This window comes from Pseudomonas sp. GW823-FHT03E05, assembly GCF_058796855.1.
In genome coordinates, this window is record NZ_JBXAJB010000005.1 from 1 (window position 1) to 56,111 (window position 56,111).

The window sequence follows — 56,111 nt, forward strand, 5'->3', positions numbered from 1 at the left end:
GTTGAATCTCAAGGAGTTTTCCGTTTCGACTGCGCCGGAAGTGGGGCGAATTATAGACCTGTAGAATCTGCCGTCAACAGTTATTTTCATAATTCTGTCATATCGGTCAGAAAAGCCCATAAAAGCAAAGGCCGGCCCCAAGGGGCCGGCCTTTATCGCTTCACTCTTACAGGCTAGGGAAGGCGAACTGCGAGGCTTCGTGGCTGGCGCGTTGCGGCCAGCGCTGGGTGATCGCCTTGCGACGGGTATAGAAACGCACACCATCGGGACCGTAGGCATGCAGGTCACCGAACAGTGAACGCTTCCAGCCACCGAAGCTGTGATAGGCCACAGGTACCGGCAGCGGTACGTTGACGCCCACCATGCCCACTTCGATCTCGTCGCAGAACAGACGTGCCGCTTCACCGTCACGGGTAAAGATGCAGGTACCGTTGCCGTACTCGTGATCGTTGATCAGTTGCATGGCCTCCTCCAGGCTGTTGACCCGGACGATGCACAGCACCGGCCCGAAAATCTCTTCCTTATAGATGCGCATCTGCGGGGTAACGCGGTCGAACAGGCAGCCACCGAGGAAGAAGCCGTCTTCATGACCGGCCACGCTCAGGCTACGACCGTCCACCACCAGTTGCGCACCTGCGGCCACGCCGTCTTCTACATAACCACTGACCTTGTCACGCGCCTGGGCGGTAACCAGCGGCCCCATGTCCAGGCCACAGGAAGTACCGGCACCAATCTTCAGCGCCTTGATCTGTGGCACCAGCTTGGCCACGAGGGCATCGGCCACCTGGTCGCCCACGCACACGGCTACCGAGATCGCCATGCAACGCTCACCACATGAACCGTAGGCCGCGCCCATCAACGCACTGACGGCGTTATCCAGATCGGCATCCGGCATCAGCACCGCGTGGTTCTTCGCCCCGCCCAGAGCCTGAACGCGCTTGCCGCGCTTGGTGCCTTCGGCATAGATGTACTCGGCAATCGGCGTCGAACCGACAAAACTCAGCGCCTTGACTTCCGGTGCCTCGATCAGCGCGTCCACCGCAGTTTTGTCACCGTGCACCACGTTCAGCACGCCCTTGGGCAGGCCGGCTTCATGCAGCAGCTCGGCAATCAGCAGGGTCGAGCTTGGATCACGCTCAGAAGGCTTGAGGATGAAGCAGTTGCCACAGGCGATCGCCAGCGGATACATCCACAGCGGCACCATGGCCGGGAAGTTGAACGGGGTAATGCCGGCCACTACGCCCAGCGGCTGGAAGTCGGACCAGGCGTCGATGTTCGGGCCCACGTTACGGCTGTACTCGCCCTTGAGGATTTCCGGCGCGGCGCAGGCGTATTCCACGTTCTCGATACCGCGCTTCAATTCGCCAGCAGCATCTTCCAGGGTCTTGCCGTGCTCTTCGCTGATCAGTTTGGCAATACGGGCTTCGTTCTGCTCCAGCAATTGCTTGAAGCGGAACATCACCTGGGCGCGCTTGGCCGGTGGCGTATTGCGCCAGGCCGGGAATGCCGACTTGGCCGAGTCGATGGCTTGCTGGATGGTTTCACGGCTGGCCAGCGGCACTTTATGGATCGCCTGACCGGTGGACGGGTTGAATACGTCGGCGCTGCGACCGTTGTCGCTTACCAGCTCACCGTGGATCAGGTGTTGGATCAGACTCATGCGGGGACTCCTGAAAGAGGGAAAGCGCAGGCACGAAACACTTCGCGCCTGCTTCTATATAAGAAGGGTCGAATCAGTCGAGCTTGCTCAGCACTTCGCCAACCGCGTCGAACAGGCGATCGAGGTCCTGCGGCTTGCTGTTGAAGGTTGGGCCGAACTGCAGGGTGTCGCCGCCGAAGCGCACATAGAAGCCGGCTTTCCACAACGCCATGCCAGCCTCGAACGGACGCACGATGGCATCGCCATCACGGGGTGCAATCTGGATCGCGCCAGCCAGGCCGAAGTTACGGATGTCGATCACGTTCTTCGTGCCCTTGATGCCGTGCAGTGCATTCTCGAAATGCGGGGCAACCTCGGCCACGCTCTGGACCAGGTTTTCCTTCTGCAGCAGGTCCAGTGCCGCCAGGCCCGCAGCGCACGCCACCGGGTGCGCCGAGTAGGTGTAGCCGTGGGGGAATTCCACTGCGTACTCGGGTGTCGCCTGGTTCATGAAGGTCTGATAGATCTCGGAGCTGGCAATCACCGCGCCCATGGGGATCGCGCCGTTGGTGACCTGCTTGGCCACGCACATCAGATCCGGCGTCACGCCGAAGCTGTCAGCGCCGAACATGGCACCGGTACGGCCGAAGCCGGTGATCACTTCGTCGAACACCAGCAGGATGTTGTGCTGGTCGCAGATTTCCCGCAGGCGCTTGAGGTAACCCTGTGGCGGCACCAGCACGCCAGCGGAGCCGGCCAGAGGCTCGACGAAGACCGCGGCAATGTTGGAAGCATCATGCAGTTCGATCAGTTTCAGCAGCTCATCGGCCAGAGCGATACCGCCCTGCTCCGGCATGCCACGGGAATAAGCGTTGCTGGCCAGCAGGGTATGGGGCAGGTGATCGACATCCATCATCGCCTGGCCGAACAGCTTGCGGTTGCCGTTGACGCCACCGAGGCTGGTGCCGGCGATATTCACCCCGTGGTAGCCACGGGCACGGCCGATCATCTTGGTCTTGGTCGACTGGCCTTTCAGGCGCCAGTAGGCGCGCACCATCTTCACTGCGGTATCGGCGCACTCGGAGCCGGAGTCAGTGAAGAACACGTGGTTCAGGTTGCCCGGGGTCAGGTCGGTGATCTTCTCGGCCAGCTGGAACGACAGCGGGTGGCCGTATTGGAAGCCTGGGGAATAGTCCAGGGTGCCCAGCTGCTTGGCGACCGCTTCCTGGATCTCCTTGCGCGAGTGACCGGCACCGCAGGTCCACAGACCGGACAGCGAGTCATAGATCTTGCGGCCCTTGTCGTCCACCAGCCAGCTGCCTTCGGCGCCGACGATCAGGCGCGGGTCGCGCTGGAAGTTGCGGTTGGCGGTGTAGGGCATCCAGTGAGCGTCGAGCTTGAGCTGGCTGGCCAGGGACTGAGGGGCGGTTTCCGGCATGTTCATGAGCAAAACCTCGCAAGGCAATGAAGCGGCGTAGGAATGAAAAGCGTTGTTGCAGCTAAGTTGCCACGGCTATAAAGTCGGTGAAATCCAACTTTAATAACCTTCAGTCTGGCATCCACTAAACTATGAGCAGCCGTCGAGCCGACCCGCTGGCGCAAGTCAGCGACTTTGATATCCGCCTGCTGCGGATCTTTCGCAGCGTGGTGGAGTGCGGTGGTTTCTCCGCCGCGGAAACCGTGCTCGGCATCGGCCGCTCGGCCATCAGCCAGCAGATGAGCGACCTGGAACAACGGGTCGGCCTGCGCCTGTGCCAGCGCGGGCGCGCCGGGTTCTCCCTGACCGAGGAGGGCCGCGAGGTCTATCAGTCGACCCTGCAGCTGCTCAGTGCCCTGGAAAGCTTCCGTACCGAGGTCAACGGCCTGCACCGCCACCTGCGCGGCGAATTGATCATCGGCCTCACCGACAACCTGGTGACCCTGCCCCACATGCGCATCACCCACGCCCTGGCGCAGTTGAAGGAGCGTGGCCCGGACGTGCAGATCCAGATCCGCATGATCGCCCCCAACGAAGTAGAGCAAGGGGTGCTCGACGGCCGCCTGCATGTCGGCGTGGTGCCCCAGGCCAGTGCCCTGCCCGGCCTGGAATACCAGCCGCTGTATGACGAACGCTCGCTGCTGTACTGCGCAGTGGGCCACCCGCTGTTCTATGTGGATGACCGGCAACTGGACGACCAGCGCCTCAACGACCAGGACGCCATCGCCCCGACCTTTCGCCTGCCGGCCGAGATCCAGGCCCACTACCAGGCGCTGAATTGCACCGCCAGCGCATCCGACCGGGAAGGCATGGCGTTCCTGATTCTCACCGGCCGCTACATCGGCTACCTGCCGGACCACTACGCCAGCCTCTGGGTGCAGCAGGGCCGGTTGCGTGCCCTCAAGCCCAAGTCACGCTTCTACGACCTGAGCCTGGCATCGGTCACGCGCAAGGGCCGGCGCCCTCATTTGGTGCTCGAAAGCTTTCTGGAGAGCCTGGCGGCAACCCGCTAGAGCGTCTCCACTCACCAACAAGGCCCCGTATTCAAAGGCCCGCACCGCAAAACAGAAAAAATAACCTGAGCACCTGGACAGCTTTTTGCAAAGACCTCGGCACCTTGAACCCCAGCCCGAGCTCCACGCCATGCAGCCAGATGCTTCCCGCCCCAGCGAACTGATCTACGGCCTCGACGACCGCCCGCAACCCCTGCCCGCGCTGCTGGCGGCCCTGCAGCATGTGCTGGCCAGCTTTGTCGGCATCATCACCCCACCACTGGTGATTGGTTCGGCCCTGGGTCTTTCGGCGCACCTGCCGTACCTGATCAGCATGGCGCTGATGGTCTCCGGGGTCGGCACCTTTATCCAGGCCCGGCGCCCCTGGGGCATCGGGGCCGGCATGATCTGCCTGCAAGGCACCAGCTTCGCCTTCCTCGGTGCCGTACTGTCGGCGGGGTTCCTGGTCAAGCAACGGGGCGGCAGCCCGGAAGACATCCTGGCGATGATCTTCGGCGTGTGTTTCTTCGGCGCGCTGGTGCAGATCGTCCTCAGCCGCTTTATCGGGCGACTGCGCCGGGTGATCACCCCGTTGGTGACCGGCATCGTCATTACCCTGATCGGCATCAGCCTGATCAAGGTCGGCATCACCGACCTGGGCGGCGGCTTCAATGCCGCGGACTTCGGCGCCCCGGGCAATCTCGGCCTGGGCCTGCTGGTGGTGCTGACCATCATTCTGCTCAACCGCAGCAACACCCCGTGGGTGCGCCTCAGCGCCATCATCATCGGCCTGGCCCTGGGCAGCCTGGCGGCCTGGTTCAGCGGCAAGCTGGTGCCCCAGCCGCTGCCGGACCTGCCGTTGATCAGCCTGCCCCTGCCCTTCAGGTACGGCTTCAGTTTCGACTGGAGCGCCTTTATTCCCGTAGCCCTGATCTACCTGATCAGCACCCTGGAAACCGTGGGAGATCTGACCGCCAACTGCATGCTGGCGCGCCAGCCCATCAGCGGCCCTTCCTATATAAGCCGGCTCAAGGGCGGGGTCCTGGGGGACGGCGTCAGTTGCATGATCGCCGCCACCTTCAGCGCCTTCCCCAACACCACCTTCGCCCAGAACAACGGGGTGATTCAGTTGACCGGTGTGGCCAGCCGCTTCGTCGGCCTGTACATCGGCCTGATCCTGTTCTGCCTGGGCCTGTTCCCGCTGATCGGCGCGCTGCTGCAACAGATCCCCAAGCCGGTACTCGGCGGTGCCACCCTGGTGATGTTTGGCAGCGTCGCCGCAGCCGGGGTACGGATCCTCGCCCAGGCCCCGCTGGACCGGCGCAGCATGCTGATCATCGCCACTTCGTTCGGCGTCGGCCTGGGCATCGCCGCGCAACCGAACCTGCTGCACCTGCTGCCCAAGGTGGTGCAGAACCTGTTCGATTCGGCGATCACCAGCGGCGGCCTCACCGCCTTGCTGATGAGCCTGCTGTTGCCGGAAAGCAAGGGCGCGGCGAATGACGCAAATCCGATTCCGGAAAACGACACCCTGAAGGCCCACTGAGGCTTTTGTAGCGCCAAGGCTTGTCTGATGCACGTGGGTGCGCTATCAACGCACAGGTTGCACCCACAGACTTGCTCGGAAACCTCCATGACCTTTGAAGTCCCCGCCCACAGCGCTCCTCACCCCGGCAAACCCGCCAGCCGCATTCGGCAGAAGAATGAAGAGGCCATCCTCCAGGCCGCCGAGGACGAGTTCGCCCGTCACGGTTTCAAAGGCACCAGCATGAACACCATCGCGCAGAAGGCCGGCCTGCCCAAAGCCAACCTGCACTACTACTTCACCAACAAGCTGGGGCTGTACATCGCGGTGCTGAGCAACATCCTCGAACTCTGGGACAGCACCTTCAACACCCTCACCGCCGAAGATGATCCGGCCGAAGCCCTGACCCGCTACATCCGCGCCAAGATGGAATTCTCCCGCCGCCAGCCGCAAGCCTCGCGGATCTTCGCCATGGAGATCATCAGCGGTGGCGAGTGCCTGAGCGAGTATTTCAGCCAGGACTACCGCGCCTGGTTCCAGGGCCGCGCCGCGGTGTTCCAGGCCTGGATCGACGCCGGCAAGATGGACCCGGTAGACCCGGTGCACCTGATCTTCCTGCTGTGGGGCAGCACCCAGCACTATGCCGATTTCGCCACCCAGATCTGCCGCGTCACCGGGCGCACCCGGCTGACCAAGCAGGACATGGAAGACGCCGGCAACAACCTGATCCGCATCATCCTCAAAGGCTGTGGCCTGACACCTGCACTGAAAGACTGACCCCCATGCCCTTTACCCTGGCCGGCCTTTGCGAATACCGCGAGGAAATTCGCAAAAGCCGCTTCATCACCTTTGCCGCGCCCATCAGCAGCGCGGCCGAGGCCCAAGCCTTCATCCAGCAGTACAGCGACCTCAACGCTTCGCATAACTGCTGGGCGTGGAAACTCGCCGACCAGTACCGCAGCAACGACGACGGTGAACCCGGCGGCACCGCCGGGCGACCGATCCTCGCGGCCATCGAGGCCCAGGACTGCGACCAGGTGGCGGTGCTGGTGATCCGCTGGTACGGCGGCATCCAGCTGGGCACCGGCGGCCTGGCCCGAGCCTATGGCGGCGGCGCCAACAAGTGCCTGCAAGGCGCCGAGCGCATCGCCCTGGTCAACCGCGTACCGCTGCGTTGCGCCTGCAGCTTCAGCGAACTGGCGCTGGTCAAGCTGCGGGTTGCCGAACTGGGTGGGCTGCTGGTCCAGGAAGACTTCACCGCCAACGGCGTAGAGCTGCAACTGGCCCTGGGCGAAGAGCAGATCAATACCCTGCAGCAACAGCTGGCGGACCTCAGCCGCGGGCGCATCCTTTTGCAGCGCTGAAGGCACCAACCCGGCCCGGACCACCTTGTGCATAACCCGCAAGGGCCCCGGGCACTTGCCCACATCTACTGTGCACCCGACTGTGGATAAGCTGAGCACATAGCGCTGTAACCCTTCTGCAACGTGGCTTTGCGGGCTTTGTTCATTTTTTGTCCAAAGCGTCCCCAGGAAGCTTTTTTCCACAGCGAAACAGCCACTTAAGCCGGTTTATCGCAGTTCACGGGCAAGCCAGTGGTGCTGATGCCCAAGCGCCGCTCTTGCACACAATTACTGTGGAGCAAGCTGTGGATAACCCGTGCAAGGCTGCTCCAGCCCCTGATTGCGCAGGGTCTGCAGGCAACTGATCATTTTCTGCGCAACGGCCTGGGGACAAAAACAGCGCCTTTTCAAACACCTTGCCCCGAAGTGGTGCCAGGACCCTGGTCCTGTCAGCCAGGCAGAATGCCGCCCGGGAGCACTCCACCGGCTTTCCTGACCCACTGGCCAGGAAATTGCTTTATCCACAGGCACAACTCCCAGAAGCCGAGCCTGTCATGTCCAATCACCCTGCACCCAGCAGCCAGGCACCACGCCTGCAACTGCGCCGGATCAGCAAACGCTATCCCGGCTGCCTGGCCAACGACGCCATCGACCTGAACATCGCTGCGGGTGAAATCCATGCGTTGCTGGGCGAAAACGGCGCCGGCAAAAGCACCTTGATGAAGATCATCTACGGGGTGGTCCAGGCCGATTCGGGGGAACTGCTCTGGCAAGGACGACGCCAGCTCATCGACAACCCGGCCCAGGCACGCAGCCTGGGGATCGGCATGGTGTTCCAGCATTTCTCGCTGTTCGAAACCCTCAGCGTGGCGCAGAACATTGCCCTGGCCATGGGCGCCGGCACCGGTACGCCGAGCCAGCTGGAAGGCAGAATCCGCGAGGTTTCCCAGCGTTACGGCATGGCCCTCGAACCCCAGCGCCTGGTGCACAGCCTGTCCATCGGCGAACGCCAGCGGGTGGAAATCGTCCGCTGCCTGATGCAGGACATCCGCCTGCTGATCCTCGACGAGCCGACCTCGGTCCTGACCCCGCAGGAGGCCGACGACCTGTTCGTCACCCTGCGCCGGCTGGCCGACGAAGGCTGCAGCATCCTGTTCATCAGCCACAAGCTCGCCGAGGTGCGCGCCCTGTGCCACAGCGCCACGGTGCTGCGCGCGGGCCGGGTGGCCGGGCACTGCAGGCCGGCGCAGTGCTCGGATCGCGAGCTGGCGCGGCTGATGGTGGGGGACGCAGCAGCGATGATCACCGACTACCCGAAAGCCCGCGGCACGAACGACTTCCTGCGCCTGGACAACCTCAGCTGGGACAACCCCGATCCTTTCGGCTGCTCACTGAAGAACATCGACCTGCGCCTGCGCAGCGGCGAGATCGTCGGCATCGCCGGAGTCGCCGGCAATGGCCAGGACGAACTGCTGGCCCTGCTCAGCGGTGAACAGCGCCTGCCCCGTGGCCAAGCCGAACGTATCTGTTTCGCCGGCCAGGGGGTGGCTCATCTGTATCCCGACGCCCGACGCCAGCGCGGCCTGGCTTTCGTTCCCGCAGAACGCCTGGGCCACGGCGCGGTGCCGGAACTGAGCCTGGAGGACAACGCCCTGCTCAGCGCCTTTCAACAGGGCCTGGTGCGCCACGGGCTGATCCAGCGACGCAAGGTGCGGGAACTGGCCGAGCGCATCATCCAGCGTTTCGGGGTCAAGAGCGCCGGTTCCCAGAGCCCGGCCCGCAGCCTGTCCGGCGGCAACCTGCAGAAATTCATCCTGGGCCGCGAGATCCTCCAGCAGCCTCGCCTGCTGATCGCCGCGCACCCGACCTGGGGCGTGGATGTAGGGGCCGCCGCCACTATCCACCGGGCACTGATCGCCTTGCGCGATGCCGGCGCGGCGATCCTGGTGATCTCCGAAGACCTGGACGAGCTGTTCCAGATCAGCGACCGCCTCGCGGCCCTGTGCGCTGGACGCCTATCGCCCCTCAAGGCCTGCGCCGACACCTCGCTGGTGGAGGTTGGCGGCTGGATGGCCGGCCACGCCGATTCCCTGCCCTCACCCGCTGCCCTGGCGATTTAACGGAGCTGTCCATGCTGCTTTCACTCGAACCCCGTGGCCGCCAGTCGCGGCTGATGCTCTGGTGCTCGCCACTGCTGGCGGCGCTGCTGACCCTGGGCTGCGGTTCCCTGCTGTTCATGACCCTGGGGCATGACCCCTGGCTGACCTTGCACACCCTGCTGATCGCCCCGGTCAGCGACTTGTATGGTGTGTCCGAACTGCTGGTCAAGGCGCTACCTATCCTGCTCTGTGCCCTGGGCCTGGCGGTGGCCTACCAGGCGCGGGTGTGGAACATCGGCGCCGAGGGCCAATTGCTGCTCGGGGCCCTGGTCGGTAGCGCCCTGGCGGTCAATCTCATCGAACTGCAAAGCCGCTGGGCGCTGGTGCTGATCCTGCTTGCCGGAACCCTGGCCGGGGCTGCCTGGGCCGGGCTCACCGCCTGGTTGCGCACCCGCTTCAACGCCAATGAAATCCTCACCAGCATCATGCTCAACTACATCGCCCTGAACCTGTTGCTGTACTGCGTGCATGGCCCGTTGAAAGACCCCGCCGGGTTCAACTTTCCCGAGTCGGCGATGTTCGGCGACGCCAGCCGCCTGCCGCTGCTGATGGAAGACGGCCGGGTCCACGCCGGGGTGTACTTCGCCCTGCTGGCCCTGGTGGCGGTCTGGGTGCTGCTGCAGAAAAGCTTTGTCGGCTTCCAGATCAGGGTGCTCGGCCTGGACCAGCGTGCCGCCGGCTTCGTCGGCTTTCGCCAGAAGCGCCTGGTCTGGCTGGCGCTGTTGACCAGCGGTGCGCTGGCAGGGCTGGCCGGGGTCTGCGAAGTCGCCGGCCCCATCGGCCAACTGGTGCCCCAGGTGTCTCCCGGCTACGGCTACGCGGCCATTACCGTGGCTTTTCTCGGCCGCCTGAACCCCATCGGCATTGTGTTTTCCAGCCTGCTGATGGCGTTGCTGTACATCGGTGGCGAGAGCGCGCAGATGAGCCTCAACCTGCCCCAGGCCATCACCCAGCTGTTCCAGGGAATGATGCTGTTCTTCCTCCTGGCCAGCGACGTGCTGATTCTCTATCGCCCGCGCCTGAACCTGCGTTGGGTGCGCCGTAACGCCAGCGCCACTGCTACCGCCGGAGCCCTGTGATGGATATCGATCTGCTGAGCAATATTCTCTACGCCATGGTCCGCTGCGGCACCCCGCTGCTGCTGGTGGCCCTGGGGGAACTGATCTGTGAAAAGAGCGGCGTCCTCAACCTGGGGCAGGAAGGCATGATGCTGTTCGGCGCGGTGATAGGTTTTATCGTCGCCCTCAACAGCGGCCATTTGTGGCTCGGGGTGCTGCTGGCGATGGCCGCCGGGATGCTGCTGGCGGCGCTGTTCGCCCTGGTGGCCCTGGTGTTCACCGCCAACCAGGTGGCTACCGGGCTGGCGCTGACGATCTTCGGGGTCGGCCTGTCGAGCTTTGTCGGCGCGGCCTGGGTCGGCAAGCCCCTGGCCGGCTTCGAACCGCTGGCGCTGCCGCTGCTGAGCGAGATCCCGCTGATCGGTCGCATGCTGTTCGCCCAGGATTTGCTGGTGTACCTGTCCTTCACCCTGTTCGCCCTGGTGGCCTGGGTGGTGCTCAAAAGCCGGGTCGGCCTGATCATCCAGGCTGTCGGCGAGAACCCCGACGCCGCCAGCGCCATGGGCCTGCCGGTGCTGCGGGTGCGCACGCTCGCGGTGCTGTTCGGCGGCGCCATGGCGGGGCTGGCCGGGGCCTACCTGTCCCTGGCCTATACCCCGATGTGGGCCGAGAACATGAGCGCCGGACGCGGCTGGATCGCCCTGGCGCTGGTGGTATTCGCCAGCTGGCGGGTGTGGCGGCTGCTGCTCGGCGCCTACCTGTTCGGCCTGGCGAGCATCCTGCACCTGGTGGCCCAGGGCCTGGGCCTGGCGATTCCTTCCAACCTGCTGGCGATGCTGCCCTATGCCGCGACCATCCTGGTGCTGGTGCTGCTATCCCGGGATGCCTTGCGCACCCGGCTGTATGCACCGGTGTCCCTCGGCCAGCCGTGGCAGTCGGGACACTAGATGGCTGCCGGGGCCTTACCGACAGCCGCTCGCACCGGCAGCAACTGGGCCACGCACCAGGCCAGCTCGAAGAACAGGATCACCCCGATCAATGCCGTGGCTGCGTGGGCCAGGGCGTGGTCCACATAGATGTCGCTCCATCGATTCAAGGAGCGCGCAGGCCAAAGCCTGGAGTATGCTTCAGGGTCAGCCCTTTCGAGCCCCATGCTTGCACATCGGAGAACCGGGCCAGTTGCGCCCCGTGCTGCAACTGCGACTGGGGCAAGCCTGTCCATTGAATCCGTGATCCTCACTTATCAAGGAACCTCATCATGTCCACGGCAAAAACCGCACTGATCATCGGCGCCTCCCGGGGCCTGGGCCTCGGCCTGGTCCAGCGCCTGCTGGAAGACGGCTGGCAGGTCACCGCCACCGTGCGCAACCCGCACAAGGCCGAGGCGCTGCAAGCCCTGGGCAAGGTGCAGATCGAGCAACTGGACATGGACGATCAGCAAGCGGTGATCGCCCTGAGCCAGAAGCTCAAGGACCAGGTGTTCGACCTGCTGTTCGTCAATGCCGGGGTCAAGGGCCCGGACAACCAGTTGCCGGGGCAGGCGACCCTGGCCGAAGTCGGCCAGCTGTTCTTCACCAACGCCGTGGCGCCGATCAACCTGGCCCAGCGCTTTGTCGGGCAGATCCGCAAGGACAGCGGCGTGCTGGCGTTCATGAGTTCGGTGCTGGGCAGCGTGACCATGCCCGACGCGCCGGAGCTGGCCCTGTACAAGGCCAGCAAGGCCGCGCTGAACTCCATGACCAACAGCTTCGTGACCCAGTTGGGGCAGAAGCTCACCGTGCTTTCGCTGCACCCGGGCTGGGTGAAGACCGACATGGGCGGCGAAGGCGCCGATATCGATGTGCAGACCAGCACCCGCGGGCTGATCGCCCAGGTCAATGCCTACACCGGCAAGGGCGGTCATCACTTCGTCAACTACAAAGGCGAAACCATCCCCTGGTAAGGCCGCGGCTGCCCCGGGCAGCCCTTGCACAGGCCAGCGAAGGCTCTGGAACGGGGGGCAAAATGCAAGTTTTGTCCCCCGGCAAATCTTTCGCTAGACTGCGCACCTCGCCCCTTGCGGCGACCCTGGATCAGCAGACAGGGCATCACTGAGCTGGCTAACCTGAACCCACTTTCAGAGGAGCCGGCCACCATGCCTGCGACCCGTACCTGGTTAAAAAATCCCCTGGCCATCTTCACCGGCAATGCCCTCGACGCCCGTGGCGGCCTGGTGCTGCAAGACGGCCTGATCGTTGAAGTGCTGGGCCTCGGCCAGCAACCTGCAAGCCCCTGCCAGCAGGTCTTCGATGCCCGCGAGCACGTGCTGCTGCCGGGCCTGATCAACACCCACCATCACTTCTATCAAACCCTGACCCGCGCCTGGGCGCCGGTGGTCAACCAGCCGCTGTTCCCCTGGCTCAAGACCCTGTACCCGGTCTGGGCCCGGCTGACCCCGGAAAAACTCGCCCTAGCGACCAAAGTGGCACTGGCCGAACTGCTGCTCTCCGGCTGCACCACCGCCGCCGACCATCACTATCTGTTCCCGGACGGCCTGGAAAACGCCATCGACGTGCAAGTCGAAACCGTGCGTGAACTGGGCATGCGCGCCATGCTCACCCGCGGCTCGATGAGCCTTGGCGAAAAGGACGGCGGCCTGCCACCGCAACAGACCGTGCAGGAAGGCCAGGTGATTCTCGACGACAGTCAGCGCCTGATCCAGCAGTACCACGAGCGTGGCGACGGTGCGCAGATCCAGATCGCCCTGGCACCGTGCTCGCCGTTCTCGGTGACCCCGGAAATCATGTCGGCCAGCGCCGAACTGGCCAACGGGCTCGATGTGCGCCTGCACACTCACCTGGCCGAGACCCTCGACGAAGAAGACTTCTGCCTGCAGCGTTTCGGCCTGCGCACGGTGGATTATCTGGACAGCGTCGGCTGGCTCGGTCCGCGCACCTGGCTGGCCCACGGCATCCACTTCAACCCGGATGAGATCGCCCGCCTCGGCCAGGCCGGTACCGGCATCTGCCATTGCCCGAGTTCGAACATGCGCCTGGCGTCCGGCATCTGCCCCAGCATCGAGCTGACCGATGCGGGTGCACCGTTTGGCTTGGGCGTGGACGGTTCGGCGTCCAATGACGCCTCGAACATGATCCTCGAAGCGCGTCAGGCGCTGTACATCCAGCGCCTGCGTTACGGCGCCGAAAAGATCACCCCGGAGCGTGTACTGGGCTGGGCGACCCAAGGGTCGGCAAGCCTGTTGGGCCGTACCGACATCGGCGAACTGGCGGTAGGCAAGCAGGCAGACCTGGCGTTGTTCAAGCTCGATGAACTGCGTTTCTCGGGTAGCCATGATCCGGTTTCAGCGCTGCTGTTGTGCGCCGCGGATCGAGCGGACCGGGTCATGATTGGCGGCAAGTGGCGGGTGATTGATGGCCAGGTCGAAGGGCTGGATCTGAAAAACCTGATCGCCGATCACAGCCAGGCGGCCCGGCAACTGATCGCCGGCACCTGATCTTTGGCGCCCACGGCGAGGGAGCGTATCCCTCGCCTGTGCGTTGAACGGTATCAGAGGGAGGAAACATGTTAGTTTGCCGCCCTCATCCGAACCGTTATAGGGACATTACGTGAAACAAAAGCACGGACTGGCGCTCTGCGTCGCACTGCTGATTTCGGGCTGTGGGAAACAGGAGGTTGCAGGCCCCGCCAGCAAAGTGCTGTCACCTGAAAAAGTTGCAGACATTGCTTCAACCATCAGCCGCAGATACCCGGACCTGTCCCCGCAAGTCCGCGATGCGGTGCTCAACACCGTCGTGCGTTCGATGGACAACATGGTGCTGATTGAAGGTGGCGAATTCCAGATGGGGGATTTCGGCTGGCCCCGTGGCTTCGACCCACAGGCCTTGTGCCAATGGCCCTGTGGCGTGGACCCGGCAAACATGGAACGGATCAGCCTCGACATCGATGACGACTTCGTTCACCCGGTCAAGTTGAGCAGCTACTACCTGTCCTCGCTGCAAACCACCTTGGGCGATTTCGATCTGTTCTTCCTGGCGCAAGGCCGGCCGCAATTCGACGCGGCACTGCGCAACCGCGCCGACATGAAACACCTCTACCAGGAAAACCTGCCCGCCCCGGCGTCTCGAAAATGGCAAGAGGCCAAGGATTACTGTGGCTGGCTGGCAGACCTCAGCGGCTATGCCGTGGATCTTCCGACCGAGGCCCAATGGGAATATGCGGCGCGCAACCGTGGCCAGCCGGTGATGTTCGCGACCGACAACGGCAATCTGGACTATGGCCGCAACTTTCCGGCGCCTGACGACAACGAAACCTTCGCCGTGGACAGGTTTGTGCCTAACCCGCTGGGCCTCTACAACCTCACCGGCAATGCCAGTGAATGGGTCAACGACTGGTACGACAAAAACTACTACCGCGAATCTCCCGTGGAGAACCCGCAAGGGCCTGAAACAGGCATTTATCGAGCGCGACGGGGCGCCAACAACAAGTTTGCCAACGACCCGACCTTTTCTCCTTCGGCCAGCACCGTCCGCCGTTGGCGTTGGGGCGCACTCGCGGCCTGGAATGCCCCCGGGGTCAGCTTTCGCTGCGCTATCCAGTCGGCGCCCCCCCTTTAAAGACCGAGCAGCGACAGCATGATGAAGGTCGCAAACAGCACGAAGTGAGTCATGCCTTCTATGGCATTGGTTTCACCGTCGTTGAGGTTGATCGCGCTGACGATCAGGGTGATGAACACCATCACCGTCTGCACCGGGGTCATGGCCATCTGGAAGGGCTGGCCGGTGTACAAGGCCATGGCCTCCATCACCGGCACCGTGAGGATCACCGTCGACAGGGAAGCGCCCAGGGCCACGTTGACCACCGACTGCATGCGGTTGGCCAGGGCGGCGCGCAGGGCGGTCAGGATTTCCGGCGCGGCGGAAATCGCCGCCACCAGGATCGCCGTGATCACCGGCGGTGCGCCCGTGCCTTCCAGGCCCAGGTCCAGGGTCTTGGACATCACCTCGGCCAGGGCGCCGATTACCACCACCCCGAACACCAGGATGCCGATGCTCCAGGCCAGGTTGATGGCATGGGGCTGTTCCTGGGCCTCTTTATTGCGGCGTTTTTCCGGGTAGCTGTAGCTGAAGAAATAGCTGTGCGGCCCGACCTGCATGCGCAGGAACAGGGTATAGAGCACCACCATGGCGCCGATGGTGAAGGCCGAGTAGACCTTCCAGTCGGCCTCGGGGATGAACTCCGGCACCACCATCGACACGCCCATGGCGGTGAGGATCATCACGCTGTAGGTACGCGCCGAGTCGTCGTTGTAGGGCTGCTCGCCATGCTTGATGCCGCCCATCAGTGCGGCCAGGCCGAGGATGCCGTTGATGTCCAGCATCACCGCCGAGTAGATGGTGTCGCGCACCAGGGTCGGCGAGGCTTCGTTGCTCATCATGATCGCCAGGATCACCACTTCCACCAGCACCGCGGCCAGGGTCAGGATCATGGTGCCGTAGGGGTCGCCGACCTTTTCCGCCAGCAGTTCAGCGTGGTGGGCGACGCGCATCGAAGCCATGACGATAAAGCCGATCAGCACCAGCCCGGCGCCCAGGGCGATGCCCTGGCCACTGCCCAGCAACAGGTGTTCAAGCGGATAGGCAGCCACGGCGGCCAGCAGCGCAAGCAGTAGAAACTTTTCTTGCTTGAGGGAATTGAGCATTGCAGTCCTTTGACGGGAATAAAAACGAGTACAGGAGATGACTGAAAGACTGCACCAAGTCACTAACGTTTCGTTACATGTTAGTGCACCAGCCCCAGGCGCCGCGCACCGGGATGGATCTTGAACAGCCCTTCGCCGGCAAGCGGCCTCCTGCATTCCAGCCCCGTAGAAGCTGGCTTGCCAGCGAAAAGCGCGCCCCAAAGCCCCCGTAGAAACCGCCTCGCCGGCGCAACGGCCATCTTTGTTGTCCTCTTGGTCAGCTATTTGCATTGCCCTCCAGTGCTTGCCGCCCCAGCCCCCCACAACAAGATGGAGCTCCCATTCATGCATACACGCCCGTTGCACAAGTTGCTCTGCACCCTGGCCGCCGCCATCGGCCTGAGTGCCAGCCTTACCGCCAGCGCCGCCGATCCGCTGAAGGTCGGTTTCGTCTACATCGGCCCCATAGGCGATCACGGCTGGACCTATCAGCATGAACAGGGGCGCAAGGCCCTGGTGGAAAAATTCGGCGACCAGATCAAGACCAACTACGTGGAGAACGTAGCCGAAGGCGCCGACGCCGAGCGGGTGATCCGCAACATGGCCAAGGACAACTACGACCTGATCTTCACCACCTCCTTCGGCTACATGAACCCCACGCTGAAGGTCGCCAGGCAGTTCCCCAAGGTGACCTTCGAACACGCCACCGGCTACAAGCAGGACAAGAACCTCGGCACCTACCTGGCGCGCACCTACGAGGGCCGCTACGTGGGTGGTTTCCTCGCGGCGAAGATGACCAAGAGCAAGAAGATCGGCTACGTCGCCTCCTTCCCCATTCCGGAGGTGATCCGCGACATCAACGCCATCCAGCTGGCCCTGAACAAGTACAACCCGGGCACCGAGATCAAGGTGGTGTGGGTCAATTCCTGGTTCGATCCGGGCAAGGAAGCCGACGCCGCCAATGCCCTGATCGACCAGGGCGCCGACGTGATCTTCCAGCACACCGACAGCCCGGCGCCGATCCAGGCCGCGGAACGGCGTGGCGTGTACGCGGTGGGCTATGCCTCGGACATGGCCCACTTCGGCCCCAAGGCGGTGCTGACCTCCATCGTCAACAACTGGGGCCCGCACTACATCCAGGCCACCCAGGGGGTGATGGACCACAGTTGGAAACCCCAGGACTACTGGGGTGGGCTGAAAGAGGGTACGGTTGAACTGCCCCTCAGCGACCTGCTGCCGGCCCCGGTGAAAACCGAGGCCGAACAGATCATCGCCAGCATCAAGAGCGGCGAGTTCCACCCGTTCACCGGCCCGATCAAGGACCAGGCCGGGGTCGAAAAAATCGCCGCGGGGGTCAGCGCCAGCAATGCCGAACTGGCCTCGATGAACTACTACGTCGAAGGCCTGAAGGCGGACATCCCCAAATAATCTGGCCGTCGCTGTCGGAGCATCCGCCAGCGACGACGGACCGCCAACAGGATGGGAGCACTTTCATGAATCAACTGCCGATCATCGATATCAGCCCGCTGTATCAGGATGAGCAGCAAGGCTGGGACAGTGTCGCCAAGCAGATCGACCGCGCCTGTCGCGAATGGGGCTTCTTCTACATCAAGGGTCACCCGATCAGCGCACAACGCATCGAGCAATTGCTGAGCACGGCCAAGCACTTCTTCGCCCTGCCCAGTGTTGAAAAACTCAAGATCGATATCACCCAGAGCCGTCACCATCGCGGCTACGGCGCCATCGCCACCGAGCAGCTGGACCCAAGCAAGCCCAGCGACCTCAAGGAAACCTTCGACATGGGCCTGCACCTGCCGGCCGAGCACCCGGACGTGCTGGCGGAAAAACCCCTGCGCGGGCCCAACCGCCACCCCGACCTGCCCGGCTGGCAAGCCCTGATGGAGCAGCACTACCAGGACATGCAGGCCCTGGCCCAGACCCTGCTGCGGGCCATGACCCTGGCCCTGGGCATCGAACGCGACTTCTTCGACCGCCGCTTCCAGGACCCGGTGAGCGTGCTGCGGATGATCCACTATCCGCCGCGCCACACCGCCAGCAGCGCAGAGCAGCAAGGCGCCGGCGCCCACACCGACTACGGCTGCATCACCCTGCTCTACCAGGACGCCGCTGGCGGCTTGCAGGTGCGCAACGTCAAGGGCCAGTGGATCGACGCCCCGCCCATCGACGGCAGCTTCGTGGTCAACCTCGGCGACATGATGGCGCGCTGGAGCAACGACCGTTACCTGTCGACCCCGCACCGGGTCATCAGCCCGCTGGGGGTGGACCGCTACTCGATGCCGTTCTTCGCCGAGCCGCACCCGGATACCCGCATCGAATGCCTGCCCGGTTGCCAGGACGCGGAGCACCCGGCCAAGTACCCGGTGACCACCTGCGCCGAATTCCTGCTGTCGCGCTTTGCCGATACCTACGCCTACCGCCGGGAGCTGGAGCAGGCCTGACCGCCCCCCCGGTCAGGTTTTGCCGAACATTTGCGCCGCCAGATGTAGAATGGCGGCTTTTTCGGGCCCGGTGAAAACCTGGCGAAAGCCGCAAGCCACGGCCAGTTCCCCACAGAAGGGCACGGCCCCGGCAGCGCATCACTCTCGCAGCGCCCGCCTGCACCTGATGAGACGACACCATGTATGACTGGCTGAACGCCTTGCCCAAGGCCGAGTTGCACCTGCACCTGGAAGGTTCCCTGGAACCGGAACTGCTGTTCGCCCTGGCCGAACGCAACAAGATCGCCCTGCCCTGGAGCGACGTCGAGACCCTGCGCAAGGCCTACGCCTTCAACAACCTGCAGGAATTCCTCGACCTGTACTACCAGGGCGCCGACGTGCTGCGCACCTCCCAGGACTTCTACGACCTGACCTGGGCCTACCTGCTGCGCTGCAAAGAACAGAACGTGATCCACACCGAACCCTTCTTCGACCCGCAGACCCACACCGACCGTGGCGTGCCGTTCGAAGTGGTGCTCAACGGCATCGCCAGCGCACTCAAAGATGGCGAGCAGCAACTGGGCATCACCAGCGGCCTGATCCTCAGTTTCCTGCGCCACTTGAGCGAAGAAGAGGCGCAGAAGACCCTCGACCAGGCGCTGCCGTTTCGCGATGCATTCGTCGCCGTGGGCCTGGACAGTTCTGAAATGGGCCACCCGCCGAGCAAGTTCCAGCGGGTATTCGACCGCGCGCGCAGCGAAGGCTTCCTGACCGTCGCCCACGCCGGTGAAGAAGGCCCGCCGGAGTACATCTGGGAAGCCCTGGACCTGTTGAAGATCCAGCGCATCGACCACGGTGTACGTGCCTTCGAAGACGAGCGGCTGATGCAGCGGATCATCGACGAGCAGATCCCGCTGACTGTGTGCCCGCTGTCCAACACCAAGCTCTGCGTGTTCGACCACATGTCCCAGCACAACATCCTGCAAATGCTCGAGCGCGGGGTGAAGGTCACGGTCAACTCCGATGACCCGGCCTACTTCGGCGGCTACGTCACCGAGAACTTCCACGCCCTGCACACCGACCTGGGCATGACCCAGGACCAGGCCCGGCGCCTGGCGCAGAACAGCCTGGATGCACGGCTGGTCAAGCCGTAACGGCCTTCGCCGGCCAGCCGGCTCCTACACGAATCTGTAGGAGCCGGCTGGCCGGCGAACAGGTCCCCCCCGTCTCTATCAGCTCCCCGCCTCGCTCAACTCCTCCAGGGTCTTGCCCCGGGTTTCCATCCCGAACAGCCAGACCACCCCCGCGGCAATCACGAAGCACGCCGCCCCCAGGGCGAATACGCCGCCCTGCCCGGTCAACGGAAACACCAGCCCGGTCACCAGCGGCCCCAACAGCGAACCGATGCGCCCCACCGCCGAAGCGAACCCCGAGCCCGTAGCCCGGGCCGACGTTGGGTACAACTCAGGGGTATAGGTGTAGAGCACCGCCCACATGCCGAACAGGAAAAACTGCATCAGCAGCCCGGTGCCGATCAGCAGGCTGACGTTGCCGCCAAAGACCGCACTCTGCCCGTAGAAGAAGGCCATGACCCCGCCGCCGAGCAAGGTCACGATGCACACCGGCTTGCGCCCCCAGCGCTCCACCAGCCAGGCGGCCATGAGGAACCCGGGAATTCCGCCCAGGGAAATCAGCACCGTGTAGTACACCGACTGGGTCACCGCGAAACCGGACTGCTGGAGCAAGGCGCTGAGCCAGGACGTCAGGCCGTAGAAGCCCAGCAGGGCGAAGAACCACAGGCTCCAGATCATCATCGTGCGCTGGCGATAGAGCGGCGACCAGATCTGCTTCAGTGCCGAGAAAAAGTGCCCCGGCGCACTGTCGATACGCGGCAGGCGCAGCGGCTCCGGCAATTGCGCCGTGCCCAGGGAAGCGCGCACCTTGTCTTCGATGCCACACAGCACCCGATCCGCATCGGCGTGGCGCCCGGCCTGTTCCAGCCAGCGCGGTGACTCGGGAATGAAGAAGCGGATCACCAGCACGAACACCGCCGGTACTGCCAGCACCAGGAAGATGTCACGCCAGCCGATCAGCGGCAGGAGGAAATACGAGAGCACCCCCGCGGCGACGAAACCCAGGGGCCAGAAGCCGTCCATCAGGGCGATGTAGCGCCCGCGACGCTGGGCCGGAATCATCTCCGAGAGCATCGACTGGGCGATGGGAAACTCCATGCCCATGCCGATCCCCAGCAGCACCCGGAACAGGGTCAGGCTGTCCACGCTCTGGGCGGTGGAACACAGGTAACTGGCCACGCCCCAGAGCACGATGCTCCACTGGAACACCGGCTTGCGCCCATAGCGGTCGGCAAGCATGCCCGACAGCGAGGCGCCCAGCACCATGCCGAAGAAACTGGAGCTGGCCAGCAGGCCGGCCTGGGCCGAACTCAGGCCAAACTCGGTTTTGATCGAGCCGAGGAGGAAGGTCATCATCGCCAGGTCCATGGAGTCGAAGAAAAACGCCAGGGCGATGATGATGAAAATCACCCGGTGATAGCCGCTGATGGGTAGCCGTTCCAGGCGCTCTGCGGCGCTGTATTCCTGTATGCCCATGCCCGTTCCCCCGGTTGAATGCTTGACCGCCCGAGTGTGCGGGATCGAGGCCGAGGCTGATTGCCGAGGGCGACCTGTTCGCGTCCGCCAGCGACGCCGAGGGCACGGTGCCCAGGCTCGCCGGCAAGCCGGCTCCTATCGCGGGCGTTGCGCGCTGATCTGCGCGCAACGCTCCTGGAGCAGGTCACGCAGTAGTTTCACCGGTTTGCTCAGGTGCGCCCGGTGGGTGCACAGCAGGTTCAGCGACGCGCCTTCGCAGCGCAGTTCCGGCAGCAGTATCTGCAGGCGGCCGGCCAGCACATCGGCGGCCACATCCAGCCAGGACTTGTAGGCAATCCCCTCACCGGCCACGGCCCAGCGCCGCACCACATCGGCGTCGTCGCTCAGGCGGTCACCACTGACGGTGAGGCTCACCTCGCGCTTGCCGTCATGAAAGCTCCAGAGGTCATGAGCCCGGCTATCGAGCATGTACAACAGGCAGTTGTGCTGGGCCAGTTGCTCCAGCTGGCGCGGCTCGCCGTAGCGGGCCAGATAACTGGGGGCGGCGCACAGCACCCGGCGGTTGTCCGGAGCCACTGGCAGCGCCACCAGGCTGGAGTCCTCCGGTTCGCCGTAACGCAGGGCAATGTCCACCGGCTGGCGGAACAGGTCGGCAATCCGGTCCCCCAGCAGCAGGCGCACGCTGAGCTTGGGATGTTCACGCTGGAACTCGTCGAGCCAGGGCAACAGCAGATTGCGGCCAAAATCCGAAGGGGCAGAAAGCTGCAACACGCCACTGACCTGATCCTGACCGCTGGCCAGCAGGCGCCGGCCTTCATCCAGGTTGCTCAAGGCCGCCCGGGCGTATTCGAGAAAGCCCTCGCCCTCCGCGGTGAGCCGCAGGCTGCGGGTGGAACGGGCCAGCAGGCGTGCGCCCAGGTGTTCCTCGATGCGCTTGAGGGCAGCGCTGGCCACCGCAGGCGACAGGTCCATGACCCGGGCCGCCGCCGACAGGCTGCCCAGGTCTGCGGCACGCACGAACAACTGCAGGTCATCGAATCGCAGCATGAGGTCTTCCCGGATTATCAAAAAAATATTGAAAGAGCCTGCTCTTTTAGCCGGTTTTATCCTCGGGAGAAATAGCCAATCATCCCTCCCATCGCCCAGCACCTGAGGAAGCCCACATGTCCCAAGCCTTCACCGCGATTGCCACCCTGATCGCCAAGCCCCAGCAGCAAGACGTTCTCAAGCGCGAGCTCAGCGCCCTGGTCTCGCCCAGCCGCGAGGAAAGCGGTTGCCAGTACTACGAGCTGCACCAGGATGCCGAGCAACCGGGCACCTTCTACGTGCTGGAGCGCTGGGACGATGAAGCAGCCCTGGAGTTTCACAACAACACCGCGCACTTCCGGCATTTCCTCCATCAGACCCGCGAGGCGATCGAGCACTTCGAGCTCAAGCGCCTGCAGTTGATTGTCTGAGCCTTTTTTCCCTACTCATCATCAGGAACTCAACATGAAAGCCATCGCCTATTACGCTTCCCTGCCCATCGACGATCCCAAGTCCCTGCAAGACATCGAGCTGCCCGAGCCCGTGGCCGGCCCTCGCGATCTGCTGGTGGAAGTCAGGGCCATCTCGGTCAACCCGGTGGACACCAAGGTGCGCCAGAACGTCCAGCCCGAAGGTGGCGCGGCCAAGGTGCTGGGCTGGGACGTGGCCGGGGTGGTCAAGGCCGTGGGCAGCGACGTCAGCCTGTTCAAGGTCGGTGACCGGGTGTTCTACGCCGGCTCCATCGCCCGGGCCGGCGGTAACAGTGAGCTGCACACTGTGGATGAACGGATCGTCGGCCACATGCCCAAGAGCCTGGACTTCGCCGCGGCCGCCGCCCTGCCGCTGACCGCGATCACCGCCTGGGAGCTGCTGTTCGAACGCCTGCAGATCAGCCAGGAGCCGGCTGACAAAGGCCAGAGCCTGCTGATCGTCGGCGCTGCCGGCGGGGTCGGTTCGATCCTCACCCAACTGGCCCGTCAGCTCACCGGCCTCAAGGTGATCGGCAGTGCCTCCCGCGAACAGACCCAGGCCTGGGTCCGCGAGCTGGGCGCCCATGCGGTGGTGGACCACAGCCAGCCACTGAGCGCCGAACTCCAGCGCATTGGCGCAGGCCAGGTGACCCACGTCGCCAGCCTGACCCAGACCGATGCCCACCTCGACCAACTGGTGGAAGCCCTGGCACCCCAGGGCAAGCTGGCGCTGATCGACGATCCGAAAAGCCTCGACGTGACCAAGCTCAAGCGCAAGAGCCTGTCGTTGCACTGGGAGTTCATGTACACCCGTTCGCTGTTCGAAACCGCCGACATGCAAGAGCAGCACGTGCTGCTCAACCGGGTCGCCGAACTGATTGACGCCGGCACCTTGAAGACCACGGTCGGTGAGCACTTCGGCCAGATCAACGCAGCCAACCTGCGCCGCGCCCACGCCCTGCTGGAGAGCGGCAAGGCTCGCGGCAAGATCGTCCTCGAAGGTTTCTGAGGCGTTAACGAACGGCAGCCGGCACCGGTAAAAGGTGCTGGCTGCCGTCAGTCCGAGAGTTGATTCCGGTCATATTTGTGACCGTATTCGGGTCTACACTGGGGGCCCTTGCAGCGCAGTCTTTTACCGTTAGGAGGTCAGCAATGAAGATCCTGATAAAAGAATTGGCACACCCCCAGGGCTCTCAATGGCAGGTGCGGCTCGACCAGCATGTGGTGACGTTCCGCAGCGAGGCCGAAGCCCGGGCCTTTACCCAGACCCTGCAAAGCCGCCTGCAAGCCCCCCACCCGATTCCCCAGAGCCAGCGCGCCACCGGCTGACTCAGAGCTCGGCAGCCTTCAGCGCCCGGGCATTCTGCAAGCGCCGGGTCATGACCGCCATGCTCACCGCCAGCACACCGCACAGGCTGATGACCATGGCCATCGGCATGGCGCTGCCGTCATGCAGCACACCCACCAGGTACGCCGCCCCTGCCGCCACGCTGAATTGCAGGCAACCGAGCATCGCCGAGGCGCTGCCGGCCCGTGCGCCCTGACCATTCATGGCGCAGGCTGCGGCATTGGGAATGATGCAGCCCAGGCTGGCGATACACACGAACAGCGGCAGCAGCAGCGGCCAGAGCGCACTGGTGTGCAAGGCGCTGACGCCGAGCAGGGTCAGGCCCGCTGCCAGGTAGATCCACACGGTGCGCGCCAGCAGGAACGCCGGGCCACGCTTGGCCAGCAGGCGCGCATTGATCTGCGCCACCAGGATGAAGCCCCCGGCATTGATCCCGAAGAACCAGCCGAAGTGCTCCGCTGGCACGCCGTAGAGCTTGATGAAGACAAAGGGCGAACCGGCAATGTAGGAAAACATCCCGGCAATGGCGATCCCGCCGGTCAAGGCATGGCCGAGAAATACCCGGTCCGACAGCAGCAGGCCATATTGGCGCAGCGCCCCGGACAGAGGCAGGCGCGGGCGGGTGGCCGGCATGCTTTCCGGCAGGCCCAGAGCCACTGCCAGCCCGGACAGTGCACTGAACACCGTGAGCATGATGAAGATCGACTGCCAGCCGTAGAGGTTGACCAGCAGGCCGCCCAGCATTGGCGCCAGGATCGGGGCCAGGCCCATCACCAGCATCAGTTGGGAGAAGACCTTGGCCGAACCCACCGCATCGCACTTGTCGCTGACCACGGCCCGGGAAATCACCATCCCGGCGCATCCGCCCAGGGCCTGGACAAAGCGTGCGCCGATCAGCCATTCCAGGTTCGGCGCATAGGCGCAGGCCAGGGAGGCCAGCGTGAACAGGCCCACCCCCGCCAGCAGCGGCAGGCGCCGGCCAAAACGATCGGCCACCGGGCCATAGGCCAGCTGGCCGATGGACAGGCCGAGGAAGTAGGCGGCCAGGGTCAGCTGAACGTGTTTTTCATCGGTGCCGAAAGCCAGGGCCATCGAGGGGAAGGCCGGCAGGTAGAAGTCGATGGCCAGCGGGCCGAAAGCGCTCAGAGCGCCGAGAATCAGGATTGTGCGGAGGTTCATGGCATCCAAACGAGCGTTGGTCAGCGGTCGCACAGTCTAGCCGCGCTTGGACGCCTTGAACATTCCGATAGGTCGCTAACTATATAAAAAGGCTCAGGCAACCTTGACCGCGTAGCCTTCCTCGCTGATCAGGCTGATCACCTCATCGCTGGACAGGCGGCTCTCGACCCCGACTTCCTTGGCCGCCAGATCCACCCGCACGGTGGCCGCCGGGTCCTTGCTTTGCAGCGCCTGGGTGATGGCACGCACACAGTGACCGCAGGACATGCCTTGAACGTTGAATACTTGCATTGCGCTTCTCCTGTATTGGGTTGGAGCAAGTCTTGTCCTTGCCACCGTGGCAAGGTCAAGTTCCGGATTGATCTGCCGGGCTGGAAATCGGCGGCGCGCTCGGCCAAGCTGCACGTCTTACGACATCACAGCGGGAGATTCAGCCATGCGCTGGTCAACTTTCAGCCTCGTCGGCCTCCTGGGCCTGTTCGCGGCAACCCCATCGGCGCTGGCCGCCGGAGAGGACTACGGCGTGCTGATCATTTCCAGGGAGCGGCTGGAAGTCGCCACGTCCTGCGAGATCGGCCTGTACATCCAGGACCAGCTCGCCGGTCGGCTGTTCCAGGAACAGAGCGCCTCGTTCAACCTGCCGCCGGGCAAGGTTTCCCTGCGCCTGAAACTGCTGCCAGGCCAGGCCCCGGGCTGCAACGCCGGGCTGCTTGCCCCGAGTTCCCAGGACATCAGCCTGCGGGCTGGCGATGTGCTGAAGTTCCGCATCGCCATGAACGCGTCGGGCATGTACCTCAAGCCCGCCGCCCTGGAATACTGACACCCCGCCCCCTGCCGAGCTCCCGGGCCTGCTGTTCGCGCACTGCGAGCAGCCCCTGGGACAAAATGAAGCACCCGTGCAATGCCCCCTTGACCTTGCCTGCGTGGCAAGGTTGATCCTGTAGGCAACATTCACAGGGAGCGTCGCCATGCCTGAATCAACCACTTTCGACCTGCCGATTGCCGGCATGACCTGCGCCAGTTGCGCCGGGCGCGTAGAGCGTGCCCTGGGCAAGGTCGCCGGCATTCGCACGGTCAGCGTCAACCTGGCCACGGAACAGGCTCGGGTCGAAGCACCGCAAGACAGCCTGCCGGCCCTGCTGGAAGCCGTGGAAAACGCCGGCTACAGCGTGCCGGTACAAGCCGTCGAACTGAGCATCGGCGGCATGACCTGCGCCACCTGCGCCGGGCGAGTCGAACGCGCCTTGAACAAACTCCCCGGCGTCCGCAGCGCCAGCGTCAACCTGGCCACCGAGCGTGCCAATGTCGAACTGCTGGGCCAGGTCGACCCGGCGCTGCTGATCAATGCCGTGACCCAGGCCGGCTACTCCGCCAGCCTGTGGCAGGCCGAGCAGAAACAGGGCGACGAGCAACAGCAGAACCTGCGACGCGAGCGCTGGAGCCTGGTGCTGGCCATCCTCCTGGCCCTGCCCCTGGTGCTGCCGATGCTGGTGCAGCCGTTCGGCCTGCACTGGATGCTTCCGGCCTGGGCCCAGTTCGCCCTGGCCACCCCGGTGCAGTTCATCTTCGGTGCACGCTTTTATGTCGCGGCCTGGAAGGCCGTGCGCGCCGGCAGCGGCAACATGGACCTGCTGGTGGCCCTGGGCACCAGCGCCGGCTATGGCCTGAGCCTGTACGAGTGGGCCACCGCCGCCGCGGGCAGCATGCCGCACCTGTACTTCGAGGCCTCGGCGGTGGTAATCGCCCTGGTGCTGCTGGGCAAATACCTGGAAAGCCGCGCCAAGCGCCAGACCGCCAGTGCCATCCGCGCCCTGGAGGCCCTGCGTCCGGAGCGGGCGATCCAGGTTATCGACGGCCGCGAACAGGAAGTCGCGATCAGCGCCTTGCGCCTGGGTGACCTGGTGCTGGTCAAGCCCGGCGAGCGCTTTCCGGTGGACGGCGAAGTCATCGAAGGCCAGAGCCATGCCGATGAAGCGCTGATCAGCGGCGAGAGCCTGCCCGTGCCCAAGCAACCCGGCGACAAGGTCACCGGTGGCGCCATCAACGGCGAAGGCCGGCTGCTGGTGCGCACCCTGGCCCTGGGGGCGGAAACCGTGCTGGCGCGGATCATTCGCCTGGTGGAAGACGCCCAGGCCGGCAAGGCACCGATCCAGAAACTGGTGGATAAAGTCAGCCAGGTGTTCGTGCCCACTGTCCTGGTGCTGGCGCTGATCACGCTGGTGGGCTGGTGGCTGTACGGCGCACCGCTGGAAACCGCGGTGATCAACGCCGTGGCGGTGCTGGTGATCGCCTGCCCTTGCGCCCTGGGGCTGGCCACGCCCACGGCGATCATGGCCGGCACCGGCGTGGCGGCCCGCCACGGCATCCTGATCAAGGATGCCGAAGCCCTGGAGCGGGCCCACGAAGTCAGTTCGGTGGTCTTCGACAAGACCGGCACCCTGACCTCCGGCACCCCGCGCATCGCCCATATGCAGGCGGTGGAAGGCGATGAAAACAGCGTGCTGCAACTGGCCGGTGCCCTGCAGCGCGGCAGTGAGCACCCTCTGGCCAAGGCCGTGCTGGACCTGTGCCAGGAACGCCAACTGCCGGTGGCTGACGTCAGCGCCAGCCAGTCCCTCACCGGGCGAGGCATCGCCGGCACCCTGGAGGGCCGCCAACTGGCCCTGGGCAACCGCCGCCTGCTGGAAGAAAGCGGCCTCAACCCCGGCGACCTGGCCCAGGCGGCCAGGAACTGGGAACACGAAGGCCGGACCCTGTCCTGGCTGATCGAGCAGAGCCCGCAATCCCGGGTGCTGGGCCTGTTCGCCTTTGGCGACACCCTCAAGCCCGGCGCGCTGCAGGCGGTGCAGCAACTCAATGCACGGCATATCAGCAGCCATTTGCTGACCGGCGACAACCGCGGCAGCGCCAAGGTGGTGGCCGATGCCCTGGGCATCACCGACGTGCACGCCGAAGTGCTGCCGGCGGACAAGGCGGCCACGGTGGCCGAGCTGAAAAAGACCGGCGTGGTGGCCATGGTCGGGGATGGTATCAACGACGCCCCGGCCCTCGCGGCGGCGGACATCGGCATCGCCATGGGCGGCGGCACCGACGTGGCCATGCATGCGGCCGGCATCACCCTGATGCGCGGCGATCCACGGTTGATCCCGGCGGCCCTGGAAATCAGCCGCAAGACCTACGCGAAGATTCGCCAGAACCTGTTCTGGGCCTTCGTCTACAACCTGATCGGCATCCCGCTGGCGGCCTTCGGCCTGCTCAACCCGGTGCTCGCCGGGGCGGCCATGGCGCTGTCCAGCGTCAGCGTGGTCAGCAATGCGCTACTGTTGAAAACCTGGAAACCCAAAGACCTGGAGAACGCCGAATGAACATCGGCCAAGCAGCCCGAAAGAGCGGCCTGAGCGCCAAGATGATCCGTTACTACGAGTCCATCGGCCTGCTCAAGCCCGCCCATCGCAGTGACAGCGGCTATCGCCTGTATGGCGATGACGACCTGCACAGCCTGGCCTTCATCAAGCGCTCCCGGGACCTGGGGTTTTCCCTGGAAGAGGTGGGCAAGCTGCTGACCCTGTGGCAGGACCGGCAGCGGGCCAGCGCCGATGTGAAGGCCCTGGCCCGCCAGCATATCGACGAGTTGAACCAGAAGATCCGCGAGCTGGCAGGGCTGCGCGACACCCTGCAGGACCTGGTGGAGCACTGCCAGGGCGACCACCGCCCGGACTGCCCGATCCTCAAGGAACTGGCCTCGGGCAGTTGCTGCGGATCCTGAGCCTGTGACCTGCCGCCCCATGTAGCCGCTGCCGAGCCCTGGGCGAGGCTGCGAAAAGGCCCGCAGGACCTTGCTTGGCGATCTCCCGCCAGACCTCGGCGCCCTCAAGATCCCTGCGTCCCTTCGGGCCGTGCGCAGCCTTCGGCAGCGGCTACAAGATGCAAGGTGCAAGGGGCCCAGGGGCCGGGTAGTTTGCGGGAATGAAAAATCCGGCCAAGGCCGGATTTTTTTATGGCATCACTGCATCCAGGGCGGAGGCGGTGGTTCTTCGGATTTGCCCGGCGGCGCATCATCCGCCGCGCGTACTGCCTGGCGACGCTCCTCGTCCAGGCGCGCCGCTTCGATCTCGCGGATCACGCTGCCGACATCCGCCAGTTCTTCGGGGTCGTCGAACTCGCCGGTCAGCACGCTGCCCGGATGCAAGGTGCCAGCCTCGTACAGGGCCCACATTTCCTTGGCATACCGAGTGCCCTTGAGTTCCGGGGCAAAACGCCCGAAATAGGACGCCATGTTGCCGACGTCACGCTCCAGCATGCTGAAGGCATGGTTGTTGCCGGCAGCATCCACCGCCTGGGGCAGGTCGATGATCACCGGGCCATCCGGGGTCAGCAGCACGTTGAACTCGGAAAGGTCACCGTGCACCAGGCCGGTACACAACATCAGCACGATCTGGGAAATCAGGAAGGCGTGATATTCACGGGCCTGGTCCGGTTCCAGCACCACATCGTTGAGCCGCGGCGCCGCATCGCCGTACTCGTCGGCCACCAACTCCATCAACAGAACACCTTCGAGGAAGTCGAACGGCTTGGGCACCCGCACCCCGGCATTGGCCAGACGGAACAACGCCGCCACTTCGGCGTTCTGCCAGGCGTCCTCGGTTTCCTTGCGCCCGAACTTCGAGCCCTTGGCCATGGCCCGCGCCTGACGGCTGTTACGAACCTTGCGCCCCTCCTGATACTCCGCCGCCTGACGGAAACTGCGTTTGTTCGCCTCCTTGTAGACCTTGGCGCAACGTAGCTCGTTGCCGCAGCGCACCACATACACAGCTGCCTCTTTACCACTCATGAGTGGGCGCAGCACCTCGTCTACCAGACCGTCTTCGATCAGCGGTTCAATGCGTTTTGGAGTCTTCATCAGCTTTTATTGTGGGTCCCTTGTTACCAAACACGCGAAAGTCACTCGTTATACGGCAATCCTCCCACGACGGGAAAGGGCTGCCGACCACCGAGCGACAGCAATGCACTCAATGTGCCAGATCAATCCATCGACGCCGCCAAGGATCATAGCCGAGACGGCGTCCGCAACCGTCCATCAGTGGCACTCGGGCCAGCCCCTTCGCGGGCCTGCCCGCGGAAGTTTTTTTCTGCCTGCGGCTCAATATTGCCCGGCGCCAGCCGAAGCCCTCAGAGAGACAGGGAGTTTGTCCGACAATCCAATAAAGACGTCAGCCACCGGCCAAGGTTCGATCGCCGCGGGCTCGACTTCACCCCAGGGATGCAATCAGCGTCATCTTTCAAGCTGCCGATAAATCCGCGAGTCGCCTGCACTTCGTGGTCTTACAAAAAACTGGAGCGCGGATGAACATCAAACAGAAATTGACCTGGGCCTTTGCCGTTATCGCCAGCCTGCCCGTGGTGCTGGTAGCCACGCTGGTGGTGATCAACCTGCGCAGCGAGGCCGAAAACACCTTCGTCGACGGCAGCGGCCGCGAGATCCGCCAAGTGGCCAACGCCATGCAGCTGTTCTTCGAAGGCATCAGCCAGAACATCGATTACCTGGCCGCTCAACCCTTGATCACCCAGGCCGGCGACAACCTCAAGACCTGGATGAGCGCCGATGCCGCGAAGGCCCCGGAAGGCGAGCAGGACAAACGAATCTTCGAGCTGTTCGCCGCCATGGCCGCCAGCCATCCTGCCTATTCCTATGTGTCCTATGGCGTGAGCAACGGCGGATACGTCTCCTGGCCCGCCGACCTGAAGCTGGCCAACTACGACCCCCGCGTACGCCCCTGGTACAAGACCGCCCAGGCCAACCCGGGCAAGACCCTGCGCACCGAGGCCTATTACTGGGCCAGCGACGATGCGGTGCTGGTCAGCACCGTGCGCTCGCTGGCCAACCAGTTGGGCCCCCAGGGCGGCGTGGTCGCAGTCGACGTGTCGCTCAAGCAGCTCACCGAGATCGTCAAACAGATCAAGCTGGGTGAATCGGGCTACCTGATGCTGATGGAAAACAACGGCACGGTGCTGGTGGACCCCAAGCAGCCGGAGCACAACTTCAAGGCCCTGGGCAGCCTCGGCGAGGGTTACGCGCAACTGGCCAAGGCCGGCAAGGGCCTGGTGCAGGTGGAACTGGGCGGCGAGCACTACATGGCCAACGTCTGGCCTTCGGAGCAACTGGGCTGGACCTTCATCGGCCTGATCAAGCAGAACGAAGTCATGGGCGCGGCCACCCAGCTGACCTGGATCATCGCCGGTATTGCCGCGATCCTGGCGGTGCTGTTCGCAGTGCTCGGGGCGAGTTTCGCCAGCCTCATCGTGCGGCCGATCCGCGGCGTGGCCAGTGGCCTGGAAGGCATTGCCCAAGGCGAAGGCGATCTGACCCGCAGCCTGAATATCCGTGGCAGCGACGAAACCGCGCAGTTGGCCAACTGGTTCAACCAGTTCCTGGCAGCAATCCGCAACCTGATCCAGAGCATCGGCCAGGCCGCGCAGAAGATCCTCGCCACTTCCCACAGTTCGACCCAGGTCTCCAGCGACATGGCCGAAGCCGCCGGGCGCCAGCGCGAAGCGGTGGACATGGTGTCCACCGCTTTCCACGAAATGGTCGCCACCGCCAACGAAGTGGCCCGCTCCTGCAGCCAGGCCGCCGAGTCGGCGGACAGTGGCCAGCGCCAGGCCCGGGAAGGCCAGCAGCAGATCGATGACGCGGTGCACAGCGTCGATCGCCTGAGCCAGGAGATCGAACAGTCGGCGCAGTCGATGCAGCAACTGGAACGCGACAGCACCGACATCCAGTCGATCCTCGGCACCATCCGCTCGATCGCCGAACAGACCAACCTGCTGGCGCTGAACGCGGCCATCGAGGCCGCCCGGGCCGGGGAGCAGGGTCGCGGTTTTGCCGTGGTGGCCGACGAGGTGCGGGCCCTGGCCAAGCGTACCGCCGACTCCACTGCCGAGATCGACGGGCTGCTGGGCAACCTGGCCAAACGCACCAGCGCCGTGACCCAGCAGATGCACGCCAGCCTGGAAGTGTCCCAGCAGTCGGTGAACCGCATCGGCCTGGCTCGCAACAGCTTCGGGCAGATCCGCGAATCGGTGGACGTGATCCGCGACATGAACACCCAGATCGCCACCGCCGCCGAAGAGCAGCATCAGGTGGCGGAAGACATCAACCGGCACATCAGCCAGATCCATGGCGATGCGCAACTGGTGGCGGAACTGGCGAACTCGGCGCGCCTGGACTCCCAGAGCCTGGCGGGGCTATCCAATGAGCTGGACGCCCTGGTACGGCGCTTCAAGACCTGAAGACGCTTTCGCCGGCAAGCCGGCTCCTACGAATGGGCGGCATTTCTGTGTAGGAGCCGGCGGGCCGGGGAAGGCCACGAACCTCAGCGCTCGATGATCGCCGTCACACCCTGGCCGCCCGCGGCACAGATGGAAATCAGCCCGCGCCCCTGCCCCGCCACACTCAGCAGCTTCGCCAGGTTGGCGACGATGCGCCCGCCGGTGGCGGCAAACGGGTGCCCTGCCGCCAGGGAACTGCCTTTGACGTTGAGCCGGGCGCGATCGATGCTGCCCAGAGGTGCCTCCAGGCCCAGCCTGGCCTTGCAGTACTCGGGGTCTTCCCAGGCCTTGAGAGTGCACAGCACCTGGGCGGCGAAGGCTTCGTGGATCTCGTAGTAGTCGAAGTCCTGCAGGCTCAGGCCATTGCGCGCCAGCAAGCGCGGCACGGCGTATACCGGGGCCATCAGCAGCCCCTCGGCGCCGTTGACGAAATCCACCGCCGCGGCCTCGCCGTCGCGCAGGTAGGCAAGGACCGGCAGGCCCCGCTCCCTGGCCCACGCTTCACTGCCCAACAGCACCAGCGAGGCGCCATCGGTCAGGGGCGTGGAGTTGCCCGCCGTCAGCGTGCCGCTGGCGCTACGGTCGAAGGCCGGCTTGAGGCTGGCGAGCTTTTCCAGGGTCAGGTCCGGGCGCAGATTGTTGTCCCGGGTCAGGCCGAGGAAGGGAGTGATCAGGTCGTCCTGCCAGCCTTCGGCGTAGGCGGCGGTCATTTTCTGATGGCTTTCCAGGGCCAGTTGATCCTGATCGGCGCGGGCAATGTTCCAGGTCTTGGCCATCTGCTCGCAGTGCTCGCCCATGGACAAGCCGGTGCGCGGCTCGCCATTGCGCGGCAGTTCCGGCCTGAGGTGATGGGGCCGCAGTTGCAGCAGGGTCTTGAGCTTGTCGCCGGTGCTCTTGGCGCGGTTGGCCTGCAACAGGATCTTGCGCAGGCCTTCGTTGACCCCGATCGGCGCATCCGAAGTGGTATCCACCCCGCCGGCGATGCCGCAGTCGATCTGCCCCAGGGCGATCTTGTTGGCCACCAGCAGCGCCGCTTCCAGGCCCGTGCCGCAGGCCTGCTGGATATCGTAGGCCGGGGTGGTGGGCGAAAGCCGCGAGCCGAGCACGCATTCGCGGGTCAGGTTGAAGTCCCGGGAATGCTTGAGCACGGCACCGGCGGCCACCTCGCCAAGGCGCAGGCCGTGCAGGTTGTAGCGCTCGATCAGGCCCTCCAGGGCGGCGGTGAGCATCGCCTGGTTGCTGGCGGTGGCATAGGGGCCGTTGGAACGGGCGAAGGGGATGCGGTTGCCGCCGATAATCGCGACGCGACGCAGCTGTGTCATGGAAAGCTCCCTATTCTGTGAGTGCGACTGCGGTGGGTACCTCCTCCAGCGTAGGAGGGATCTGGCCGATCGAACGACCCAGGGCCATTCATGGTCCACACTTTGAACCCCAACCTTCGGAGTGCGTTCCATGTCTGACCGTTATATCGACTTCGCCAACTCGTCCATCGGCCAGCGCCTGGTCGGGGCTCTTGGCCTGCCGTCGCCGGTACGCCTGGAGCGCTGGCAAGCCGGTCGCCTGCGGCCTATCGAAGGTGCGCTGTTGCTCGGCGGCGGCGCGCTGGCACAGCAGGTGGCCGCCCTGGCGCCGCGCCTGACCGATGGCATCTACAGCTATGGCGCCGACCCGTCCCTGGCCACCCCCTGGATTCCCGGCCACGGGCCCCGGCTCAAGGCCGTGGTGTTCGACGCCAGCGAGCTGCTGCACACAGACCAGCTCAAGCAATTGCGGGAATTCTTCCAGCCACTGCTGAGAAACCTCGAGCCCAGCGCCCACCTGGTCATCCTCGGGCGCGCCCCGGAAACCCTTGACGAGCCCTTCGCCGCCAGCGCCCAGCGCGCCCTGGAAGGCTTCAGCCGCTCCCTGGCCAAGGAACTGCGCAACGGCGCCACCCTGCAATTGCTGTATGTGGCAGCCGGAGCGGAAGAACAGCTGGAAGGCGCCTTGCGCTTCTTTCTCTCGCCCAAGAGCGCCTACGTTTCCGGGCAGGTGATCCGCTTGCAGCCCTGCGCGACCCAGGTCCAGGACTGGAGCCGCCCGCTGGCCGGGCGCAAGGCCCTGGTCACCGGCGCCGCCCGCGGCATTGGTGCGGCCATCGCCGAAACCCTGGCCCGGGACGGCGCCCAGGTCCTGCTGCTGGACGTGCCCCAGGCCAAGGCCGACCTGGAAGCCCTGGCGGCCCGTCTCGGCGGCCGCGCCATCTGCCTGGACATCTGCGCCGAAGACGCTCCGGCACAGTTGATCGAGCAACTGCCGGAGGGCATCGACATCCTGGTGCACAACGCCGGCATCACCCGGGACAAGACCCTGGCCAACATGACCCCGGAATACTGGGACGCGGTGCTGGCGGTGAACCTCAATGCGCCCCAGGTGCTGACCCAGGCCCTGCTGGACAGCGCACGCCTGCACGACCATGGCCGGGTGATCCTGCTGGCCTCCATCAGCGGCATCGCCGGCAACCGCGGGCAAACCAACTACGCCGCCAGCAAGGCCGGGCTGATTGGCCTGGCCCAGGCCTGGGCGCCGCTGCTGCACGCCCGGGATATCAGCATCAATACCGTGGCGCCGGGCTTCATCGAGACCCAGATGACCGCCAAGGTGCCCTTCGCCCTGCGCGAAGCTGGAAGGCGCATGAGTTCCCTGGGCCAGGGCGGCCTGCCCCAGGACGTTGCCGAAGCGGTGGCCTGGCTCGGCCAGCCGGGCAGCGGCGCCGTCAGCGGGCAGGCCCTGCGGGTCTGCGGACAAAGTCTCTTGGGGGCCTGAAAATGACTGCACACTGGCACGAACTGAACCTGCCCGCGTCTCTGCCGCCGCTGTTTCTCAAAGCGGCAATGCGCCGACGGATCAACGGCACGCAGTTACCCGAATACGGCCTGCGCTGCTGGATCAGCCTGGCCCCCGGGCAACTGGCGGGCTACCGCAAGGTCTGCGGCTTTGCCGATAACGGCCTGCTGCCCGCGACCTACCCTCATGTACTGGCGTTTCCCTTGCAGATGCAGTTGCTCACTGCCCGGGACTTTCCATTTCCACTGCTGGGGCTGATTCACCTGGGCAACAGGATTCGTGTGTTGCGCCCCATGGGCAATGTCAGCAGCGTTCGAATCGGGGTCCAGGTGTGCAACCTGCAACCCCACGCCAAAGGCGCAACATTCGACCTGGTGACCACAGTGGACGATTTGCTGGGCCCCCTCTGGGAAGCGCAAAGCCGCATGCTCTGCCGTGGAGTCAAGTTGGCGGGAGAACCTTCCAGCCAACACTTGCCCAACGCCGACAACCTCGGCGAAGTCGCCTGCTGGCGCGCCGAGCGCGATATCGGCCGGCGCTACGCCAGGGTTTCCGGCGACTACAACCCGATCCACCTGAGCGCCTGGAGCGCCCGGCTGTTCGGCTTTCCCCAGGCCATCGCCCATGGCCTGTGGAACAAGGCGCGCACCCTGGCAGCCCTGAGCGAGCATCTGCCAGCAGCGAACATCGAAGTGACGGTGCAGTTCATGAAGCCCGTGCTGCTGCCCGGCGAAGTACGCCTGCTGGCCAGTGCCGGGGGTTCAAGCGGAGAACTGCAGTTGCTGGGCAGCGGCGAGTTGCAGCATATGCTGGGCAACTGGCAGCCCATCGCCTGAGGGGCCTCAGCCCCGGCGGATCAGCACCACCCCGACGACGATCAGCAGCAATCCGGCAATCTTGCCGAGGCTGACCGGCGCTTCCCGAAACCCTACCCAGCCAAAGTGGTCCAGCGCCAGAGCCATGCTCAACTGGCCGGCCAGCACCAGCGACATGAACAGCAGGGCGCCGACCCGCGGCCCGGCAAAGGCGGCCGTGGTAATGAAGAACGCCCCCAGCAGGCCGCCGCACCAATGCCACCAGGTCAGGCCCTTGAGGGCACCCAGGGTCGGCATTTCGCGCTGCAGCACCACCAGCACCAGCAGCGCCGCGGTGCCGACGAAAAAAGAGATCAGGGCCGCAGCCAGCACCCCGCCGACCTGCTTGGCCAGTTGACCGTTGATTCCGGCTTGCAGGGCGAGAAAGGCTCCGGCAACAAACGGCAGGCACAGCAGCCACCAGACAGGCGTCAGCATATTGAGCTCCAGAGAGTTTTGGGCGGCGCAGTATAAACCAGGCCACCATCCCATCCCCCTGCCAGCCATTAAACGCCAGCGAAAAAGTGCAAGTACCGCGAGCTCAGCACAAAAACTGCCTATTAATTGTGTATATATAACTTTAGTTGAACGAGAACTTTTCAAGGGCACTACAAAACATCAAATCATTGTTTTAAAACAATTCATCACACACTAGGAGCGCCAACCAATACTTTGAGACTAGCTACTTGTAAATCAATTAACCGAACAAAATAAGTCATTAATACCAAGTTCATAATTGTTCAATTTATTCCCTGCGCCTTTTATGTAGACAACGGACGAAGGTATCTCCAGCGCAAGAACTGGAGAGCTATCGAAAACAACGAACGTTGTAACAGGTGCAAGGAATACCAGACATGAAAACTCAATTCGGATGGAAAGCGTTAACGGCAATAACCATGATCCTGACCCTCAGCCTGGCAGGCTGCAGCGGCGGTGGTGGCGGTCATAAAAGTGGTGGCAGCAGTTCGCCAGCCAGTGCCAGCGGCGGTACTGACGGCACCGGTGGCACTGGTGGCGGCACCGGCGGAACAGGAGGCACTGGAGGTGGCACTGGTGGTACCGGTGGAGGCACAGGCGGTACCGGCGGCACTGGCGGAGGCACAGGTGGCACAGGTGGAACTGGCGGCACCGGAGGAACTGGCGGTACCACCACTCCCCTGACGACCAGCAGCCTGGTCTCGGATCTGGGTACCACCCTCAGTGGCGTCGGTACCGGTGTCAGCGGCCTGGGCACTTCCCTGGCCACCGTACCCGTGGTTGGAGGCGTGGTACAAAGCGCCGTCAACACCACCGGCAACGTGGTGGACACCGTCGGTGACGGCCTGACCAACGGCCTCGGCACTTTGGGCACCGATCCCAAGGCCCTGAGCAAGACCACCGCCACCGTCGGCAACGTGGTCAGCGATGTGGGTACCGGGGTCACCGACCTCAGCGGCAAACTGGCAACCACCACCCAGAGCGTTCCGGTAGTGGGTGGCCTGGTGACCAGGGTGGCTCCGGTAGTCGGCGGCGTAGGCACCCGGGTGACCATGCTCGGTAATACCCTGAGCACCGTCACCAGCAGCGGACCTCTGGGAACACTGACCGACAATGTCGGCGACAAGGTACTGGTTCCAGTGGTCAGCCTGGCGGAAGACGTGACCGGCAATATCGGCGGCGCCACCGGTCTTGGCTCCCCTGTAAAAGGTCTGCTCAATGGCGTAGCTCAGGCCGTGGACAGCACCGGTAACAAGATCACTGACGCTGGCAACGGCAACCCTGTAACAAATCTGTTGGGCAACACCCTGAGCAACGCAAGTACGGCCGTGGGCACTGCCGGCGGTTATGTGAGCAACTCGGGTAGCGGAACCGGGAATGGCAGTGGCCTCGGCGGCAACAACGGCCTGCTGGAAACTGTCGGCGGTGCAGTGGCCAACTTGAGCAACGGCCTGAATGCCGGCAATACCAACGGTACCGTTAGCGCAGGCGGGGTCACCGGAGCGGCAGCCGGCAACCTGATCGCCTCGGTAGGCGGCGCTCTGGGCGGCAGTGGTACCCCTAACCTGGTAGTCACTGCACCATTGGCCAGCGTCGGAGTGAGCCTGGGTTCGGCATTGAACCCCGTCACCAGTTCGGTCGCCGGCCTGACTCAGCAAGTAGGTGCAGCTACCGGCCTGGGTAGCCCGACCAGCAGTCTTCTGGGCCAGGTGGGCGGCGCAGTCAGCAACGTAGGCGCGGGCGTGGCCAGCAATAGTGGCGCCAATCCGATAGGTACCGCCTTGGGCGGCACCCTTGGAGCCGTGGGCAACACCGTGGCTTCGGTTGGCGGCCTGGTCAACGGCAGCACAGCGCCCAGTGGCGGCTTGCTCGGTGGCCTTGGCGCCAACGCCAGCGCCAGTGGCAGTGCCTCTGCCGGTGCGGGCCTCAATGGCGGCCTGGGTGGCGTGCTCGGCGGCCTGACCGGCGCCCTGGGCGGCAACAAGAAATAATTTGCACCTGGCCGATTCGACGGCCTCACCTGCAGCGCCTACGCTTGGTTGAGGGCGAGAGATTCCCATGAGTCTCTCGCCTTTTTGTTTATCCAGAGACAAGCATCCAGAGCCAGATCGTGGCCAAGACCCGAGCGGCAACTGGAGCCAGGAACTTTCTACACCGCTGCGGCTCGACCATGGAGTGTCCTATGCGCACGTTGGCCAGTTTGTTGTTAGTTGGATGCTGTACCTCCGTTTACGCCGACTCCCTTCCGCGCTTTCTCAACAGCAATGACAGCATCAACAACCTGCCCCAACCCAACCTGCCGGTGGATGCCTACCGCCCGGCAACTCCGCAACCGCAACTGCCCGAGCAACCCACTGCGCCGCAAGGCCAGCAGCCGCTGATGATGGGCACCAAGGTCACGGTGCGCCAGGTGCAGATCGAGGGCGGCACGGTCTACCCCCTGGAAGAACTGGCAGCGATCTACCAGCCACTGATCGGCCACGAGGCCAGCTTCGGCCAGTTGATCGAAGCCACGCGCAGCATTACCCGGCGCTATCAGAAGGACGGCTACCTGCTGTCCTACGCCTTCATGCCACAGCAGAACTTCGACCAGGGCGTGCTGCGGGTAGTGCTGGTGGAAGGCTACATCCGGGACTACCAACTGCAGGGCGACATCGGCCCGGTATCCGCCTACCTGGAAAAACTGGTGAGCAAACTCAAGGCCGAGCGCCCGCTGACCCGCAAGACCTTCGAACGCTACACCACACTGATGAGCAAGGTTCCCGGGGTCACTCTGCAGGCGGTAGTGCCGCCACCGGGCACTACCGACGGCGCGACCCAACTGGTGGCCGTGGCCAGCCGCAAGGCCATCGCCACCACCCTCAACAGCACCGACGACAACCGCAACGGCCTGCAGGCCCTGGTGGGCATCACCAGCAACTCGCAGACCGCCTGGGGCGAACAGCTCAGCCTCAGCGGGCTGTTCCCGCCGGGCCACGACAAGGAACACTACTACCGCCTGGACTACAGCCAGTTGCTGGGTTCGGAAGGCACGCAACTGAGCCTCTACGGCGCCCGCTACCGCGCCGACCCACGGAGCAACGTGCAGCTGGACAACGGGATCGAGCTGGAGCCCCATCGGGAGAACGACCGCTTTTCCATCGGCGTCAGCCACCCTTTCATCGCCTCGCCCAATGAAATGCTCACCGCCGGCACACGCCTGTATGCAGTAAATGACAAGACCCGTTACCGGGTCAGCAACAGCCCGCTGACCCTGGAAGAAAAAACCGACATCCGCGCCCTGGCGCTTGAGGCGGACTGGAGCAAGTCCGATCCGCGCCAACTGCGGATTCTCAGCGCCGGCCTGTATCGGGGCCTGGACAGCATGGGCGCCGAGACCAACAACAGCCTCTATGATCTGGATTTCTTCCGCCTGCGCCTGGCCGGGGTACAGAGCGATCGTTTCCTGGACAATTGGCAAGGCGTGCTTTCCGCCGCCTGGTACTGGAGCAACGACAACCTGCCCGACAGCGAGCGGGCGTCCTTTGGCGGGCAGAACTTCGCTCGCGGCTACCCCGATGACCAGGCGACCGGGGACAAGGGCTGGGGCGTGGCCTACGAAGTGAACTACAGTTTCAACCGCGAGGGGCCCTGGGTGCGTGTGCTGCAGCCCTATGTGGTGCTGGACCGCTCCAAGACCTGGTTCAACCAGCTGCCGGTCAGGGGCAGCAGCCTGTCATCCGCCGCGGTCGGTTTGCGTTTCGGTGATGCCAAGCACTACAACATCGCCCTGGAAGCGGCCAAGCCAATGTCCGATGAAGCCCTCGACACCTACAACCGCAAGCCACGCTATACCTTGAGCTTCAGCTATCAACTTTGAGCATCCGGATGACTGAGACCCGCTTTCGAGCGGGTCTTTTTTTGCCGCCAGGACAGCACCGGCCAAACCCTGGGGTCAGGGGCCAACGATATGCAGCCGGGGTTCGGGAAACAGATTGTTGAGGGTTTCCAGCAGGCGCACGTGGTAGATCGGCTTGCGAAACAGGTCCAGGACCTGCAGCCGCAGCAGGTCGCTGACGTCATCCATGTCGGCATGCCCCGACATGACGATCACCGGCAGGTGCTGGCGCGCGGTGTGCTCGCGCAGGCGCTTGATCAGCGACAGGCCGCTTTCCTCGGGCATGCGCAGGTCAGTGATTACCAGGGCGATATCCGGATGCCGGGTGAGGTGGTCCAGGGCAAGTTTCACCGAGGTGGCAGTGAAGCAGCAGAAACCCTCGCCTTCGAGCAGTTCGGCAAGCTCCAGCAATGCATCCTCTTCGTCATCGACCAGAAGAAGTTGCTGACGTGAGGATGGGGAAGTCATGGACGGTACCCTGGTGTGAACTTCATGCAAGTGGGTGAACGCAGCCAATGCACAGCCGGCCGGGCGGAACCTAACCACCAGCAGGCCTTTGGTTAGGCAAACCGCAGGCCTGCACGAGACCCGGAGGGCTGGAAGGTCGGGCGATCACAGCCCAGCGGCTGCTCAGCTGGGCCCCTCCATGCTCAAGGGGTAGGACGGGTGACGGTTGTGCCTCCGAGGTTAGTCAGGATGTTGTTGAAAATGGCCAGAACACGATCGCCCAGGGGGGTGACGAACGCCACGACCACAACGGCCACCATGGCCACGACAATGGCGTACTCGATGGCGGATGCGCCTTCGGTGCGGTCAAAAAACTGGCGCGCCCTGAGCAACAAGTATTGGAAAATCATCCTAGCTCTCCTTGCGCCGCAAGGCGCCGTTGGAACAGCACCGGGCAAATTCCCCGGTGCCACCTGAGCATTGTCAACAAAGACCGGCCCAGCAACTGTAAGAACTGATTAGTCAGTAAGTATTAATTGGAAGGTAGGTGCCAAAAAACCTGCCCATGTGGACAGACTCATACCTTTGTTAGCTATTTTTGGATGAGTTAATGGCATTTCGTCCTAGCTCTACTACCTTCACATAGCGAAATAGTTGCATGTTCATAGCTGCCTGATTGCGAAATTAACTCGTTTGGAATCACGGGCTGGTAGTGCAGCAGGAAAGGGAGAGCCTTCATGAACAGTCGCCTCACCATGGGTCTGGCCGGACTTCTTCTGGTAGGTGCGGTGTTTTTCGGTTACTGGGGCCTGGTTCTCAGTCGTAAACCCGAACCAGCACCATCGGTTCAACCCGTGGCGCCCAGTGTCGTCGAACCAACCACCAGCGCAGAAGACCAGACCCGCCAACCGGTGGTCGTGCTGGTGCGCGATGTGCCGCCCTTCGTGCCCCTCGCCGCCGACGATCTGGCGCTGGAAAAACTGCGTACCGCGCCGGCCGGCAGCCTCAGCGCCATCAGCCAGGCGGTGGGCCGTACACCCTGGCGGCAGTTGAATGCCGGCACCTGGCTCAATGAGCAGAGCTTCAGTACCGGCGGCACACTGGCGCGGATGATTCACAGCGACGAACGAGCCCTGGCGGTCGCGGTCGACGAGGTGATCGGCGCCGCCGGGCAACTGAGCCCGGGGGACTATGTCGATGTCGTGCTGTTCCTGCGCCAGGACACCAGCAACCCGCAGCAGTCGGCACAGATCGCTGTGCCCGCTATGCGCGTGCTGGCTGTCGGCGAACAGCTGGGCCTGGCCAATGACGGGCAGCCCGCCTCCCCCGGGTTGAGCAACGAAGAAAAGCTCAAGCAGGACCAGCGCCGGCTGAATGCGCGCACGGTGGTCCTGGCCGTCCCCGAACAGCTCTTGAGCCGGCTGATGCTCGCCACTCAGGTCGGAGTGCTGCGCCTGGCCGTGCGCAGCAGCGAGGAACAGCGCCTGGCCCATTACTGGGCCGGCAACGAAGAAGCCCGCGAGCACCTCGATGCCGCCAACAGCAACCTGTTCCAGTTCACCCAACTTGCCCTGGGCAGCGCCCCGCGCGCACCGGCCGCCCAAGGTGGCGCCGCACGGTCGGCGGTGGAAGTGATCCGGGGCAACCAAGTCACTCAACAAACTCCCTGATTGAGCAAGGATGCACTACATGCGCAGTCGTTCCATGCCACTGTTCTCCGTACTGCTGACCCTGAGCCTGGGCCCGCTGCTCTGCACCCAGGCCCTGGCTGCGGCGGTGGCAGGCTGTTCGAGCCTGGCACCGTTGCCCGCAGCGCTGGAGATCGGCGAAGGCTTGCAGCAGGAGCTGCAATCTGCGGTGGCCATCACCCGCCTGGCGGTGGGCGACCCGAAGATCGCGGACGTCCAGACCACCGGCAACAAAGCCTTCCTGCTCACCGGCATGGCGCCCGGCGCCACCAGCCTGATGGTCTGGACCGCCTGTGCCAGTACCCCACGCCAGAGCATGGTGTTTGTCCAGGGCCGGGCCACCGCCGACATGAGCACCGGCCGCCTGCCGGCCAGTGACGATCCACTGCTGCCCAGCCAGGTGCAGACCGACATCCGTTTTGTCGAAGTCAGCCGCACCAAGCTCAAGGAGGCCAGCGTTTCGATCTTCGGCCGCGGGCACAACTTCCTGTTCGGCGCACCCGGCACCGCCCCCGTCACCGGTGGCACCTCCGGCAGCGTGACCCCGACCTTCGGCGGCCGCCGGACCAACATCCCGCTGGACAACGGCACCTTCAACATCGGCTTCGGCAACGGCCGGGTGCTGACCCTGATCAACGCCCTGGAAGGCAGCGGCTTCGCCTATACCCTGGCAAGGCCTTCCCTGGTGGCCCTCAGCGGCCAGAGCGCAAGCTTCCTGGCCGGGGGCGAAATCCCCATCCCGGTGCCCAGCACCGGCAGCAACAGCGTGACCATCGAATACAAGGAGTTCGGTATCCGCCTGACCCTCACGCCCACTATCGTCGACCGCGGGCGTATCTCCCTTAAGGTTGCCCCGGAGGTCAGCGAACTGGACTACAGCAACGCCGTGACCATTGCCGGGACCCAAGTCCCGGCGCTGACCATACGCCGCACCGATACCAGCATTTCCCTGGCCGACGGCGAAAGCTTCGTCATCAGCGGCCTGATCAGCACCAACAACAGCTCTCAAGTGAACAAGTTTCCAGGGCTGGGGGACATTCCGGTGCTCGGTGCCTTCTTTCGCGACACCACGATCAATCGCGAAGAGCGTGAACTGCTGATGGTAGTGACTCCGCACCTGGTCCAGCCCCTGGCCGCGGACGCCAAGCTGCCGGCCCTGCCCGGCGAACGGCTGCGCAACTACGACCCAAACTTCTACCGCATGTTCTTCCTCGAGAACGGCAACTTCGACAAGCGCAGCGGGTTGTCGCAATGAACCAGGACCTGAGCCAGACGTTTCTCGCCATCACCCGCAACAGCACCGACCTGGAGTGGCTGCAAGGCGCCCTGGCGCCCCTGGGCCAGGTCGTGGGTGCCGATGGCAGTCTCGACGAACTGCTGGCACTGGTGGATGTGACCTTCGCCAACCTGGTGTTCGTCGGCCTCGATCGCGAACACGTGGTGGCCCAGGCGGCCCTGATCGAAGGCGCCCTGGAGGCCAAGCCGATGCTGGCGATCGTCGCCCTCGGTGATGGCATGGACAACCAGCTGGTGCTCAATGCCATGCGCGCCGGCGCCCGCGACTTCGTCGCCTACGGCTCGCGCTCCAGTGAAGTGGCCGGGCTGGTCCGGCGTCTGAGCAAACGCCTGCCGGCAGTGACACCCAACACGCAACTGGGCGGCCTGACCGTGCTCTATGGCGCCCAGGGCGATGGCGACGGCGCCCTCCTGGCCAGCCACCTGGCGCTGGTGGTGCAAAAGAGCGGCCAGCAGACCCTGCTGCTGGACCTGGGCCTGCCCCGGGGCGACAGCCTGGCGCTGCTGGGCCTGGAAAGCTCGTTCCACTTCGGCGACGCCCTGCGCCACCTGCGGCGCCTGGATGCCACGCTGATCGACAGCGCCTTCACCAGCGCCGAGGCGGGCCTGCGGATCCTCGCCTACGCCAGCCACGACGCGCCTCTGGAGCACACCAGCGCGGCGGAGCTGTACATGCTCCTCAGTGCCTTGCGCCAGCACTTCCAGCACATTGTGGTGAACCTTGTCGGCCAGCCGGACAGCGAGGCCCTGCGTACCTTCGTCAGCCATTGCGACAAGCTGCTGTGGTGCACCGACCAGAACGTGCTCGACTGCCGGCGCAACCTGGCCATACTCAATCACTGGCGTGAAAAAGGCATGAAACTCGAGCATGCGCGCTTGCTGGTCGACCGCTACCTGCGCACCGTGGCACCGGATTCCGAAACCCTGGGCAAGACCTTCGGCCTGGAGGTGATCGCGGTGCTGGCCTACAGCCCCGAGGTGCGACTGAACGCCAAGAACCAGGGCGTTACCCTGTTCGAACTGGCCCCGCGCGAGGCCCTGACCCAAAGCCTGCGTACCCTGGGCGAGCGGCTGGCGAAACGCTCCCAGGGCCTGCCCAAGCCCAAGGCCGGCTGGCTCAATCGCATCATGGGGGGCAGATGAGCGGCGAAAAACTCTTTGGCGCCCCACCCCGCGCAGGCGCCGGCAACAGCGACCACGAAGGCCTGAAGCTGGTGCTGCATCGCTACATCATCGATGCCATCGAAGAGTCGGGGAAAAACCTGCTGGAAAGCTCCCGGCAGAACCTCTCGCAATTCGTCACCGACAAGGTGGCGGAGTACATCGCGCGCATGCACCTGGCGATCTCGCGCTATGAAATGGAGCGGCTGGCCGAAGAGATCGTCGACGAGCTGACCGGCTTCGGCCCCCTGGAAGTGCTGTTGCGCGATCCGGCGGTGACCGAGATCCTGGTGAACGGCCCGCATCGGGTGTTCGTCGAACGTGAAGGCGTGCTGCACCAGAGCGACCTGCGCTTCATCGACGCCCACCATGTGGAGCGGGTGATGCAGCGGATTCTCGCGCCCCTGGGCCGACGCCTCGACGAGTCCTCGCCGATGGTCGATGCGCGCCTGCCGGACGGCAGCCGGGTCAACGCGATCATCCCGCCCATCGCCCTGGACGGGCCCTGCCTGTCGATTCGAAAGTTTCGCAAGGACATGCTCAAGAGCAGCGACCTGATTGCCATGCAGACCATCGACCTGGCGATCTTCGAATTCATCCAGGAAGCGGTGGGCAAGCGCTGCAACATCCTGATCAGCGGCGGCACCGGCACCGGCAAGACCACCCTGCTGAACATCCTCAGCCAGTTGATCAACCCCCATGAACGGCTGGTCACCATCGAGGACGTGGCCGAACTGCAGTTGGGCCACCCCCACGTGGTCCGCCTGGAAACCCGCCCGCCCAATGCCGAGGGGCACGGCGAGGTGAAGGCCAGCGACCTGATCCGCAACGCCCTGCGGATGCGTCCGGACCGGATCATCCTCGGCGAGATCCGTGGTGTGGAAGTACTGGACGTGCTGACCGCAATGAACACCGGCCACGACGGCTCCATGAGCACCGTGCACGCCAACAACGCCCAGGATGCCCTGCTGCGCCTGGAAACCCTGGTGGGCCTGACCGGCCGCCAGATCGCCGAGCGCACCCTGCGGCAGATGATCTGTGCCGCCCTGGATGTGGTGATCCAGTTGACCCGGATGCCCGATGGCCGGCGTTGCGTCAGCGAAGTCGTGGAAGTGGTGGGCATACGTGACGACATCTACGTCACCAATACCCTGTTCCGCCTGGATCGTCGTACCGGCTTCGGCTTCCTGCGCGAGGCGATGAACCCTGCGGGTGACAAACTGCGCCGCGAAAGCGGGCTGGGCGTCAATTGAACCGGCGAGGTGGCCCATGATCGGTCTGCTGTTTACCTTGATCTGCCTGCTTCTGCTGGGGCTTTCCGGCTGGCTGTTCTACCACGGCGTGCGCAAGACCGAGCGGGAACGAGTGCTCAACCGCCTGGCCGAAGGGCAGCCCGACCTGACGCCGCAACGCACCTCCTGGAGTGGCCTGGAGCGCGCGTTCGCCCGAGCCGGCCTCGGCCAGCCCAGCGAGCGCCTGGGCCTGTGGCTGGCGGTGTGGGTGGTGCTGATGCTGCTGGGCTATGTGCTGGCGAGCTGGCTCGGCCTGTTGGGCGGCATCCTCCTGCCACCCCTGCTGCTGCGGCTGTATATCGCCTGGCTGTATCAGCGCCGGCTCAAGCGCATGATCGAACAACTGCCGGCCTTGCTCGATCACAGCGTGCGCAGCCTGAAGTCCGGGCGCACCCTGGCGGACGCCGTGCTGGGTGCCATCGAGGCCAGCAACGACCCGCTGAAGAACGCCATGGGCCGCATCCAGCGCAACGTGCAACTGGGGGTCAACCTGCCGGACGCGGTCAGCGATTTTGCCGAGTTCTACGAGCAGGACGAACTGCGCATGTTCGCCCTGGGCCTGAAGGTCAATCATCGCTACGGCGGCAACGCCAGCGAGTTGCTGGAAAACCTGATCAAGCTGATCCGCGAGCGCGAGCAAGGGGCGCGGCAACTGAGCGCGATGACCGGGGAAACCCGCATGACCGCCTGGGTCCTGGGAACCCTGCCGCTGTTGCTGGTGAGCTACTTCATGCTGACCAACCCGGGCTACATGCTGGGCATGTGGCACGACTCCGCGGGGCAGAAAATGCTGATCATCGCGGTGTGCCTGCAGATCTTCGGCTGCCTGGCCCTTTGGCGCATGTTGAGGAGCATCTGAAATGCTGGTACTGGCCGCTGCACTGATGTTTCTCGGGGCGTTGCTGCTGCTTGGCAACGGTGTGCTGGAACAGCGCCGGCGCGAGCGCCAGATCGCCCAGCGCTTGCAGGGCAACATGACCCGCGACAGCCGCCTGGGCAACTGGCTGCGACTGCTGGGCGACAGCCGCTTCGGGCAGCGCGCGGTGAGCATGGACAGTGAAACCCAGACCCTGCTCAACCGTCTGGGCTGGCGCCGCGCCAGAGAGCGCTCACTGTTCGCCGCCAGCCAGATCGCCACGCCGGTGCTGGCCGTGTGCCTGGTGATCTTCATCCAGGAAGTGGCCTTTGCCCAGGCCCAGAGCAAGTGGCTGGTACCCATGCTGGCACTCGGTGCCGGCTACCTGCTACCCAAGCGCGCGCTGGCCTACGCCGCCAAGCGCCGGCAGAAGCACATCGCCCTGGAGATCTCGACCTTCATTCCCCTGCTGCGCATCCTGTTCGAGTCGGGCATGGCAGTGGAACAGGCGTTACGCGTACTGAGCAGCGAAGCGCAAAAGCTGCTGCCGGAACTGACCCAGGAACTGCGCCTGATCCTGGCCCGTGTCGACTCGGGGCTGGAGCTGGGCCATGAACTCAACCAGACCGCCACCCTGCTGGCGGTGGACGAGTTCACCGACACCTGCGTGATTCTCCAGCAACTGATCCTGCAAGGCGGCGGGGCAATGAAATCGCTGCAGGCGCTCAAGCAACTGCTGGACGACCGGCGCCTGACCCGCCTGCAGGAATACATCTCGAAAATGTCCGCAAAAATGTCGGTGGTGATGATGCTGTTTCTCTTCCCCGCCCTGTTGATCGTGCTGGCCGGGCCAGGCTTCACCGCCATCGCCCGGGCCTTCGCTTCCTAAGAGGGAACCTGATGAAAGCCATGATTGTCGTTGCCGGCCTGTTGCTGCTCGGAGGATGCGCCAGCAACGGCCAGACGCCCTGGGCGGCCCTGACCAACTCCAGCAGTTGCGCCAAGCTCAGCTCCGAGCAGGAACTGGCAGTGAACCTCGCCGACGAAATGGCCACCGATGGCAAGCTGCACGCCAGCCTGGCCAACCTGCAGAACCTGCCGGACAACCTCGCCGAGGTGCGCGTACGCAAGGCGCGAGTCTATCGGTTGCTGGGCCGCAGTGAGGCCGAACCCTTGTACCGCAGCCTGCTGGGCTCGTGCCTGGCCGCCGAAGGCGAGCACGGCCTGGGGCAGTTGGCGGCAGCCAGGGGCGACAACGGCCAGGCCCAGGCGCACCTGCAACGGGCCGCGCGCCTGGCGCCGACCAATGAAAAAATCCGCAATGACCTGGGGGTGGTCTACCTCAACCAGTTGCGCATCGAGGATGCGCGCTTCGAGTTCCTCACCGCCATCGAGCTCAAGCAGTCCGAGCCCCTGGCGGCCATCAACCTGGTGACCCTGTTGCTCTACCAGGACAACTGGCAGCAGGCCGCGCAAGTGGTCAGCCAGGCGAGCCTGAACCCGCAGCAGTTTGCCCAGGCCCAGGCCCGCGCCGAAGAGCTCAAGGCCCCGACCGCCCCGCGCGCCAAGGTGACCCAGGTCGCCAGTGGCGCTACCACCTTGCAGCCAGACGCCGCACCCGCCAAGGAGCGCTGATGATGAAACTGCCGATGTTCTATTGCACTGCCCTGCTGGCGCTGCCCCTGGCCGCCCAGGCCATCGAGGCCGGCCCTGCTTCACCCCAGCAACAGGAAACCGAAGCCTGGCTACTGTTGCAGAACCGCAACCTGGCGTCCTCGCCCCAGCCTCAGACGGCCACGCCCACCGAACGCGAGCTGGCGCTGCAGCGCTGGCTGAAGAAATACAAATACGAGATCCCGGACCTGTACGACCCGGACGCCGGCGGCAAGGTGGAAACCAAGTAGGAGAAAGCCCGCAACCGGCGGCGAACGGCTCGCCGCCGCAGGCTCAGTGGGCAGTCACCCGCTGGCGCAGCCCGGAATTGCTCGGCGACAGGGCCAGGGCCAGCTGTGTGCGGTTATGCATGTGGGTCAGGCGCAGTACCTGGGAGACATACAGCTTGACGGTGTTTTCGGTGATCCCCAGCTCGCAGGCAATCTGGTAGTTGGTCTGGCCCTTGCCCACCAGTCGGGCCACATCCAGCTGCCGTGGCGACAGCTGGTTGAAGATGGCCGGGATCTCGATGGCATCCCCTTCGCCGGCGCCTTCGCCCCGGGCCTCTTCGCTGCGGCTGGTAGCCGGGCTGCGCCGGACCTTGTCCAGGTCCTGGTACAGGTCATCGATGGATTCGGAAAGAAACTGCAGCTTCTGGTTGAGGTGCCCCAGGTGCAGGTTCTTCTGCCGTTCCTGCAAGGCGACCTCCTGACGCTGCAGGCCTTCGAGGAGTTCGTCCAGGTCGATGGGCTTCTGGTAGTAGTCGGCGATGCCGGCGCGCAGGGCCTTGATCACGTCCTGCTTGTCGGACTGCCCGGTGAGCATGATGGCTTCGAACACCCGCTGCTTGCCGGCCATCCGTTGCAGTTCCTGGACCAGCTGAATGCCGTCCATATCGGGCATGTGCAGATCGCAGAGCACCAGGGAAATTTCCGGGTCCCTGTTGAAGCACTCCAGCGCCTGGCGGCTGGATTGGCAAGGGACACAACGGTAACCGCTGCTTTCGAGGAACTCGCAAAGCTCTTCGACAATCAGGGGCTGATCGTCGACCACGAGCACCTTCATCTGTGAGGTGAGCTTGTTCACGTGCTACTCCGTGCGGGCCAATCGCCGATTGGCCACTCCTGTGCTGCCACGCATGATCCGGGCAGCCACGACTTAAAACCTAGACCTACTTTCCGACTATGTACATAGCATTAATGGGTCCGGCGACTAGTGGATCACGCTCACAGTTAAGACCATTCCAGCCAGGACAAAGGGGGCAAAAGGGTATTTTTTTGACCCCCTCCCAACGCGCCCTGCCACGGGGGTATCAAGTGCTTGTTTCTGCTGGGGCCAGAGCCTGAGCACAAGCAGCCAGAGCAGGCTGCACAGACCGGCGGCGATGAACGTCCCCAGCAGATACAGGGGGCCGGAGGCCAGCCCCAGGGCCGCCATCAACTTGACGTCGCCGGCGCCCATTCGTCCGCTGGCGTAGCCGGGCAAGGTGAACAGCAACGCCAGCAACAACGCCCAACCGCCCTGGCTCGCGCCGGCCCCCAGCCAGGTCGTGCCGCTCCACAGCAGGTAGACCGTCGCCAAGAGCGCGGCGCCAAGAGTCAAACCATTGGCAATATGCCGCTGACGCAAATCCTGCAGCGCACAGATTGCCAACCAACCCCACAAAACCCAGAAATGCATTAGCCAGAACGGTCCCTTTTGCCGGAATGGTCCTATGCTCAATGGACATAGTGGTTGTCAGGGTAGACGCACTCATGAAACCGGGCCTCCCTAGAAAGCAGAAAGGCGCTGTGGCGATCGAATTCGCCGCGGTGTTCGTGATCTTTTTCGCGGTGTTCTACGGTCTTGTCAGCTACAGCCTGCCGCTGCTGATGATGCAGTCGTTCCACCAGGCCACTGCCGAAGCGGTGCGTCGCGCGGTGATGGTCGACCCCAATACCCCGAACTACGCCACCACGGTGCAGAACCTCGCCAACAGCGTGGTGCAGACCCAGACCCAGTGGATTCCCCCGCCCTTCAACTTCGCCGCCACCGACTACAGCGCGGTGTACAGCGCCGGGGTGCTGACGGTCTCGGTGAACTACCCCACCAGCAAGCTGAACCAGGTGCTGCCGCGGCTGGTGCTGCCGGGAATCGGCCCGGTACCCAGCCTGCCCACCACCCTGACCGCTATCTCGAGTCTGCAATTTTGACCTCTGGCGACAAGCTGCTCGGACGTCTACTGGGCCGCCAGGCGCTTCCCGCCGCCCCGCCGCACAGCCCGCTGCCGCCCCAGGCGGTGGGCCTGCAACTGGTGCTCGATCAACAGGGGCGCATCCTCACCAGCCACGGCCCGCTGCGCCACAGCCTGATCCAGCTGCCCCCCTCCCGGGAGCCACCGCACCTGCTGGACTACGTATTGCCCGGCAGCGTCCTGGCCCTTGAGGGCGGCCCTGCCGACTGGAGCGGCCAGGTGCTGGACCTGGACCTGCGCGGCGCCGGCGGCCAGCCCCTGCACCTGCGCGGCTGGGTCCAGCGCTGTGGGCAGGAATGGCACCTGCAACTGCTGGATATCGGCGACCTGGTCCAGCAGCGGCAACAGGCCCTGGGGCGCGAGCAGTGCCGGGTGTTTGCCGCCCAGGCCAGCGAACAGTTGCGCCTGTGCAACCTGACCCGCCTGCCGGACGTGCTCCACGACCAACTCACCGACCTGGCCCGCTATTGGCACATTCCCTGTCTCGGCCTGGCCCTGCTCGACGAGCAGGAGCAGGGCTGGGTGATCCACAGCTGCTACAGCGCCCATGACGCCCCGCGCCTGTGGCAGGAAGGCCAGGCCCTGGGGGCCGGCCTGGACAGCCTGAGCGGCAACACCCCGCAGCACCTGAACCAGATCCAGGGCCTCAACGAACACCCGCGACTGCAAGGCATCTTCGGCCATCGCGAAGGCTTCCTGGTGCCGTATCGGGATGATCACGGCGTCGCCGCCTGGCTCTTGTGCGGCTGCTACGCGGTCCAGCAGCATGCCCCGTACCTGCTGGATCGCGACTGGCTGATGCTCGCCGCAGCCCTGGCCGGGCCCTTGCTCAGTCGCCTGCGGGAGCATCGCCATCACCTGCATCTGGAACGCCTGGAGGCCCTCCAAGGGCTGCTGGGCGCCGGCTGGTGGGAGCTGTGCCCGGACACCGCCGAAGTAGTGCTGGCCAGCCGCCTGGCCGCCAGCCTGCACCTGCCCGAGGATGGCGCCCGCCTGAGCGTGCAGGTCTGGCTGGAACTGATTCATCCCGCCGACCGCGGCGAACTCAGCAGCCGCCTGCAGGAACTGAAACTGGGCAAGCCGCTGCTGCTCAATGTGCGCCTGCACGAGCCCGACCCCAGCGCCCCCCAGCGCTGGTATCGCTTGCAGGGCCAGGCCCTGGGCCGAGGGGAAAGCCAACGCCTGGTGGGTTTCATGCTGGACATCAGCGACATCAAGAACCAACAGCAGCAGGCCGCCGCCGCCCATGCCCGGCTGGACAACCTGATCGCCAGTTCACCGGCGGTGATCTACGTCCAGCGTTACCAGGAAGGCGCCTTGCAGCCGAGCTTTTTCAGCGCCAGCCTGCAACCCCTGCTGGGCTGGAGCCTGGCGGACTGCACGGCGCAGCCCCTGGCGGAGTGGGTGCACCCCGACGACCGCGACCTGTATTTCCAGCGCTGCCGCCAGTTGCTTCGCGAAGGCAGTGTGCATACCCGCTATCGGCTGCGCGATCGCCACGGGGCATACCACTGGGTGCTGGACGAAGCCAAGCTGCTGCGCGACGACCTGGGGTTGCCGGTGGAAGCCGTCGGCCTGTGGCTGGACGTCACCGAGGCAACCCTGGCCGCCGAGCAGGTGCGCCAGAGCGAAGAACGCTATCGGATCCTGGTGGAAGATTCGCCGGCGATGATCTGCCGTTATCGCCCGGACCTGACCCTGACCTTTGGCAACCGGCCGCTGGCGGCCTACCTGGAATGCGCCCCCGAGGAACTGCCGGGCAGCAACCTGGGGCAGTGGCTGTCCGCCGAACAGCGTGAAGGCTTCGAGCGCCGGCTCAAGCTGTTGAGCCCGGAATATCCCGTGAGCACCGCCGAGATCAACCTGCAATTGCCCGGGCGCGAACATGCCTGGTGGGTGTGGTCGGATCGCGGAGTGTTCGATGAACGGGGGCAACTGCTGGAAATCCAGGCCGTGGGCCGCGACAACACCGAAGTCCGGCGCGCCCAGCAGCAGCTCACGCAAAGCGCGAAAATGGCCACCCTGGGGGAAATGGCCACCGGGCTTGCCCACGAGATCAACCAGCCGCTCAACGTGATGCGCATGGCCATCGTCAACGTGCTCAAGCGCCTGGGCAATGGCGACGTGCAGATCGACTACCTCACCGACAAGCTCAAGCGCATCGACGCCCAGGTCCAGCGTGCGGCCCGGGTGGTGGACCACATGCGGGTGTTCGGCCGACGCTCGGAAGTGGAACAGCAGCCGTTCAACCCGGCCCACGCCATCGAAGGCACCCTCTCGCTGCTGGCCGAAGGCATGCGTGGCAAGGGTCTGGAGTTGCGGATCAGCGAGCTGGGGTTCGAGGTCCAGGTGCTGGGGTTTGTCGACCAGTTGGAGCAGGTATTGATCAACCTGCTGGTCAATGCCCGGGACGCCCTGCTGGGCAAACAGGAAAAGCAGCACGACTTCAAACCCTGGATCGCCGTGTACGGCCAGCGCGACGAGCAGTGGGTACGCCTGTGGGTCGAGGACAATGGTGGCGGCATCGACCCGCGCCTGCTGGAGCGGATCTTCGAGCCGTTCTTCACCACCAAGCCGGTGGGCATCGGCACCGGGCTCGGGCTGTCGGTGAGCTATGGCATCGTGCAGAACATGGGGGGCCGCCTGAGCGTCAGCAACAGCCAGGACGGCGCGCGCTTCTGCATCGAACTGCCGATCGCCGAGGCGGATCAGATCACCAGGTAGGCCTTGCCGGTCTGCCCGCAGGTGAGGTTGGCCCCCACTTCCACGTCCATCAGGTTGATCCCCAGCCCCGACAGCAGGTTATTCAGCAGAGGGTCCAGCAGCGGGCTCAGGAGCCCGGTGATCAACGGCGTGAGCAGGTTGCTGACCCCGCTGATGGCCGAAGCCAGCCCCGTGACAATGGCCCCCAGCGGGTTGTTGTTGACCGGCTTGTAGACGATCAGGTTGATGCCGGCCAGGGTGCCCGCCAGGCTGTTGACGATGTTCGTGGTCGGGGCCGCCGTCTGGTAAGTCGGGGTCTGATTGACGTTGGGCGGTATCGGAAACGGCGACGCCGAGCTGGAGAACACCAGGTCCTGGGTATTCTGCGCCACGCTGGTGTTGACCATCACCGCGATGCCGCCGCCCGCGTAGTGCACCACCGGGTCGCAGCGCCCCGGCAGGACCAGGAACTGGTAGCAGGTGCGTATGCCCAGGTCCACCAGCGGCAACGGCTTCACCACGGGCTCGGCGGCAGACGAAAAGGCATTGGCCGGGTCGATCTGGCCGACCTTCAAGTCGGCGATGGAACTGATGGCATGGGCGGTCAGGCTTTTGGTCCCGCTGTTGTTCACCGGGCAGCTGTAGTCGGTGACATAGACAATCGCGCCCCCCGCGTCCAGGCTCAGGTCGATCTCCGATGAGGAGGCGATGGCCGGGTATAGCTGTTCGCACCCCGCCCCCAGCAGGCATAACGCCGAACCCAGGGTCGCCACCAGGTTCAGGCTCAGCAGGCTGTTCAACACCGGGGTCAGCGGCGCCACCAGGTTGCCCACCGCGGTGCTCAACCCGGAAACCAGCGGCAGGGACAGATTGACCCGCACCAGGGTCCGTACCTGCGCAGTGCGCACATAGATCCGGTTGGCGCCCATGGGATCGGCCTTGGCCAGCGCCGGATTGCCGATGGCCGACAACTGCGGCGGCTCGATGACCTTGGCCTGCACCGTGATATTGGCCAGCCCCAGCACGTTGATCGGCAAGGTCGCCGCCACCGCGCTGTTGCTGTTGGACAACTGGATCACCGCCTGCAACAGCTGGAACAGTTGCAGGTTGGCATCCAGGGCGGTGCTGGGCAGGCCGGTCTGCAACTGCAGGATATCTCCCAGCTTCAAGGGCGCGGCATTGATCGCGGCAACCTGCAGGTTGCCCAGGGCGGTCAGGATGTCGGCGGTGGCGCCATTGGCCTGGACCACGGTGATCGCCGCCTGGATCAGTTGTGTCACGCTGGTGGTGGTATTGAGCAACTGGGTGTAATTGCCAGCGGCCACCCCCAGATTGATCGCCAGTTGGTTGAGGTAGCTCAGCAGGTTGATGTTGGTGTTGAGCAAGCCGTTCCAGCCCACTGCGCTGAGGCTCAGGCTGCCCCCCAGCATCCCGCCCACCAGTGGGTTGAGAATGCTCGATTGCGCGGTACTGACGGTGCCCAGGGTGCTGCGAATGCTCAACTGCGCCACGGTGGGCGTCGGCGCCGCGGCAACGGCCGTGGCGCTGAGCTGGGTGGTGAGGTTGATCGGCCCCGGTGTGAACAGGGCCGCCACCCCCGATGCCACGCTGATGGGCACGGTATGGGTGGCGATCACCCGTATCGCCACCGCTTGTGCAGGGTTGGCAGTGAAGGTCCGCAGGCCGTTGGCCCCGGTGGTCAGGGAACCGCAGGAAGTGCTCAGGCTACTGCCGGTGGCTACGGTAAAGCCGTTGCGGGTGGCGTTCTGGCCGGCGTAGGCAGCGGCCGTCAGGCCGGCCTGGCAGGTGCCGCCACGGCTGACGGCCTCCAGCGCGGCGTTGTCCGCCACGCGCTGCAATTTGCGCTGTTCCATGTAGAGCCGGCCGCTGTCCACTACCAGCAGCATCAGCAACAACGCCAGGCCGAAGGTCACCGCCGCCATCAGGCCAATGGCCCCGCGCTGACGGGCCGGGCCGTAAAACCGCTTCAGGGGAGACATCGGGGCACTCCTTTACCGGCTCGCAGCCGAGCGCTATCTCCATCGATGAAAGCAGTGTAGTCAAAGGCCGTGGCAGACGCCGGCCGGGGCGCAGGGGCGCCGGACTGGCGGCATCAGGCAGGGCCGCACACCCTGTGCCGCCCTGCCCGGTCGAAGGTTTCAGTGGGGCGGGTAGTTCTGCAGGATGCGCATCACCGTAGTGCGAACCGCGGCGCTGCGATCTGCCGGGTTGGGCGAGCTGCTGAGCATCTGCTCGTCGCTGCCGCGCCACACCAGCTTGCCGTCCTTGCCGTCCAGCAGGTCGATCTGGATGGTTGCCACCTTATAGGTGATGTTGCGGGTTTCGTTGTACATCGGCCCGCCCCAGTAGCCATTCCACGGGCCGCCCCAACCGCCGCCATAGTTGGTGGTGACCTGCTGCTGGCGGTCCTCGACGATCAGGTACGCCTGCACATTCAGGTCGGCCCGGGCACCGCCCT

Annotated in this window: 51 protein-coding genes and 1 pseudogene (1 of these 52 running past the window's edge); 35 read left to right on the forward strand and 17 right to left on the reverse strand. The window is 64.5% G+C overall.

The genetic code is table 11. The annotated features are described in order from the left end of the window. Positions 1-166: 166 nt before the first annotated feature. A complete protein-coding gene (locus AC1RCO_RS20435) occupies positions 167-1,660 on the reverse strand; it encodes a CoA-acylating methylmalonate-semialdehyde dehydrogenase (protein ID WP_492617993.1) in 1,494 nt (497 codons plus the stop codon). Positions 1,661-1,733: 73 nt separating this feature from the next. Continuing rightward, positions 1,734-3,083: an omega-aminotransferase AptA gene (gene aptA / locus AC1RCO_RS20440; protein WP_011059102.1), complete on the reverse strand. Its 1,350-nt coding sequence runs from the start codon at positions 3,081-3,083 to the stop codon at positions 1,734-1,736. A 125-nt stretch (positions 3,084-3,208) separates the two neighbouring features. Here aptA and AC1RCO_RS20445 point away from each other — a divergent pair, with 125 nt between their 5' ends. From AC1RCO_RS20445 to AC1RCO_RS20475, 7 genes are all read left to right on the forward strand, one after another. Further along, a complete protein-coding gene (locus AC1RCO_RS20445) occupies positions 3,209-4,129 on the forward strand; it encodes a LysR family transcriptional regulator (RefSeq protein ID WP_011059101.1) in 921 nt (306 codons plus the stop codon). 130 nt (positions 4,130-4,259) lie between these two features. After that, positions 4,260-5,654, forward strand: a complete 1,395-nt coding sequence (locus AC1RCO_RS20450; protein WP_492617994.1) for a uracil-xanthine permease family protein — start codon at positions 4,260-4,262, stop codon at positions 5,652-5,654. 87 nt (positions 5,655-5,741) lie between these two features. Next, positions 5,742-6,410: a TetR/AcrR family transcriptional regulator gene (locus AC1RCO_RS20455; RefSeq protein WP_011059099.1), complete on the forward strand. Its 669-nt coding sequence runs from the start codon at positions 5,742-5,744 to the stop codon at positions 6,408-6,410. A gap of 5 nt (positions 6,411-6,415) precedes the next feature. Next, positions 6,416-6,997: an IMPACT family protein gene (locus AC1RCO_RS20460; RefSeq protein ID WP_103290384.1), complete on the forward strand. Its 582-nt coding sequence runs from the start codon at positions 6,416-6,418 to the stop codon at positions 6,995-6,997. Between the two features lie 533 nt (positions 6,998-7,530). After that, positions 7,531-9,096 carry an ABC transporter ATP-binding protein gene (locus AC1RCO_RS20465; protein ID WP_492617995.1) on the forward strand — a complete coding sequence of 522 codons (1,566 nt, stop codon included), beginning with the start codon at positions 7,531-7,533 and terminating at the stop codon, positions 9,094-9,096. Between the two features lie 11 nt (positions 9,097-9,107). Continuing rightward, a complete protein-coding gene (locus tag AC1RCO_RS20470) occupies positions 9,108-10,214 on the forward strand; it encodes an ABC transporter permease (RefSeq protein WP_011059096.1) in 1,107 nt (368 codons plus the stop codon). After that, positions 10,214-11,140 carry an ABC transporter permease gene (locus tag AC1RCO_RS20475; RefSeq protein ID WP_019092790.1) on the forward strand — a complete coding sequence of 309 codons (927 nt, stop codon included), beginning with the start codon at positions 10,214-10,216 and terminating at the stop codon, positions 11,138-11,140. Before AC1RCO_RS20470 ends, AC1RCO_RS20475 begins: the two co-directional genes overlap by 1 nt. Here the strand turns inward: AC1RCO_RS20475 and AC1RCO_RS20480 are convergent. Continuing rightward, entirely contained in the window at positions 11,137-11,289 is a 153-nt protein-coding gene (locus AC1RCO_RS20480) for a hypothetical protein (protein WP_170866339.1), read from the reverse strand. The genes AC1RCO_RS20475 and AC1RCO_RS20480 overlap by 4 nt on opposite strands. Before the next feature lie 162 nt (positions 11,290-11,451). On the opposite strand from AC1RCO_RS20480, the gene AC1RCO_RS20485 reads away from it, so the two are divergent. The 3 genes from AC1RCO_RS20485 (at position 11,452) to AC1RCO_RS20495 (ending at position 14,806) form a co-directional block, all read left to right on the forward strand. Next, on the forward strand, positions 11,452-12,135 hold the full coding sequence (locus tag AC1RCO_RS20485) for an SDR family oxidoreductase (RefSeq protein ID WP_011059094.1): 684 nt from the start codon (positions 11,452-11,454) through the stop codon (positions 12,133-12,135). 192 nt (positions 12,136-12,327) lie between these two features. Then, complete coding sequence (locus tag AC1RCO_RS20490) at positions 12,328-13,686, forward strand: 8-oxoguanine deaminase (RefSeq protein ID WP_161466600.1); 1,359 nt, start codon at positions 12,328-12,330, stop codon at positions 13,684-13,686. A gap of 112 nt (positions 13,687-13,798) precedes the next feature. Then, a complete protein-coding gene (locus AC1RCO_RS20495; RefSeq protein WP_492617996.1) occupies positions 13,799-14,806 on the forward strand; it encodes a formylglycine-generating enzyme family protein in 1,008 nt (335 codons plus the stop codon). Here AC1RCO_RS20495 and AC1RCO_RS20500 read toward each other — a convergent pair. Continuing rightward, the gene (locus tag AC1RCO_RS20500) at positions 14,803-15,891 is read right to left on the reverse strand and encodes a calcium:cation antiporter (protein WP_011059091.1); all 1,089 of its coding nucleotides are present in this window, start codon (positions 15,889-15,891) and stop codon (positions 14,803-14,805) included. The two genes, AC1RCO_RS20495 and AC1RCO_RS20500, sit on opposite strands and share 4 nt — an antisense overlap. 324 nt (positions 15,892-16,215) lie before the next feature. Here AC1RCO_RS20500 and AC1RCO_RS20505 point away from each other — a divergent pair, with 324 nt between their 5' ends. The 3 genes from AC1RCO_RS20505 to AC1RCO_RS20515 all read left to right on the forward strand — a co-directional run bounded on the left by AC1RCO_RS20505 (position 16,216) and on the right by AC1RCO_RS20515 (position 19,462). Continuing rightward, the gene (locus AC1RCO_RS20505; protein ID WP_011059090.1) at positions 16,216-17,298 is read left to right on the forward strand and encodes a BMP family ABC transporter substrate-binding protein; all 1,083 of its coding nucleotides are present in this window, start codon (positions 16,216-16,218) and stop codon (positions 17,296-17,298) included. Between the two features lie 65 nt (positions 17,299-17,363). After that, positions 17,364-18,329 carry a 2-oxoglutarate and iron-dependent oxygenase domain-containing protein gene (locus tag AC1RCO_RS20510; RefSeq protein ID WP_125062417.1) on the forward strand — a complete coding sequence of 322 codons (966 nt, stop codon included), beginning with the start codon at positions 17,364-17,366 and terminating at the stop codon, positions 18,327-18,329. A 179-nt stretch (positions 18,330-18,508) separates the two neighbouring features. Beyond that, a complete protein-coding gene (locus tag AC1RCO_RS20515; protein ID WP_011059088.1) occupies positions 18,509-19,462 on the forward strand; it encodes an adenosine deaminase in 954 nt (317 codons plus the stop codon). A 78-nt stretch (positions 19,463-19,540) separates the two neighbouring features. Here the strand turns inward: AC1RCO_RS20515 and AC1RCO_RS20520 are convergent, their stop codons facing one another. Further along, positions 19,541-20,917 (reverse strand): MFS transporter, encoded by a 1,377-nt coding sequence (locus tag AC1RCO_RS20520; RefSeq protein WP_169893074.1) that lies wholly within the window; start codon positions 20,915-20,917, stop codon positions 19,541-19,543. Between the two features lie 135 nt (positions 20,918-21,052). Continuing rightward, positions 21,053-21,964 carry a transcription regulator VimR gene (gene vimR, locus AC1RCO_RS20525; protein WP_015634026.1) on the reverse strand — a complete coding sequence of 304 codons (912 nt, stop codon included), beginning with the start codon at positions 21,962-21,964 and terminating at the stop codon, positions 21,053-21,055. 116 nt (positions 21,965-22,080) lie between these two features. Between vimR and AC1RCO_RS20530 the strand changes: the two genes are divergently transcribed. From AC1RCO_RS20530 to AC1RCO_RS20540, 3 genes are all read left to right on the forward strand, one after another. Beyond that, on the forward strand, positions 22,081-22,374 hold the full coding sequence (locus AC1RCO_RS20530) for a putative quinol monooxygenase (protein ID WP_015634025.1): 294 nt from the start codon (positions 22,081-22,083) through the stop codon (positions 22,372-22,374). Between the two features lie 34 nt (positions 22,375-22,408). After that, complete coding sequence (locus AC1RCO_RS20535; protein WP_011059084.1) at positions 22,409-23,422, forward strand: zinc-binding alcohol dehydrogenase family protein; 1,014 nt, start codon at positions 22,409-22,411, stop codon at positions 23,420-23,422. Between the two features lie 143 nt (positions 23,423-23,565). After that, complete coding sequence (locus tag AC1RCO_RS20540; protein WP_015634024.1) at positions 23,566-23,742, forward strand: hypothetical protein; 177 nt, start codon at positions 23,566-23,568, stop codon at positions 23,740-23,742. Between the two features lies 1 nt (position 23,743). On the opposite strand, the gene AC1RCO_RS20545 is transcribed toward AC1RCO_RS20540, so the two are convergent. Next, the gene (locus AC1RCO_RS20545; protein ID WP_011059082.1) at positions 23,744-24,940 is read right to left on the reverse strand and encodes a multidrug effflux MFS transporter; all 1,197 of its coding nucleotides are present in this window, start codon (positions 24,938-24,940) and stop codon (positions 23,744-23,746) included. 93 nt (positions 24,941-25,033) lie between these two features. Further along, positions 25,034-25,231: a heavy-metal-associated domain-containing protein gene (locus tag AC1RCO_RS20550; RefSeq protein ID WP_011059081.1), complete on the reverse strand. Its 198-nt coding sequence runs from the start codon at positions 25,229-25,231 to the stop codon at positions 25,034-25,036. 145 nt (positions 25,232-25,376) lie between these two features. Here AC1RCO_RS20550 and AC1RCO_RS20555 point away from each other — a divergent pair, with 145 nt between their 5' ends. From AC1RCO_RS20555 to cueR, 3 genes are all read left to right on the forward strand, one after another. Then, the gene (locus tag AC1RCO_RS20555) at positions 25,377-25,760 is read left to right on the forward strand and encodes a hypothetical protein (RefSeq protein ID WP_011059080.1); all 384 of its coding nucleotides are present in this window, start codon (positions 25,377-25,379) and stop codon (positions 25,758-25,760) included. Positions 25,761-25,908: 148 nt separating this feature from the next. After that, positions 25,909-28,305 (forward strand): heavy metal translocating P-type ATPase, encoded by a 2,397-nt coding sequence (locus tag AC1RCO_RS20560; RefSeq protein ID WP_492617997.1) that lies wholly within the window; start codon positions 25,909-25,911, stop codon positions 28,303-28,305. Continuing rightward, a complete protein-coding gene (gene cueR, locus AC1RCO_RS20565; protein WP_011059078.1) occupies positions 28,302-28,706 on the forward strand; it encodes a Cu(I)-responsive transcriptional regulator in 405 nt (134 codons plus the stop codon). The genes AC1RCO_RS20560 and cueR overlap by 4 nt, the downstream gene beginning before the upstream one ends. A 237-nt stretch (positions 28,707-28,943) precedes the next feature. Here the strand turns inward: cueR and AC1RCO_RS20570 are convergent, their stop codons facing one another. Beyond that, positions 28,944-29,840 carry a PA4780 family RIO1-like protein kinase gene (locus AC1RCO_RS20570; RefSeq protein ID WP_011059077.1) on the reverse strand — a complete coding sequence of 299 codons (897 nt, stop codon included), beginning with the start codon at positions 29,838-29,840 and terminating at the stop codon, positions 28,944-28,946. 599 nt (positions 29,841-30,439) lie between these two features. Between AC1RCO_RS20570 and AC1RCO_RS20575 the strand changes: the two are divergent. Beyond that, positions 30,440-31,372, forward strand: a pseudogene (locus AC1RCO_RS20575) (cache domain-containing protein); the annotation flags it as partial. Between the two features lie 129 nt (positions 31,373-31,501). Then, complete coding sequence (locus AC1RCO_RS20580; protein ID WP_370511280.1) at positions 31,502-32,230, forward strand: methyl-accepting chemotaxis protein; 729 nt, start codon at positions 31,502-31,504, stop codon at positions 32,228-32,230. Between the two features lie 83 nt (positions 32,231-32,313). On the opposite strand, the gene AC1RCO_RS20585 is transcribed toward AC1RCO_RS20580, so the two are convergent. Beyond that, positions 32,314-33,591: an acetyl-CoA C-acetyltransferase gene (locus tag AC1RCO_RS20585; RefSeq protein WP_492617998.1), complete on the reverse strand. Its 1,278-nt coding sequence runs from the start codon at positions 33,589-33,591 to the stop codon at positions 32,314-32,316. A 130-nt stretch (positions 33,592-33,721) separates the two neighbouring features. Between AC1RCO_RS20585 and AC1RCO_RS20590 the strand changes: the two genes are divergently transcribed. Both AC1RCO_RS20590 and AC1RCO_RS20595 read left to right on the forward strand, forming a co-directional pair. Further along, on the forward strand, positions 33,722-35,074 hold the full coding sequence (locus AC1RCO_RS20590; protein ID WP_492617999.1) for a 3-oxoacyl-ACP reductase: 1,353 nt from the start codon (positions 33,722-33,724) through the stop codon (positions 35,072-35,074). 2 nt (positions 35,075-35,076) lie between these two features. Further along, positions 35,077-35,931, forward strand: coding sequence for a MaoC family dehydratase (locus AC1RCO_RS20595; RefSeq protein WP_123473036.1), 855 nt, complete (start codon positions 35,077-35,079; stop codon positions 35,929-35,931). Positions 35,932-35,937: 6 nt separating this feature from the next. Here AC1RCO_RS20595 and AC1RCO_RS20600 read toward each other — a convergent pair whose 3' ends face one another. After that, the gene (locus AC1RCO_RS20600) at positions 35,938-36,387 is read right to left on the reverse strand and encodes a DMT family transporter (protein ID WP_011059072.1); all 450 of its coding nucleotides are present in this window, start codon (positions 36,385-36,387) and stop codon (positions 35,938-35,940) included. Between the two features lie 416 nt (positions 36,388-36,803). Between AC1RCO_RS20600 and AC1RCO_RS20605 the strand changes: the two genes are divergently transcribed. Beyond that, entirely contained in the window at positions 36,804-38,417 is a 1,614-nt protein-coding gene (locus AC1RCO_RS20605) for a collagen-like triple helix repeat-containing protein (protein WP_492618000.1), read from the forward strand. A 191-nt stretch (positions 38,418-38,608) separates the two neighbouring features. Further along, entirely contained in the window at positions 38,609-40,285 is a 1,677-nt protein-coding gene (locus AC1RCO_RS20610) for a ShlB/FhaC/HecB family hemolysin secretion/activation protein (RefSeq protein WP_492618001.1), read from the forward strand. Between the two features lie 75 nt (positions 40,286-40,360). Here AC1RCO_RS20610 and AC1RCO_RS20615 read toward each other — a convergent pair whose 3' ends face one another. Both AC1RCO_RS20615 and AC1RCO_RS20620 read right to left on the reverse strand, forming a co-directional pair. Continuing rightward, positions 40,361-40,771, reverse strand: a complete 411-nt coding sequence (locus AC1RCO_RS20615; protein ID WP_011059069.1) for a response regulator — start codon at positions 40,769-40,771, stop codon at positions 40,361-40,363. 182 nt (positions 40,772-40,953) lie between these two features. Then, on the reverse strand, positions 40,954-41,160 hold the full coding sequence (locus tag AC1RCO_RS20620) for a Flp family type IVb pilin (protein ID WP_011059068.1): 207 nt from the start codon (positions 41,158-41,160) through the stop codon (positions 40,954-40,956). A 327-nt stretch (positions 41,161-41,487) separates the two neighbouring features. Here AC1RCO_RS20620 and cpaB point away from each other — a divergent pair, with 327 nt between their 5' ends. Genes cpaB through AC1RCO_RS20660 form a run of 8 tightly spaced genes read left to right on the forward strand, consistent with a single transcriptional unit; the run spans position 41,488 to position 48,947 of the window. Next, positions 41,488-42,420 (forward strand): Flp pilus assembly protein CpaB, encoded by a 933-nt coding sequence (cpaB, locus tag AC1RCO_RS20625; protein ID WP_065364926.1) that lies wholly within the window; start codon positions 41,488-41,490, stop codon positions 42,418-42,420. Positions 42,421-42,439: 19 nt separating this feature from the next. Then, a complete protein-coding gene (locus tag AC1RCO_RS20630; RefSeq protein WP_065364945.1) occupies positions 42,440-43,693 on the forward strand; it encodes a type II and III secretion system protein family protein in 1,254 nt (417 codons plus the stop codon). Next, positions 43,690-44,877 carry a CpaE/TadZ family protein gene (locus AC1RCO_RS20635; protein WP_015634013.1) on the forward strand — a complete coding sequence of 396 codons (1,188 nt, stop codon included), beginning with the start codon at positions 43,690-43,692 and terminating at the stop codon, positions 44,875-44,877. The genes AC1RCO_RS20630 and AC1RCO_RS20635 overlap by 4 nt, the downstream gene beginning before the upstream one ends. After that, entirely contained in the window at positions 44,874-46,148 is a 1,275-nt protein-coding gene (locus AC1RCO_RS20640; RefSeq protein WP_011059064.1) for a TadA family conjugal transfer-associated ATPase, read from the forward strand. The genes AC1RCO_RS20635 and AC1RCO_RS20640 overlap by 4 nt, the downstream gene beginning before the upstream one ends. A 16-nt stretch (positions 46,149-46,164) precedes the next feature. Next, positions 46,165-47,046, forward strand: a complete 882-nt coding sequence (locus AC1RCO_RS20645; RefSeq protein WP_492618002.1) for a type II secretion system F family protein — start codon at positions 46,165-46,167, stop codon at positions 47,044-47,046. 1 nt (position 47,047) lies between these two features. Beyond that, positions 47,048-47,932 carry a type II secretion system F family protein gene (locus AC1RCO_RS20650; RefSeq protein ID WP_011059062.1) on the forward strand — a complete coding sequence of 295 codons (885 nt, stop codon included), beginning with the start codon at positions 47,048-47,050 and terminating at the stop codon, positions 47,930-47,932. A gap of 11 nt (positions 47,933-47,943) precedes the next feature. Beyond that, positions 47,944-48,678, forward strand: a complete 735-nt coding sequence (locus AC1RCO_RS20655; RefSeq protein ID WP_492618003.1) for a tetratricopeptide repeat protein — start codon at positions 47,944-47,946, stop codon at positions 48,676-48,678. Further along, positions 48,678-48,947: a DUF3613 domain-containing protein gene (locus tag AC1RCO_RS20660; RefSeq protein WP_015634009.1), complete on the forward strand. Its 270-nt coding sequence runs from the start codon at positions 48,678-48,680 to the stop codon at positions 48,945-48,947. The genes AC1RCO_RS20655 and AC1RCO_RS20660 overlap by 1 nt, the downstream gene beginning before the upstream one ends. Before the next feature lie 43 nt (positions 48,948-48,990). On the opposite strand, the gene AC1RCO_RS20665 is transcribed toward AC1RCO_RS20660, so the two are convergent. Beyond that, on the reverse strand, positions 48,991-49,782 hold the full coding sequence (locus AC1RCO_RS20665) for a response regulator transcription factor (RefSeq protein WP_065364925.1): 792 nt from the start codon (positions 49,780-49,782) through the stop codon (positions 48,991-48,993). Between the two features lie 126 nt (positions 49,783-49,908). Continuing rightward, on the reverse strand, positions 49,909-50,376 hold the full coding sequence (locus AC1RCO_RS20670) for a prepilin peptidase (protein WP_401155915.1): 468 nt from the start codon (positions 50,374-50,376) through the stop codon (positions 49,909-49,911). 74 nt (positions 50,377-50,450) lie between these two features. On the opposite strand from AC1RCO_RS20670, the gene AC1RCO_RS20675 reads away from it, so the two are divergent. Both AC1RCO_RS20675 and AC1RCO_RS20680 read left to right on the forward strand, forming a co-directional pair. Further along, positions 50,451-50,888, forward strand: a complete 438-nt coding sequence (locus tag AC1RCO_RS20675; protein ID WP_220223637.1) for a TadE/TadG family type IV pilus assembly protein — start codon at positions 50,451-50,453, stop codon at positions 50,886-50,888. Next, complete coding sequence (locus AC1RCO_RS20680) at positions 50,885-53,653, forward strand: PAS domain-containing sensor histidine kinase (RefSeq protein WP_492618004.1); 2,769 nt, start codon at positions 50,885-50,887, stop codon at positions 53,651-53,653. Before AC1RCO_RS20675 ends, AC1RCO_RS20680 begins: the two co-directional genes overlap by 4 nt. Here AC1RCO_RS20680 and AC1RCO_RS20685 read toward each other — a convergent pair. Together AC1RCO_RS20685 and AC1RCO_RS20690 are read right to left on the reverse strand one after the other, a co-directional pair. Further along, the gene (locus AC1RCO_RS20685) at positions 53,638-55,632 is read right to left on the reverse strand and encodes a pilus assembly protein TadG-related protein (protein ID WP_492618005.1); all 1,995 of its coding nucleotides are present in this window, start codon (positions 55,630-55,632) and stop codon (positions 53,638-53,640) included. The genes AC1RCO_RS20680 and AC1RCO_RS20685 overlap by 16 nt on opposite strands. Before the next feature lie 159 nt (positions 55,633-55,791). Further along, positions 55,792-56,111, reverse strand: partial view of a DUF4136 domain-containing protein gene (locus AC1RCO_RS20690; RefSeq protein ID WP_011059054.1) — the 3' portion only. The gene runs 238 nt beyond the window's last position; the window shows 320 of its 558 coding nt (coding positions 239-558); the start codon falls outside the window, past its right edge; the stop codon is at positions 55,792-55,794.

Excerpts from the sequence above, each read along its gene's own strand:
- AC1RCO_RS20435 (WP_492617993.1), bottom strand. The coding sequence starts at position 1,660 with ATGAGTCTGATCCAACACCTGATCCACGGTGAGCTGGTAAGCGACAAC.
- aptA (WP_011059102.1), bottom strand. The coding sequence starts at position 3,083 with ATGAACATGCCGGAAACCGCCCCTCAGTCCCTGGCCAGCCAGCTCAAG.
- AC1RCO_RS20445 (WP_011059101.1), top strand. The coding sequence starts at position 3,209 with ATGAGCAGCCGTCGAGCCGACCCGCTGGCGCAAGTCAGCGACTTTGAT.
- AC1RCO_RS20450 (WP_492617994.1), top strand. The coding sequence starts at position 4,260 with ATGCAGCCAGATGCTTCCCGCCCCAGCGAACTGATCTACGGCCTCGAC.
- AC1RCO_RS20455 (WP_011059099.1), top strand. The coding sequence starts at position 5,742 with ATGACCTTTGAAGTCCCCGCCCACAGCGCTCCTCACCCCGGCAAACCC.
- AC1RCO_RS20460 (WP_103290384.1), top strand. The coding sequence starts at position 6,416 with ATGCCCTTTACCCTGGCCGGCCTTTGCGAATACCGCGAGGAAATTCGC.
- AC1RCO_RS20465 (WP_492617995.1), top strand. The coding sequence starts at position 7,531 with ATGTCCAATCACCCTGCACCCAGCAGCCAGGCACCACGCCTGCAACTG.
- AC1RCO_RS20470 (WP_011059096.1), top strand. The coding sequence starts at position 9,108 with ATGCTGCTTTCACTCGAACCCCGTGGCCGCCAGTCGCGGCTGATGCTC.
- AC1RCO_RS20475 (WP_019092790.1), top strand. The coding sequence starts at position 10,214 with ATGGATATCGATCTGCTGAGCAATATTCTCTACGCCATGGTCCGCTGC.
- AC1RCO_RS20485 (WP_011059094.1), top strand. The coding sequence starts at position 11,452 with ATGTCCACGGCAAAAACCGCACTGATCATCGGCGCCTCCCGGGGCCTG.
- AC1RCO_RS20490 (WP_161466600.1), top strand. The coding sequence starts at position 12,328 with ATGCCTGCGACCCGTACCTGGTTAAAAAATCCCCTGGCCATCTTCACC.
- AC1RCO_RS20500 (WP_011059091.1), bottom strand. The coding sequence starts at position 15,891 with ATGCTCAATTCCCTCAAGCAAGAAAAGTTTCTACTGCTTGCGCTGCTG.
- AC1RCO_RS20505 (WP_011059090.1), top strand. The coding sequence starts at position 16,216 with ATGCATACACGCCCGTTGCACAAGTTGCTCTGCACCCTGGCCGCCGCC.
- AC1RCO_RS20510 (WP_125062417.1), top strand. The coding sequence starts at position 17,364 with ATGAATCAACTGCCGATCATCGATATCAGCCCGCTGTATCAGGATGAG.
- AC1RCO_RS20515 (WP_011059088.1), top strand. The coding sequence starts at position 18,509 with ATGTATGACTGGCTGAACGCCTTGCCCAAGGCCGAGTTGCACCTGCAC.
- AC1RCO_RS20520 (WP_169893074.1), bottom strand. The coding sequence starts at position 20,917 with ATGGGCATACAGGAATACAGCGCCGCAGAGCGCCTGGAACGGCTACCC.
- vimR (WP_015634026.1), bottom strand. The coding sequence starts at position 21,964 with ATGCTGCGATTCGATGACCTGCAGTTGTTCGTGCGTGCCGCAGACCTG.
- AC1RCO_RS20530 (WP_015634025.1), top strand. The coding sequence starts at position 22,081 with ATGTCCCAAGCCTTCACCGCGATTGCCACCCTGATCGCCAAGCCCCAG.
- AC1RCO_RS20535 (WP_011059084.1), top strand. The coding sequence starts at position 22,409 with ATGAAAGCCATCGCCTATTACGCTTCCCTGCCCATCGACGATCCCAAG.
- AC1RCO_RS20540 (WP_015634024.1), top strand. The coding sequence starts at position 23,566 with ATGAAGATCCTGATAAAAGAATTGGCACACCCCCAGGGCTCTCAATGG.
- AC1RCO_RS20545 (WP_011059082.1), bottom strand. The coding sequence starts at position 24,940 with ATGAACCTCCGCACAATCCTGATTCTCGGCGCTCTGAGCGCTTTCGGC.
- AC1RCO_RS20550 (WP_011059081.1), bottom strand. The coding sequence starts at position 25,231 with ATGCAAGTATTCAACGTTCAAGGCATGTCCTGCGGTCACTGTGTGCGT.
- AC1RCO_RS20555 (WP_011059080.1), top strand. The coding sequence starts at position 25,377 with ATGCGCTGGTCAACTTTCAGCCTCGTCGGCCTCCTGGGCCTGTTCGCG.
- AC1RCO_RS20560 (WP_492617997.1), top strand. The coding sequence starts at position 25,909 with ATGCCTGAATCAACCACTTTCGACCTGCCGATTGCCGGCATGACCTGC.
- cueR (WP_011059078.1), top strand. The coding sequence starts at position 28,302 with ATGAACATCGGCCAAGCAGCCCGAAAGAGCGGCCTGAGCGCCAAGATG.
- AC1RCO_RS20570 (WP_011059077.1), bottom strand. The coding sequence starts at position 29,840 with ATGAAGACTCCAAAACGCATTGAACCGCTGATCGAAGACGGTCTGGTA.
- AC1RCO_RS20580 (WP_370511280.1), top strand. The coding sequence starts at position 31,502 with ATGGTGTCCACCGCTTTCCACGAAATGGTCGCCACCGCCAACGAAGTG.
- AC1RCO_RS20585 (WP_492617998.1), bottom strand. The coding sequence starts at position 33,591 with ATGACACAGCTGCGTCGCGTCGCGATTATCGGCGGCAACCGCATCCCC.
- AC1RCO_RS20590 (WP_492617999.1), top strand. The coding sequence starts at position 33,722 with ATGTCTGACCGTTATATCGACTTCGCCAACTCGTCCATCGGCCAGCGC.
- AC1RCO_RS20595 (WP_123473036.1), top strand. The coding sequence starts at position 35,077 with ATGACTGCACACTGGCACGAACTGAACCTGCCCGCGTCTCTGCCGCCG.
- AC1RCO_RS20600 (WP_011059072.1), bottom strand. The coding sequence starts at position 36,387 with ATGCTGACGCCTGTCTGGTGGCTGCTGTGCCTGCCGTTTGTTGCCGGA.
- AC1RCO_RS20605 (WP_492618000.1), top strand. The coding sequence starts at position 36,804 with ATGAAAACTCAATTCGGATGGAAAGCGTTAACGGCAATAACCATGATC.
- AC1RCO_RS20610 (WP_492618001.1), top strand. The coding sequence starts at position 38,609 with ATGCGCACGTTGGCCAGTTTGTTGTTAGTTGGATGCTGTACCTCCGTT.
- AC1RCO_RS20615 (WP_011059069.1), bottom strand. The coding sequence starts at position 40,771 with ATGACTTCCCCATCCTCACGTCAGCAACTTCTTCTGGTCGATGACGAA.
- AC1RCO_RS20620 (WP_011059068.1), bottom strand. The coding sequence starts at position 41,160 with ATGATTTTCCAATACTTGTTGCTCAGGGCGCGCCAGTTTTTTGACCGC.
- cpaB (WP_065364926.1), top strand. The coding sequence starts at position 41,488 with ATGAACAGTCGCCTCACCATGGGTCTGGCCGGACTTCTTCTGGTAGGT.
- AC1RCO_RS20630 (WP_065364945.1), top strand. The coding sequence starts at position 42,440 with ATGCGCAGTCGTTCCATGCCACTGTTCTCCGTACTGCTGACCCTGAGC.
- AC1RCO_RS20635 (WP_015634013.1), top strand. The coding sequence starts at position 43,690 with ATGAACCAGGACCTGAGCCAGACGTTTCTCGCCATCACCCGCAACAGC.
- AC1RCO_RS20640 (WP_011059064.1), top strand. The coding sequence starts at position 44,874 with ATGAGCGGCGAAAAACTCTTTGGCGCCCCACCCCGCGCAGGCGCCGGC.
- AC1RCO_RS20645 (WP_492618002.1), top strand. The coding sequence starts at position 46,165 with ATGATCGGTCTGCTGTTTACCTTGATCTGCCTGCTTCTGCTGGGGCTT.
- AC1RCO_RS20650 (WP_011059062.1), top strand. The coding sequence starts at position 47,048 with ATGCTGGTACTGGCCGCTGCACTGATGTTTCTCGGGGCGTTGCTGCTG.
- AC1RCO_RS20655 (WP_492618003.1), top strand. The coding sequence starts at position 47,944 with ATGAAAGCCATGATTGTCGTTGCCGGCCTGTTGCTGCTCGGAGGATGC.
- AC1RCO_RS20660 (WP_015634009.1), top strand. The coding sequence starts at position 48,678 with ATGATGAAACTGCCGATGTTCTATTGCACTGCCCTGCTGGCGCTGCCC.
- AC1RCO_RS20670 (WP_401155915.1), bottom strand. The coding sequence starts at position 50,376 with ATGCATTTCTGGGTTTTGTGGGGTTGGTTGGCAATCTGTGCGCTGCAG.
- AC1RCO_RS20675 (WP_220223637.1), top strand. The coding sequence starts at position 50,451 with ATGAAACCGGGCCTCCCTAGAAAGCAGAAAGGCGCTGTGGCGATCGAA.
- AC1RCO_RS20685 (WP_492618005.1), bottom strand. The coding sequence starts at position 55,632 with ATGTCTCCCCTGAAGCGGTTTTACGGCCCGGCCCGTCAGCGCGGGGCC.